The organism is Nocardiopsis coralliicola, from assembly GCF_054779695.1.
In genome coordinates, this window is record NZ_BAAGXT010000005.1 from 55144 (window position 1) to 110972 (window position 55829).

General features: G+C 73.8%; 49 protein-coding genes and 1 tRNA gene (2 of these 50 only partly in view). 32 read left to right on the plus strand and 18 right to left on the minus strand.

What is annotated here, in order from left to right; all coding sequences use genetic code 11:
- From ACYVGT_RS05870 to ACYVGT_RS05880, 3 genes are all read left to right on the plus strand, one after another.
- Positions 1–347, plus strand: partial view of a proline racemase family protein gene (locus ACYVGT_RS05870; protein WP_460855380.1) — the end only. 655 nt of this gene lie to the left of the window's left edge; only the last 347 of its 1002 coding nucleotides appear in the window; the start codon falls outside the window, past its left edge; its stop codon occupies positions 345–347.
- A 196-nt stretch (positions 348–543) separates the two neighbouring features.
- Entirely contained in the window at positions 544–2010 is a 1467-nt protein-coding gene (locus tag ACYVGT_RS05875) for an alanine/glycine:cation symporter family protein (protein ID WP_460855381.1), read from the plus strand.
- Positions 2011–2118: 108 nt separating this feature from the next.
- The gene (locus tag ACYVGT_RS05880) at positions 2119–3669 is read left to right on the plus strand and encodes an aldehyde dehydrogenase family protein (RefSeq protein WP_460855382.1); all 1551 of its coding nucleotides are present in this window, start codon (positions 2119–2121) and stop codon (positions 3667–3669) included.
- 22 nt (positions 3670–3691) lie between these two features.
- Here the strand turns inward: ACYVGT_RS05880 and ACYVGT_RS05885 are convergent, their stop codons facing one another.
- Together ACYVGT_RS05885 and ACYVGT_RS05890 are read right to left on the minus strand one after the other, a co-directional pair.
- Complete coding sequence (locus tag ACYVGT_RS05885; protein ID WP_460855383.1) at positions 3692–4189, minus strand: hypothetical protein; 498 nt, start codon at positions 4187–4189, stop codon at positions 3692–3694.
- A 242-nt stretch (positions 4190–4431) separates the two neighbouring features.
- Positions 4432–5424: an alpha/beta fold hydrolase gene (locus ACYVGT_RS05890; protein ID WP_460855384.1), complete on the minus strand. Its 993-nt coding sequence runs from the start codon at positions 5422–5424 to the stop codon at positions 4432–4434.
- A 74-nt stretch (positions 5425–5498) separates the two neighbouring features.
- On the opposite strand from ACYVGT_RS05890, the gene ACYVGT_RS05895 reads away from it, so the two are divergent.
- The gene (locus ACYVGT_RS05895) at positions 5499–6089 is read left to right on the plus strand and encodes a TetR/AcrR family transcriptional regulator (protein WP_460855385.1); all 591 of its coding nucleotides are present in this window, start codon (positions 5499–5501) and stop codon (positions 6087–6089) included.
- Between the two features lie 250 nt (positions 6090–6339).
- On the opposite strand, the gene ACYVGT_RS05900 is transcribed toward ACYVGT_RS05895, so the two are convergent.
- The 7 genes from ACYVGT_RS05900 to ACYVGT_RS05930 all read right to left on the minus strand — a co-directional run bounded on the left by ACYVGT_RS05900 (position 6340) and on the right by ACYVGT_RS05930 (position 14607).
- Positions 6340–7458: an NAD(P)H-dependent flavin oxidoreductase gene (locus ACYVGT_RS05900; RefSeq protein WP_460855386.1), complete on the minus strand. Its 1119-nt coding sequence runs from the start codon at positions 7456–7458 to the stop codon at positions 6340–6342.
- Positions 7455–8222, minus strand: coding sequence for a CoA-transferase subunit beta (locus ACYVGT_RS05905; protein WP_460855387.1), 768 nt, complete (start codon positions 8220–8222; stop codon positions 7455–7457). The genes ACYVGT_RS05900 and ACYVGT_RS05905 overlap by 4 nt, the downstream gene beginning before the upstream one ends.
- The gene (locus ACYVGT_RS05910) at positions 8219–9076 is read right to left on the minus strand and encodes a CoA transferase subunit A (RefSeq protein ID WP_460855388.1); all 858 of its coding nucleotides are present in this window, start codon (positions 9074–9076) and stop codon (positions 8219–8221) included. The genes ACYVGT_RS05905 and ACYVGT_RS05910 overlap by 4 nt, the downstream gene beginning before the upstream one ends.
- The gene (locus ACYVGT_RS05915; protein WP_460855389.1) at positions 9073–9834 is read right to left on the minus strand and encodes an enoyl-CoA hydratase family protein; all 762 of its coding nucleotides are present in this window, start codon (positions 9832–9834) and stop codon (positions 9073–9075) included. The genes ACYVGT_RS05910 and ACYVGT_RS05915 overlap by 4 nt, the downstream gene beginning before the upstream one ends.
- Before the next feature lie 2102 nt (positions 9835–11936).
- Positions 11937–13112, minus strand: a complete 1176-nt coding sequence (locus ACYVGT_RS05920) for an acetyl-CoA C-acetyltransferase (RefSeq protein WP_460855390.1) — start codon at positions 13110–13112, stop codon at positions 11937–11939.
- Positions 13113–13169: 57 nt separating this feature from the next.
- A complete protein-coding gene (locus ACYVGT_RS05925) occupies positions 13170–13787 on the minus strand; it encodes a TetR/AcrR family transcriptional regulator (protein ID WP_460855391.1) in 618 nt (205 codons plus the stop codon).
- Between the two features lie 7 nt (positions 13788–13794).
- On the minus strand, positions 13795–14607 hold the full coding sequence (locus tag ACYVGT_RS05930; RefSeq protein ID WP_460855392.1) for an SDR family oxidoreductase: 813 nt from the start codon (positions 14605–14607) through the stop codon (positions 13795–13797).
- 128 nt (positions 14608–14735) lie between these two features.
- On the opposite strand from ACYVGT_RS05930, the gene ACYVGT_RS05935 reads away from it, so the two are divergent.
- The 4 genes from ACYVGT_RS05935 to ACYVGT_RS05950 are packed head-to-tail and all read left to right on the plus strand — an operon-like array spanning position 14736 to position 18478.
- Positions 14736–15590 carry an enoyl-CoA hydratase gene (locus ACYVGT_RS05935; protein ID WP_460855393.1) on the plus strand — a complete coding sequence of 285 codons (855 nt, stop codon included), beginning with the start codon at positions 14736–14738 and terminating at the stop codon, positions 15588–15590.
- A complete protein-coding gene (locus ACYVGT_RS05940) occupies positions 15580–16722 on the plus strand; it encodes an acyl-CoA dehydrogenase family protein (RefSeq protein ID WP_460855394.1) in 1143 nt (380 codons plus the stop codon). The genes ACYVGT_RS05935 and ACYVGT_RS05940 overlap by 11 nt, the downstream gene beginning before the upstream one ends.
- A complete protein-coding gene (locus ACYVGT_RS05945) occupies positions 16719–17678 on the plus strand; it encodes an acyl-CoA dehydrogenase family protein (RefSeq protein ID WP_460855395.1) in 960 nt (319 codons plus the stop codon). The genes ACYVGT_RS05940 and ACYVGT_RS05945 overlap by 4 nt, the downstream gene beginning before the upstream one ends.
- Positions 17675–18478: an SDR family oxidoreductase gene (locus ACYVGT_RS05950; RefSeq protein WP_460855396.1), complete on the plus strand. Its 804-nt coding sequence runs from the start codon at positions 17675–17677 to the stop codon at positions 18476–18478. Before ACYVGT_RS05945 ends, ACYVGT_RS05950 begins: the two co-directional genes overlap by 4 nt.
- A gap of 711 nt (positions 18479–19189) precedes the next feature.
- Here ACYVGT_RS05950 and ACYVGT_RS05955 read toward each other — a convergent pair.
- Positions 19190–20038: a MaoC/PaaZ C-terminal domain-containing protein gene (locus ACYVGT_RS05955; RefSeq protein ID WP_460855397.1), complete on the minus strand. Its 849-nt coding sequence runs from the start codon at positions 20036–20038 to the stop codon at positions 19190–19192.
- A gap of 345 nt (positions 20039–20383) precedes the next feature.
- Here ACYVGT_RS05955 and ACYVGT_RS05960 point away from each other — a divergent pair, with 345 nt between their 5' ends.
- On the plus strand, positions 20384–21271 hold the full coding sequence (locus ACYVGT_RS05960) for an IclR family transcriptional regulator (protein ID WP_460855398.1): 888 nt from the start codon (positions 20384–20386) through the stop codon (positions 21269–21271).
- A 244-nt stretch (positions 21272–21515) separates the two neighbouring features.
- Here ACYVGT_RS05960 and ACYVGT_RS05965 read toward each other — a convergent pair whose 3' ends face one another.
- Positions 21516–22034 carry a flavin reductase family protein gene (locus ACYVGT_RS05965; protein ID WP_460855399.1) on the minus strand — a complete coding sequence of 173 codons (519 nt, stop codon included), beginning with the start codon at positions 22032–22034 and terminating at the stop codon, positions 21516–21518.
- Positions 22035–22424: 390 nt separating this feature from the next.
- Between ACYVGT_RS05965 and ACYVGT_RS05970 the strand changes: the two genes are divergently transcribed.
- From ACYVGT_RS05970 to ACYVGT_RS06035, 14 genes are all read left to right on the plus strand, one after another.
- Positions 22425–23300 carry an alpha/beta fold hydrolase gene (locus ACYVGT_RS05970; RefSeq protein ID WP_460855400.1) on the plus strand — a complete coding sequence of 292 codons (876 nt, stop codon included), beginning with the start codon at positions 22425–22427 and terminating at the stop codon, positions 23298–23300.
- Positions 23297–25015 carry an FAD-binding protein gene (locus tag ACYVGT_RS05975; RefSeq protein WP_460855401.1) on the plus strand — a complete coding sequence of 573 codons (1719 nt, stop codon included), beginning with the start codon at positions 23297–23299 and terminating at the stop codon, positions 25013–25015. The genes ACYVGT_RS05970 and ACYVGT_RS05975 overlap by 4 nt, the downstream gene beginning before the upstream one ends.
- A complete protein-coding gene (locus ACYVGT_RS05980; protein WP_460855402.1) occupies positions 25012–26112 on the plus strand; it encodes a 2Fe-2S iron-sulfur cluster-binding protein in 1101 nt (366 codons plus the stop codon). Before ACYVGT_RS05975 ends, ACYVGT_RS05980 begins: the two co-directional genes overlap by 4 nt.
- A 153-nt stretch (positions 26113–26265) precedes the next feature.
- Positions 26266–27066, plus strand: coding sequence for a 2-keto-4-pentenoate hydratase (locus ACYVGT_RS05985; protein ID WP_460855403.1), 801 nt, complete (start codon positions 26266–26268; stop codon positions 27064–27066).
- A gap of 145 nt (positions 27067–27211) precedes the next feature.
- Positions 27212–28141, plus strand: coding sequence for an acetaldehyde dehydrogenase (acetylating) (locus tag ACYVGT_RS05990; protein ID WP_460855404.1), 930 nt, complete (start codon positions 27212–27214; stop codon positions 28139–28141).
- A gap of 99 nt (positions 28142–28240) precedes the next feature.
- Complete coding sequence (dmpG, locus tag ACYVGT_RS05995) at positions 28241–29278, plus strand: 4-hydroxy-2-oxovalerate aldolase (protein ID WP_460855405.1); 1038 nt, start codon at positions 28241–28243, stop codon at positions 29276–29278.
- Positions 29279–29286: 8 nt separating this feature from the next.
- Complete coding sequence (locus ACYVGT_RS06000; RefSeq protein ID WP_460855406.1) at positions 29287–30471, plus strand: acyl-CoA dehydrogenase family protein; 1185 nt, start codon at positions 29287–29289, stop codon at positions 30469–30471.
- 81 nt (positions 30472–30552) lie between these two features.
- Positions 30553–31494, plus strand: coding sequence for a VOC family protein (locus ACYVGT_RS06005; RefSeq protein ID WP_460855407.1), 942 nt, complete (start codon positions 30553–30555; stop codon positions 31492–31494).
- The gene (locus ACYVGT_RS06010) at positions 31491–32981 is read left to right on the plus strand and encodes an FAD-dependent oxidoreductase (RefSeq protein ID WP_460855408.1); all 1491 of its coding nucleotides are present in this window, start codon (positions 31491–31493) and stop codon (positions 32979–32981) included. The genes ACYVGT_RS06005 and ACYVGT_RS06010 overlap by 4 nt, the downstream gene beginning before the upstream one ends.
- A gap of 261 nt (positions 32982–33242) precedes the next feature.
- Positions 33243–34418 (plus strand): 3-hydroxy-9,10-secoandrosta-1,3,5(10)-triene-9,17-dione monooxygenase oxygenase subunit, encoded by a 1176-nt coding sequence (gene hsaA / locus ACYVGT_RS06015; protein WP_460855409.1) that lies wholly within the window; start codon positions 33243–33245, stop codon positions 34416–34418.
- A gap of 2621 nt (positions 34419–37039) precedes the next feature.
- Positions 37040–38092, plus strand: coding sequence for a 2-keto-3-deoxygluconate permease (locus tag ACYVGT_RS06020; protein ID WP_460855410.1), 1053 nt, complete (start codon positions 37040–37042; stop codon positions 38090–38092).
- Positions 38089–39339: a four-carbon acid sugar kinase family protein gene (locus ACYVGT_RS06025; protein ID WP_460855411.1), complete on the plus strand. Its 1251-nt coding sequence runs from the start codon at positions 38089–38091 to the stop codon at positions 39337–39339. Before ACYVGT_RS06020 ends, ACYVGT_RS06025 begins: the two co-directional genes overlap by 4 nt.
- Positions 39336–40361: a 4-hydroxythreonine-4-phosphate dehydrogenase PdxA gene (gene pdxA, locus ACYVGT_RS06030; protein ID WP_460855412.1), complete on the plus strand. Its 1026-nt coding sequence runs from the start codon at positions 39336–39338 to the stop codon at positions 40359–40361. The genes ACYVGT_RS06025 and pdxA overlap by 4 nt, the downstream gene beginning before the upstream one ends.
- Before the next feature lie 410 nt (positions 40362–40771).
- Positions 40772–41692: a GntR family transcriptional regulator gene (locus ACYVGT_RS06035; RefSeq protein WP_460855413.1), complete on the plus strand. Its 921-nt coding sequence runs from the start codon at positions 40772–40774 to the stop codon at positions 41690–41692.
- Positions 41693–41946: 254 nt separating this feature from the next.
- Here the strand turns inward: ACYVGT_RS06035 and ACYVGT_RS06040 are convergent, their stop codons facing one another.
- Complete coding sequence (locus ACYVGT_RS06040; protein WP_460855414.1) at positions 41947–43419, minus strand: NAD-dependent succinate-semialdehyde dehydrogenase; 1473 nt, start codon at positions 43417–43419, stop codon at positions 41947–41949.
- Between the two features lie 333 nt (positions 43420–43752).
- Here ACYVGT_RS06040 and ACYVGT_RS06045 point away from each other — a divergent pair, with 333 nt between their 5' ends.
- From ACYVGT_RS06045 to ACYVGT_RS06055, 3 genes are all read left to right on the plus strand, one after another.
- Entirely contained in the window at positions 43753–45009 is a 1257-nt protein-coding gene (locus ACYVGT_RS06045; protein ID WP_460855415.1) for an aspartate aminotransferase family protein, read from the plus strand.
- Between the two features lie 148 nt (positions 45010–45157).
- Positions 45158–45814, plus strand: a complete 657-nt coding sequence (locus ACYVGT_RS06050; protein WP_460855416.1) for an SRPBCC domain-containing protein — start codon at positions 45158–45160, stop codon at positions 45812–45814.
- A 97-nt stretch (positions 45815–45911) separates the two neighbouring features.
- Positions 45912–45984: transfer RNA gene (locus ACYVGT_RS06055), tRNA-Arg, on the plus strand.
- 249 nt (positions 45985–46233) lie between these two features.
- Here ACYVGT_RS06055 and ACYVGT_RS06060 read toward each other — a convergent pair.
- Positions 46234–46893 (minus strand): response regulator, encoded by a 660-nt coding sequence (locus tag ACYVGT_RS06060; RefSeq protein WP_460855418.1) that lies wholly within the window; start codon positions 46891–46893, stop codon positions 46234–46236.
- Complete coding sequence (locus tag ACYVGT_RS06065) at positions 46890–48035, minus strand: sensor histidine kinase (RefSeq protein WP_460855419.1); 1146 nt, start codon at positions 48033–48035, stop codon at positions 46890–46892. Before ACYVGT_RS06065 ends, ACYVGT_RS06060 begins: the two co-directional genes overlap by 4 nt.
- A 238-nt stretch (positions 48036–48273) precedes the next feature.
- Here ACYVGT_RS06065 and ACYVGT_RS06070 point away from each other — a divergent pair, with 238 nt between their 5' ends.
- Positions 48274–49200, plus strand: coding sequence for an alpha/beta fold hydrolase (locus ACYVGT_RS06070; protein WP_460855420.1), 927 nt, complete (start codon positions 48274–48276; stop codon positions 49198–49200).
- A 94-nt stretch (positions 49201–49294) separates the two neighbouring features.
- On the opposite strand, the gene ACYVGT_RS06075 is transcribed toward ACYVGT_RS06070, so the two are convergent.
- The 3 genes from ACYVGT_RS06075 to ACYVGT_RS06085 form a co-directional block, all read right to left on the minus strand.
- On the minus strand, positions 49295–49933 hold the full coding sequence (locus ACYVGT_RS06075; protein WP_460855421.1) for an ABC transporter permease: 639 nt from the start codon (positions 49931–49933) through the stop codon (positions 49295–49297).
- A 15-nt stretch (positions 49934–49948) separates the two neighbouring features.
- A complete protein-coding gene (locus tag ACYVGT_RS06080) occupies positions 49949–50098 on the minus strand; it encodes a hypothetical protein (RefSeq protein ID WP_460855422.1) in 150 nt (49 codons plus the stop codon).
- A 179-nt stretch (positions 50099–50277) separates the two neighbouring features.
- A complete protein-coding gene (locus tag ACYVGT_RS06085) occupies positions 50278–51267 on the minus strand; it encodes an ATP-binding cassette domain-containing protein (protein ID WP_460855423.1) in 990 nt (329 codons plus the stop codon).
- 102 nt (positions 51268–51369) lie between these two features.
- On the opposite strand from ACYVGT_RS06085, the gene ACYVGT_RS06090 reads away from it, so the two are divergent.
- The 3 genes from ACYVGT_RS06090 (at position 51370) to ACYVGT_RS06100 (ending at position 53526) form a co-directional block, all read left to right on the plus strand.
- Positions 51370–51933 carry a TetR/AcrR family transcriptional regulator gene (locus ACYVGT_RS06090; RefSeq protein WP_460855424.1) on the plus strand — a complete coding sequence of 188 codons (564 nt, stop codon included), beginning with the start codon at positions 51370–51372 and terminating at the stop codon, positions 51931–51933.
- A gap of 163 nt (positions 51934–52096) precedes the next feature.
- Positions 52097–53257, plus strand: a complete 1161-nt coding sequence (locus tag ACYVGT_RS06095; RefSeq protein WP_460855425.1) for a Rieske 2Fe-2S domain-containing protein — start codon at positions 52097–52099, stop codon at positions 53255–53257.
- Complete coding sequence (locus tag ACYVGT_RS06100; RefSeq protein WP_460855426.1) at positions 53257–53526, plus strand: ferredoxin; 270 nt, start codon at positions 53257–53259, stop codon at positions 53524–53526. Before ACYVGT_RS06095 ends, ACYVGT_RS06100 begins: the two co-directional genes overlap by 1 nt.
- 94 nt (positions 53527–53620) lie before the next feature.
- Here ACYVGT_RS06100 and ACYVGT_RS06105 read toward each other — a convergent pair whose 3' ends face one another.
- Positions 53621–54217, minus strand: a complete 597-nt coding sequence (locus ACYVGT_RS06105; RefSeq protein WP_460855427.1) for a TetR family transcriptional regulator — start codon at positions 54215–54217, stop codon at positions 53621–53623.
- Between the two features lie 404 nt (positions 54218–54621).
- Between ACYVGT_RS06105 and ACYVGT_RS06110 the strand changes: the two genes are divergently transcribed.
- On the plus strand, positions 54622–55506 hold the full coding sequence (locus ACYVGT_RS06110) for an LLM class F420-dependent oxidoreductase (protein ID WP_460855428.1): 885 nt from the start codon (positions 54622–54624) through the stop codon (positions 55504–55506).
- A gap of 23 nt (positions 55507–55529) precedes the next feature.
- Positions 55530–55829 carry the 5' portion of a nuclear transport factor 2 family protein gene (locus tag ACYVGT_RS06115; RefSeq protein WP_460855429.1) on the plus strand. It continues 174 nt past the right edge of the window, so the window shows 300 of its 474 coding nt (coding positions 1–300); it begins with the start codon at positions 55530–55532; the stop codon falls past the right edge of the window.

The following is a 55829-nucleotide window of genomic DNA, read 5'->3' on the forward strand; positions in this document are numbered from 1 at the left end:
GTATCGGCGGCTGCAAACACGTGCAGTTCACTGCTCCGGGCGAGGACGGCGCCGACGCCCGCAACGCCATGGTCATCCACCCCGGCTGGTTCGACCGGTCGCCGTGCGGCACCGGCACCAGCGCCCGCATGGCGCAGCTGCACGCGCGCGGAGAGCTGCCGCTGGGCCGCGACTTCGTCAACGCCTCGCTGCTGGGCACCCGGTTCACCGGCCGGCTGGTGGAGGAGACCGAGGTCGGCGGCGTCCCCGCCGTCGTCCCGACGGTGGCCGGCCGCGCCTGGATCACCGGCATGGCCCAGTACCTCCTCGACCCCCGCGACCCCTTCCCGCGCGGCTTCACCCTGTGACGCGGCGCCGCTGACCCGTTCAGCGGCCCCGCAGCATATGCGGCACGGCCGCCGGGGCGCTCGGCGCTCCGGCGGTCCGGCCACCACCCGCCTACCCCCCCTCCCCCCGTCGCGCTGCCCCGTCGCGCCGCCAGCCCCCGCAGTGCCGCTTCCGGCACGGTCCGCGCAGCACGGAGGACCAAAGGACTGATCCGCTGTGGAAACCCTCGTCGCCATCAACGACTGGCTCTGGAACCCCCTGGTCGTCCTCGCCCTCGGGCTGGGCCTGGTCTGCACCATCCTCACCCGCGGCGTGCAGTTCCGGCTGCTGCCCGAGATGATCCGGCAGATCCGCTCCAGCCGGACCTCCTCCGGCACCGGCGAGGGCATCTCGCCGTTCCAGGCGCTGATGCTCACGCTGTCCAGCCGCGTCGGCGTCGGCAACATCGCCGGCGTCGCCACCGCGATCGCCGCCGGCGGCCCCGGCGCGCTCGTCTGGATGGCGGTGATGGCGCTGGTCGGCGCCGCACTGGCGTTCGTCGAATCGACGGTTGCGCAGATCTACAAGCAGAAGCGCGACGGCCGCCTCTGGGGCGGCATCCCCTACTACATCGAGCGCGGCCTGGGCTACAAGTGGCTCGCAGTGGTGGCCGCGCTGACCGCCCTCAGCCTGTACGCGGTGCTCGCACCCGGCGTGCAGTCCAACAACATCTCCAGCGCCATGGAGACCGGCCTCGGCATCGACCCCTGGATCGGCGGCCTCGTCATGACCGCCGTCTTCGGCTACATCGTGTTCGGCGGGCGCAAGCGCATCGTCGCCGTCGCCGACGCCCTCGTGCCGGTCATGGCGGTCGGCTACGTCCTCGCCGCCGTCGTGGTGCTCGCCTTCAACGCCGCCGCGGTCCCCGGCGCGGTCCGGCTGATCCTCGCCAGCGCTGTCGGCGCGGACGCGGTGTTCGGCGGCATCGTCGGCGCCGCCATCGCGTGGGGCGTGCGCCGCGCCATCTTCTCCAACGTCGCCGGCGTCGGCGAGGGCACCTACGGCTCGGCCGCCGCGGAGGTGTCGCACCCGGTCAAGCAGGGCCTCGTGCAGAGCTTCTCCATCTACATCGACACGCTCGTCGTGTGCATGGCGACCGGCCTGATGATCGTGGTCACCGGCAAGTACAACGTGCAGACCGACGACGGCGCGGTGCTCGCGAACAACATCCCGGGTGTGGAGGCCGGCCCGGCCTACACACAGGCCGCAGTGAGCGCAGTGTTCCCGGGCGCGGGGCCGGCGTTCATCGCGATCGCGATCCTGCTGTTCGCCTTCACCACGATCGTCGCGTTCTGCTACATCGCCGAGACCAACCTGACCTACCTGTGCAGCGAGCGGACGCTGCCCGCCGCCCGGACCGCGATGCGGATCGCGATGACGGGCGTCGTCCTGTTCGGCGCCGTGCAGTCGGCCGACCTCATCTGGGCCATCGGCGACGTCGGCTACGCGTCGCTGGCCTGGGTCAACATGCTCTGCCTGATCTTCCTGGCCAAGCCGGCCGTCCGGGCCCTGCGCGACTACGAGGCGCAGCGCCGCCGCGGCGCCGACCCGGTCTTCGACCCCGAGGCGGCCGGCATCTCCGGCGCCGACTACTGGATCCGCGGCGCAGCGGCCGCGGAGGACGGGGGAGGAGAGAAGAGATAGGAGGCGCGGAGGTCCCGTGCTCCTGGGCGCCAGGGGGTTGCGCGCGGACCGCCCGCGGGGGTTCTGTAGCGGCGGGCAGTGCCCGCACCCGTTTGGAGAGGACTGGCGATGGCGAGCGACGCCGCAATTGATCCGCGGACCGGCAGCAGGGCAGGAGAGCCCGTTCCGCACACTGAGGCCGCGGAGGTCGCCGCTGCGGCTGCGGCTGCCGCCGAAGCGTTCCCGGCGCTGGAGCGGGCGGGCCGGGCCGGCCGGGCCCGGCTGCTGCGGGCCATCGGCGACCGGCTCGACGAGCGGCGCGACGAGCTCGTCGCCACCGCCGACGCCGAGACCGGGCTCGGCGGCGTCCGGCTGCGCGGCGAGGTGGGGCGGTCCTCCGGGCAGGCCCGGTTCTTCGCCGAGGTGCTGGAGGAGGGCTCTTACCTGGAGGCGGCCATCGACACCGCGGTGCCCGCCGGCGACACGACGCCGGGGGCACCCGACCTGCGCCGCATGCTGGTGCCGCTGGGGCCCGTCGCGGTGTTCGGCGCGAGCAACTTCCCGCTGGCGTTCTCGGTGCCCGGCGGCGACACGGTGTCCGCGCTCGCCGCGGGCTGCCCGGTCGTGGTGAAGGCGCACGAATCCCACCCGGGCACCTCCCGGGCCGCGTTCGCCGCTCTGCGCGACGCCGTCGCTGACGCCGGCCTGCCCGAGGCCGCGGTCGGCATCGTGCACGGCCGCGACGCCGGCACCGCGCTGGTGGAGGACCAGCACATCACCGCGGTCGGCTTCACCGGATCCACCGCGGGCGGGCGCGCTCTGATGGAGGCCGCGGCAGCGCGGCCCACACCGATCCCCTTCTACGGCGAGCTGGCCGGCATCAACCCGGTCGTCGTCACCGCGGGTGCTGCGCGGGAGAACGCCGGCGCGATCGCCGACGGCGCGCTCGCGTCGGTGACCGGCAGCGGCGGCCAGCTCTGCACCAAGCCGGGCCTGCTCTTCGTGCCCGCGGGGGCCGAGGGCGACGCGCTCGTGGAGCGGATGAGCGCGGGCTTCGCCGGCGCGGCGCAGTGGCCGCTGCTCAACGGCGGGATCCGCGCCGCATTCGGCCGCGCAGTGGAGCGGCTCGCCGGGGAGCCGGGCGTCGCCCTGCTCGCCGAGGGAAAGCCGGACGCGAAGGCCGGTGCGGAAGGCTCCGACGGCGGGTTCTGGGCCAAACCGCGGCTGCTGTCGGTGGCCGCCGGGGACCTGTCGCCGTCGGTGGCCGAGGAGTGCTTCGGCCCGCTCACCGTCGTCGCCCGCTACCGCGACGGCGCCGAGCTTGCGGCTGCACTGGGCGCGCTTCCGCCCTCGCTGTCCACCACACTGCACGCCACCGACGCCGAAGCGGCCGCGGGGGAGCAGGCCGACGTGCTGGAGGTGCTCCGTGCGACATCGGGGCGGATCGTCTTCGGCGGCTTCCCGACGGGCGTGCGGGTGTCCTGGGCGCAGACCCACGGCGGTCCGTGGCCCTCGACCACCAACCTGCACACCTCTGTGGGCGCCACCGCCATCCGCCGCTTCCTGCGCCCGGTGACGTGGCAGAGCGCCCCCGCCGCGGTGCTCCCGGCCGAGCTCCGCGACGGCCCGGTCGACATCCCCCGCCGCGTCGACGGCCGGCTCGTGCTGCCGGGTTCCTGAGCGCTGCGCCGGCCGTCCGCCGTCAGTCCCCGGCGGGCGGCCGGTTTGCCTCGACCGCGCGGCTGCGGTGCTCCATCCGGCGGCGGCGCATGGGCACGATGAGCACCAGGACGCCGAGGTATCCGATCGTTAGTGCGATTCCGATCCCGGCTACCAGGGCCGATCCGGAGCTCAGGGTCAGGAAGGGCACGGGGGCGCACTGGGCGACCAGGAACGCGGTCCCGGCCGCCGCCCAATAGGGGTTGCCGGGCCAGTACTGCCGCTGGCGCTCGATGGCGAGGGTGAGCGCGAAGGACCGGAGTCGGGGATCGCCGGTGGGGCGCCCCTCGTGCACTGCTTGGCGGATCTCGAAGCGCTCTTGGACGCTGAGTTCCGCCGCGTCGGCGTCGCGGATCCAGGAGCGCTGCTTCGGAGGGCGGTGGTGCCGGTCCCGGGCGAGGCCGACGAGGACGAGCACTGCTGCGGCGGCGTAGCCGGAGAACTGGACCGCGTATGCGGTGGCGGGGGCCTCGCCGAACACTGGATGGCACCTCCTCCCGGCGGATCCGTCTCCGCGGTGCGCCCGCGCCGAGCCGGATTCGCGCGCGTGTGGCGTGGAACCTCCCTCGAATCTAGTCGTCCATCGGCCTCGTGGACGGGCCGACCGCGCTCCCCATGGGGTCGGCCGGGTCGGCGGGCCTGGCCGGCGCCCTTTCCGCCGCGCTCTCGCGCAGGGGAGCGGCGCAGCGCTGCTGCCGGTGCGAGTGCCGGGCCGCGAGCCGCCTACCCGTGGGCAGTGAGGAACTCAGCCAGGTCGGCGGCGATCTCGTCGGGGTGCTCGCCGTTCACCGCGTGGGAGGCACCCGGGTAGAGGCGGACCGTGCCATCGCGGAGGGTGCGCTCAGCCGTGCGGGCCGCCGCGGGGCCGTCGTGCATCACCGACTCCTCAGCGATGACCGCCAGCACCGGCATCGGCAGCCCCTCCAGGGCCGCGTCGCCCGGCCGGGCCGGCTGGGGCAGGCGCAGCGCGTAGTGCTGCATCCCGGCCTCGATCATGTGGGCCTCCGGAACGTCCTCCACCGGATGGCCGCCCGCCGTGTAGGAGTTGAAGGAGTCCCGCCACGACTTGGGCGTCCACGGCACCGCCGCCGGGATCGACCGGACCGCCGTCTCCAGCGGGATGTCGCCGAAGACCTGCGCCGGGTCGATCAGGCTCAGGGTGGCGACCCGGTCCGGCTCCCGCACCGCAAGGTTCACCGCGGTCCATCCGCCGATCGACATCCCCACCACGTGGAACGACTCCTCGTCGAGCCCGGCCAGCGCCTCGGCCAGCCAGCGGGCCTGGTCGTCGTCGTTCTCGATCGGCCGCTCCTGCACGCTCCGCCCCGGCTCGCCCAGCAGATCGACCGCGTAGACGTCGCCGAGCTCCAGCAGCGACGGCAGGTTCGACGCCCACACCGGCGTTCCGGAGGCGCGCCCCGGCAGCAGCACCAGCGGCGTTTCGCCCGCAGGGCCGGCGTCAGCGCCGGTGAACCGGTAGGCGCGCACCACCCCGTAGTCCGTGCGCACATCGCGGGTCTCGGCGGGCTCGGGCAGGGCTTCGAACGCCTTGTCATAGGCGGCCATGTAGCGATCGCGCCCTTCGGCGGAATCCCAGTGCCCCACCGGCGACGACGGGCCGGAGACCGCGGCGGCGGCAGCGGCGGCCAGCGCGCAGGCCGCGACGACCGCACTGATACGGAGCAGCCGCCGGCGGCGGTTCGGAGTGCGGTCCATGTCGGCCATCCCCTCGCGGAAATCGTGATCTAACCGATCGGTAGATATTCTGACCGTACGGTAGAATTTTTTCCATGGCAAGAAAGCGGCGAGAGAGCACCGAGCCCACCTACATCGAGCGGGCGCGCCGCGCCCAGCTGATCGGCGCGACGGTCGAACTGGTGGCGGAGCGCGGGTACGCCGGCGCTTCGCTCGCCGCGATCGCCGAACACGCCGGCATCACCAAGGCCGCGGTGCTCTACCACTTCCGCTCGAAGGACGCCCTGGTCGAGGCCGCGCAGCAGGAGGTGCTCCGGGCGCTGGTGGCCGACGTCAGCGCTGCCATCGAGGAGGCCGGCACCCGCGGCGCGCCGGCCGCCTACGTCCGGTCGATGATCGGCCACCTGCGCGAACACCCGCGGCACACCCGAATGATCGTCGAATCGCTGGTCAGTGGAAGCGGCGAGCACGCCCGGGCAGAACGCTGGGGCCCCCTCGCCGACCTGCTCGCCTCCGCCCGCGCCGCCGCCGGAGCCCCACCTCTCGCCGACGCCCGCACCCTCGCCGTCATCACCGGCGGCGCCATCGACGCCATCGTCGCCGAGCGCCTCGAAGACCCCGCCTACGACACCGCAGCCGCCGCCGACCGCCTCGCCGCCATGCTCGAATCCGCCCTGGAGGCATGACGGAGCCGCCTGGCCGGCAGCGAAGGCCGGTCGTCGTGCCGCACTGAACGAGGGGGTTTCGCTCTGCCACGACATGGGTGGCTTCGCCGGCACGCCTATGGTCTGTCCCGCCGCCAGGCCGCTTCGCCGAGGTGCGCCCCTCCTGGTGGCCGCTGCCGCCTTCCGCCTGTCCGGCGCAGTGGACGCCGGGAAGCCGGGTGCAGAGGGGCGGGAGCCTTCGACCTCTCCCGCCCTTCCCGTCACACCGGCCCTACCGGTATCCAACTCGCCGGCGGAGCCGCACCTGGGGCGGCTGGTCCTGCGCCTCGGCCGGCGCGGGCAGCCGCCCCAGGGTCTCGGCTGCCTCGACCATGATGCGGTCGATCAGTTCCGCGCAGGTGGGGAGGTCGTCGATGGCGGCCACGGATTGGCCGGCGGCGAGGACGCCCGCGGAGGTGTTGCCGTCGACCATGGCGGACTTGAGGAGCATCGGCGTATTGGCTGCCATCAGCACCTGCGACCAGGTCAGGTCCTTGCCGTGCCGCATGGCTGCGCCGTCGCGGACCATCGACGGCCACGACATGCCGGTGATGCGGCGGAAGGCGGACGCGTTGCGGACCGAACGGGCCAGGCGGGCCAGCGGGCCTGACCGCTCCAGGCGGTCAACGAGGCTGGTGCGGAGGACCCGGTGCGGCATTCCGTCGACCTGGCGGGTCACCACGGTCTCCGACGCCTCCAGGTAGCGGCGCTGGACTGCTGCCGGGACGGAGGAGTCCGCGGTCAGCAGGAACCGGGTGCCCATCGCGATGCCCGCGGCGCCGTAGGAGAGCGCCGCGACCAGGCCGCGGCCGTCGAAGAAGCCGCCCGCGGCCACCACGGGAATGTCCACCGCGTCGACGATCTGCGGGAGCAGCAGCGTGGTGGCGACGGCGCCGGTGTGCCCGCCGCCCTCGCCGCCCTGCACGAGGACCGCGTCGGCGCCCCACGCCGCCACCTTCTCGGCGTGCCGGCGCGCACCCACCGACGGGATCACCACGATCCCGGCGTCCTTCAGCCGCGCGATCAGCTCCTGCCGGGGCGCCAGCGCGAAGGACGCCACCGCCACCTGCTCGCGGATCAGCAGGTCGACGCGGTCCGCCGCGTCGCCGGCGTCGGCGCGCAGATTGACGCCGAACGGCTGGCCGGTCCGCTCGCGCACCTCGCGGATCGCGGCGGCGAGCTGGTCGAGCGTCATCGTGGCCGACGCCAGGATGCCCAGGCCGCCGGCGTTCGCGGTCGCCGACACCAGGCGCGGGCCGGCGACCCAGCCCATGCCGGTCTGCACGATGGGGTGGCGCACGCCGACGAGCCCGGTCAGCTGCGTCGCCAGCACCGGAGCGCCGCTGGTCATGACGGCACCTCGCGGTCGCGGAGCCCGCGCGGGTCGAGGACCTCGCGGATGAGGCGGAGCTCCTCGGCGGTCGGTGTGCGGGTCGCAGGCACGTCGGCATCGGTTTCGGCCGCGATGGCCAGCGGGAAGCCGGTGGCTTCGCGCACGTCGGCAACGCCGGTGCCGGGGTGGACCGACACCAGGCGGAGCGTCTGGCCGGGCCCGCCGAAATCGAAGACGCCCAGGTTGGTGACGACGCGCCGCAGTTCGTGGGCGTCTTCGGCGGCGACACCGCTCGCCATGTCGACTTCGGGCACGAACACGCGCCGGGAGTGCTTGGGGATCCAGTAGCTCGTCGTGTTGCACCGGGTGTTTCCGGGCGCGCCGCGGGCGCCCAGAAGCTGGGTCTTCGGCCGGTCCCGGTCGCCGATGGCGGAGATGTTGCTGCGGCCGGAACGGTCGAGCTGGGAGGCGCCCATCATCACGTGGCGCCGGCCGTGCAGTACCAGCCAGAGGTGGTCGCGGAACGGCAGCCAGCCTTCGGCGCCGCCGGTGCCGGGGTCGGCGGTGCGGCCGAGCGGCAGCGGCTCGCGGCTCAGCAGCGGGCCGCCGTCGGTGGTGAGCAGATCGGGCTCGAACGTGCTGCGGGCGAGGCGGGCGCCGAGGATCGACACGGTGCCCATGGCGGCGGCCAGGATCTCGCCGTCGCCGCGCCACGCATCGGCGCAGGCGGCAACGGAGACTTCGGCGCGGGTGGCGGTGGTCGCGGCGGGTGCGGCGGTCATCGGCCGGTCTCCTTCCGGGCGTCGGTACTGCCGGCGTCGGCGACGCCCTCAGCGATGTAGCGCCCGCCGAACTCCGCCCACGCCTGAGGTGAGGCGGCCGCAGCTGCGTAGGCGCGCTGGAACTCCTCGTCGCGGCCGTAGTCGGGAAGGCATTCGGTGAAGTCCGCGCCACCCGGTGCCTCGGCGACGCCGGCGACCATGGACCGGTTGATGAGCAGGCTCTGCACCGGACCGGTGAAGGAGTCGACGATGCGCTCCGCGGACAGGTAGGTGCGCTCGGCCGCCTTGGCGAACAGGTCGTCCATGAAGGGGTCGGTGCCGAGGTACTGGCCGTTGCCGCGGGCGTCGGCGCGGTTGGTGTGGAGGAAGGCCGCATCGAGGTGGAGCGGCGGCATGGCGACGAGTTCGCGGTCGGCGTCCGGGCCATCGGGGTAGGGCGAGACGACCGTCTTCAGGTGCGGGTTGGCGGCCATGATGCCGGAGCCGATACCGGCCGGCGTGGGCAGGAACGGCAGCCGGTGGGCCGCGGCGAGCAGCCCGAACAGGAACATCCCCTCGTCGTACTCGGTGAACTCGACCTCGCCGTTCTGGCGTGCGGCCCGGAAGAACGGGTCGAGGGGCAGCGAGTCGAGCGTGACGAAGGGGGCGACGACGCGGCGGACCTTCCCGGCGGCGCAGAGCAGGCCGACGTCGGGGCCGCCGTAGGAGACGACGGTCAGGTCGCGGACCGCGGTCCGGCAGAGTGCGCGGACCAGCGCCATCGGCTTGCGGCGGGATCCCCAGCCGCCGATGCCGAGGGTCATGCCGTCGCGCAGGGTGGCGGCGATGGCGTCGGCGTCCATGAGCTTGGTCATCCGGCCTCCGATCCGTTGGAGCCGGCCGCGAAGGCGGACCGGTGGGTGTCACCGGCGCCGCTGAGGCCGAGTTCGAAGGTGAACCCCTGCTCGAACCGGTAGCTGCGCTTCACGTCGACCGGGTCGATCCCGTTGAGGGATTCCTTGGCGCTGCGGATCACCTCGGGGTCCTTCGCGGCGATCTCTCCGGCCAGCTCCATCGCTGCCGCACGCAGCTGCCCGGCGGGAACGACGGCGTGGACGGAACCGTAGGAGTGGAGTTCCTCGGCGGTGGCGTTCCTGCAGGTGTAGACCATGGTCCGCAGCCGGTGCGGGGGGACGAGGCGGGCGAGGTGGGTGGCGGCGCCCAGGGCACCGCGGTCGACCTCGGGAAGCCCGAATTCGGCGCCTTCCGCGGCGACGACGGCGTCGGCATTGCCGACGAGTCCGATGCCGCCGCCGAGGCAGAAGCCCTGAACGGCGGCGACGACGGGCACGGCGCAGTCGTAGACGGCGGCGAAGGCCGCGGCGCAGCCGCGGTTGGCGCCGAGTAGCGCGCCGCTGCTGCCGGCCGCGTGGATCTCCTTGATGTCGACGCCGGCGTTGAAGCCGCGCCCTTCGGCCCGCAGGACGACGGCGTGCACTCCGGGGTCCCGGCCCGCTGCGGCGACCGCCGCGGCAAGGTCGAACCAGCCCTGCACCGTCAACGCGTTGACGGGCGGCGCGTCGACCACGATCTCGGCAACCCCGCCGGGGTGCCGCGTGGTGGTGACACTCATCCACAGGTCCTTTCCGTGTACCGTCGTACCGGTTGTTCCACCAAACACTTGTTAGAATAAGACTTTAGCAGCCCCTTCCGCAGGGAAACCAGCAGGAGCCGCACAGCAGCGGGGTATGCGCGGTGGCGGGTGGGGCGTGCGACCACACGGCAGGGGCGGCTTCGCCGATGGCAGGCTCTCCGCGCTGGCCCGTTGCTTCGGGCGGTCTTTGGGCAGAGTCTCTGCTGGGCGCGGGGGTCGTGTGGCAGGCCTACGGCATCACAGCGAGGGCGGCTTCGCCGGCAGACTTTCCGATCTGTCCATTCGCTTCGGGTCGGTGTACGACCAGAGTCACGGTTGATCGCGGGGCTCAGGCGGCTCGGGCTGAAGGCTCCCGCTCCTCGGTAGCCGGCCGGCCGGTGTTCAGTGCGTCGGACAGGCGCAAAAGCAGCACCGACGGCGGGGCTGGGCAGGGGGCTCGGGCTGGTCGGCCGGGGGCGGGCTGGCCGCGGGGTGAGGGTGGATAGCAAGACGGGAGAGGTTCCGGGCTCCCGCGCGGGGGCAGCCGGGTGGCGGGCTGGTCAGTGCGCCGGCAAGCCAAAGGCGGCACCGACGGGGAGGGCAGCCGGGCCATTGGGGCGGCGGCCGGGCGGCGGGCCGCGGGGCGGGCGTGACTCGTGTGACTGGTGTGATTAGCGGGACTGCAGGGGTTGCAGGGTCGGCGGCTGGCCGGCCGTGTAAGCGCGGGTGGTTCGCGAACCCTTGGTAACACCCCATCGCCGCCCCGACTCCTACCTTTTCGAGTGCGGATGCGCGGCAAACCCGGGAGGTGTGACCGTTCCGCGGCTCATTCACCGCGCAGTTTTTACTCTTCGTGACGACATATCGGGCCAAACCGGGCGCCAGTCACGGACGGGGCGCGGGTGTCCGGTTTGGGGGCCCACGCGCGGCAGCGCGCCGCGTTCCATTTCGCGGAGTGGCGAGATCACTCCTGCCTCAAATCGCCCAAAGCGACCAATCCGACGCTGCGACTCGCACCTTTTCGCCGACCAGGCCGCGAAAAAAGGTGGGTGCGCTGAAATCAGACACGACAACGCTGCGTGACATCGTGTTTGTGCACGTCGGAGTGGCATGAAATCGGGCTCGTAGGGAGGGAAGGCCTCTTCTGCTTGGATGGGGTTTGCAGGGGACCCCCGTTGCATTGTCCGTTTTTCTGATACTTGTCCCCACGGCCGCCCCACACCTGTTCGCCCCGCCCAGGCGATTCGCGAACCCCGGGTAACACCCCATCGGCGCCACGACTCCCGCCTTTTCGAGGGCCGATGCGCGGAAAACCCGGAAGGTGTGACCGTTCCGCGGCCCAAGCGCCGGGCCATTTTTACTCTGCGTAGCGATATAAGGGTCGAAACCGGGCGTCAGTCACCAGTGGAGCCCGAATGTCCGGTTTGGGGCCCACGCGCAAAAGCGCATCGCGTTCCTTTTGTGCGGGTGGCGAGATCACTCCTGCCTCAAATCGCCCAAAGCAGCCAATTTGCCGCCGAGACTCGCACCTTTTCGCTGATCAGGCCGCGGAAAAGGCGGGTGCGCGGGAATCGGAAACCGCGACACGGCGTGACCTCGTGTTTGTGCAGGTCAGCGTGGCGCGGAATCGGGATCTGCGTGCAGGGTCCAACGGGGGAGGGCGTCTCCTGCTAGGTCCGGATTTGCAGGGCCCCGTTGCGGCGTCCGTTTCATGGCGTTTGTCCCCCACCCCGCTCCGCGACCAGCCCGCCACCCGGCCGACCAGCCCGAGCCCCCTGCTCAGGCTCGCCGTCGCTGCCGCTTTTACGCTTGTCCGACGCACTGAGCACCGGTCGGTCGGCCGCAGAGCAGCGGGAGCCCGAGGCCCCGGCCGCCCCCGCCTCGCGACCGGCAGCCGCTCTGGTCGCACAGCGCCCTCGAAGTGGCGGGACAGAGCCGAAAGCCGCCCGCCTGCAGGGCTGCGGGAGCCTTCGGCCCCAGCCGCCCGCAGCCCTGTGAACAGCAGAAAAAGAGCGAAAAGACCGCCAGCGGAGCCGCGCTTGGTCTCGATGGTGGGAGCCGCGTTCCGCGGCTGTGCGGCATCCGGGGAGACGGCTCGCTCCTCAGAGCCGTTCGATGATGGTCACGTTGGCCTGGCCGCCGCCTTCGCACATGGTCTGCAGGCCGTAGCGGCCGCCGGTGTGTTCCAGTTCGTGGAGGAGGGAGGTCATCAGGCGGGCGCCGGTGGCGCCGAGGGGGTGGCCGAGGGCGATGGCGCCGCCGTTGGGGTTGGTGCGCGCGGGGTCGGCGCCGGTCTCCTGCAGCCAGGCGAGGACGACCGGGGCGAAGGCTTCGTTGACTTCGAACGTGTCGATGTCGCCGATGGTCATACCGGCCTTCTTCAGGGCGTGCGCGGTCGCCGGGATCGGTGCCGACAGCATCCGGATCGGGTCCTCGCCGCGGGCCGACAGGTGGTGGATGCGCGCCCGCGGCCGCAGGCCGTGCTCGGCCACTGCGCGGGGCGACGCGATGAGCAGTGCCGCTGCGGCGTCGGACACCTGCGAGGCGACCGCCGCGGTCATCCTGCCGCCCTCGACCAGCGGCTTCAGTCCCGCCATGGCCTCTGCTGACGTGTCGCGGCGCGGCCCCTCGTCCCGGGAGACGCCCGCCAGCGGTTCGATCTCGCCGTCGAACCGGCCGCTGTCGACCGCGGCGGCCGCGCGCCGGTGCGACTCCAGCGCGTAGGACTCCATGGCTGCGCGGCCGATGCCCCAGTGCTCGGCGATCATCTCGGCACCGGCGAACTGGCTCACCTCGCCGGCGCCGTAGCGCGCCACCCAGCCCTCGGAACCGGCGAACGGCCCGCGGTCGTGCCCGAACGGCTCGGCCGCCGTCATGGCTGCGCCGATCGGGATCTGCGACATCGACTGCACTCCGCCCGCCACCACGAGGTCGGCCGTTCCGGAGAGGACGGCCTGCGCGGCGAAGTGCACCGCCTGCTGCGACGAGCCGCACTGGCGGTCGACCGTCACCCCCGGGACCTCTTCGGGCAGGCCGGCCGCCAGCCACGCGGTGCGCGCGATGTCGCCGGCCTGCGGGCCGAGGGTGTCGACGCAGCCGAAGACGGTGTCGTCCACCGCCGCCGGGTCGATCCCGGAGCGGCGGACCAGCGCCGACAGCGCGTGCGCGCCCAGGTCAGCGGGGTGGACCGCGGAGAGTCCGCCGCGCTTGCGGCCGACCGGGGTGCGGACCGCTTCGACGATGTAGGCGTCACTGGTCGCGGAATATGCCTCGGGCACTGCTCCTCCTCGGGGATGGGTGGCGGGGGCGGGCTCGAAGCGGGCGCGACCGCGCCGTCACACCTTTTCGATGCCCTGCAGAATGAGCGCCAGGTACTGGTCGGCGACCTCGTCGGCGGTCAGCCGGCCGCCGGGCCGGTACCAGCTCGCGGCGAGCCAGACGGTGTCGCGGATGAAGCGGTAGACGACTGGGGCGTCCAGGTCGGGCCGGAACACGCCGCGCTCGACGCCGGCGGTGAGCAGCCCGACCCACATGTCGCGGAAGCGCTCCTGGTAGGCGTCCAGGTAGGCGAACCGCTCGCTCGCGCCGAGGTGCTTGGTCTCGTTCTGGTAGATCACCACTGCGGAACGGTGCCGGTCGAGCGCCCGGAACGACGCCGTGACCAGCGCCGCGAGGGTCTCCCGCTCGCCTTCGCCGGCCGCGGTGATCCGGTCGTAGGAGGTCCACAGCTCGGTCAGGAAGCCGGTGAGGACCTCGTCCACCATCGACTCCTTGGAGTCGAAGTGGTAGTAGAGGCTGCCGCCGAGCATCCCGGCGGCGTCGGCGATCTCGCGCACGGTGGTCGCCTTGTAGCCGCGCTCGGCGAAGACCTCCGCGGCGGTGGCGAGCAGCTCGGCGCGGCGGGCGGCCCGAGCCGCGCTCGTGCTCTCGGCGTCGCGTCGCCGTGGACTCATGTCGGTGTCACGCCCTCTGGCTGGATACGGAGACCGTCTCCCCGGTCATGTACGAGGAGTAGTCACTGGCCAGGAAGACGATAACGTTCGCGACCTCCCACGGTTCCGCGTAGCGCCCGAACGCCTCCGCCTCGGTGAGCCGGCCGAGAACCTCCTCCGAGGTCACCTTCACCAGGTGCGGGTGCATGGCCAGGCTCGGCGCGACCGCGTTGACGCGGATGCCGTCGGCCGCCGCTTCGACCGCGGCGCACCGGGTCAGCGCCATGACGCCGGCCTTCGCCGCCGCGTAGTGCGCCTGGCCCTCCTGGGCGCGCCAGCCGACCACCGACGCGTTGTTGACGACAACGCCTGGCGGACGGCCGCTCTCTCCGGGGCTGCCGTTCAGTCCGGGCATGCGGCGCAGGGCGGCCCGGGTGCAGCGCATGGTGCCGGTGAGAGTGACGTCGAGGACTCTGGCCCACTGCTCGTCGGTCATCTCGGTGAGCTTCGCGGTGCCGCCGAGGCCGGCGTTGTTCACCACCGCGTCGATCCGGCCGAACCGCTCCGCAGCCTCGTCGAAGAACGCTCCGACCTGGTCTTCGTCGGTGACGTCGCAGGCGCGGGCGGCGACCCGGTCGGCGCCGAACTCGGCGGCCAGCTCCTCGGCGGTCGCGGCGAGGCGGCGCTCGTGGCTGTCGCCGATGAGGACCCGGGCGCCCTCCTCCAGGAAGCGGCGGGCCGTCGCGCCGCCGATCCCCGCGCCCGCAGCGGCGGTGACCGCGGCGCAGCGGCCGTCCAGCAGGCCGTGGCCTGGCACGGGGGGCGGGGGCACCGCGTTCATGGTCGGACCCTTCCGTCGGGGAGTGTGGCGTACAGCATGCTACTCTACCAAACAGTTGTTAGAAACAATCGCGCTGTCCACCGACTGCCCAGACCGCGGCGGCTGCGCCGCACGGCGAGGAGGCTCGTATGGAAGAGCTCGTCCGCTACGAGAAGCGCGGGCCGGACGGGACGATCGCGGTCGTCACCATGAACCGGCCCGAGTACCGCAATGCCCAGAACTCCGCGATGACCTACGCCCTCGACGACGCCTTCTACCGCGCGGCCGAGGACGACGGGGTGGCCGCCGTGGTGCTGGCGGGGGAAGGCAGGCACTTCTCCGCCGGCCACGACATCGGCACCCCTGGCCGTGACGCCGACGACCCGTTCCCGCGCCGCGCCGGCCTGTGGTGGGACCACAGCGACAAGGCGGGCGGCGAGCGGCGCTACGCCCGCGAGGCAGAGGTCTACCTCGGCATGTGCCGCCGCTGGCGCGAGCTGCCCAAACCGACCGTGGCCATGGTCCAGGGCGCCTGCATCGCCGGCGGGCTCATGCTCGCCTGGTCCTGCGACCTCATCGTCGCCTCCGACGACGCGTTCTTCAGCGACCCCGTTCTGCGGATGGGCATCCCCGGCGTCGAGTACTTCGCGCACCCCTGGGTGATGCCGCCGCGGATCGCCAAGGAGTTCCTGTTCACCGGTGACCGGATGCCCGCCGAACGCGCCCGCGAGGTCGGCATGGTCAACCGGGTGGTGCCGCGCGCCGGCCTCGAAGAGGAGGCGCTCGGCCTCGCCGCGCAGGCGGCCGCGATGCCGCGGTTCGGCCTGGCCCTCGCCAAGCGCGCCGTCAACCAGGCCGAAGACCTGCAGGGCATGCGCGCCGGAATGGACGCCGCCTTCGGCCTCCACCACCTCGCCCACGCCCACAACGCCGAGACCGGCGGCGACCAGCTGGGCGGGATGACCGCGGCCAGCATGCGGAAGGCGGGCTCCGATGGACATTGAGTTCAGCCCCGCCGAAGCGGAGTTCCGCGCCGAGGTGCGCGCCTGGCTGGCCGAGCACGTCCCGGCCGAACCGCTGCCCTCGCTGGAGACCGAGGAGGGCTTCGCGCTGCACCGCGAATGGGAGCAGACGCTGTCCACCGCCCGCCTCTCCGCGGTGAACTGGCCGGAAGAGTACGGCGGCCGCGGCGCGAGCGCGCTGGAGTGGCTCATTCTCGAAGAGGAGTACTACGCCGCCGGCGGCCCCGGCCGCGTCAACCAGAGCGGCATCAACCTGCTCGCGCCCACTCTCTTCCAGCACGGCACCCCGGAGCAGCGCGCGCGGGTCCTGCCGGCGATGGCCTCGGGCGCCACCATCTGGGCCCAGGCGTGGTCGGAGCCCGGGGCCGGCAGCGACCTGGCCGGCATCCGCTCCACCGGAACCCGCACCGACGGCGGCTGGCTGCTGCACGGCCAGAAGATCTGGAGCTCGCGCGGGCCGTTCGCCGACCGCGCATTCGGCATCTTCCGCACGGGCGGTGAGCGCCACTCCGGCCTCACGTACCTCATGTTCCCGCTGGACGCCGAGGGCCTGACGGTCCGCCCGATCGGACGCCTCGACGGCAAGCCCGCCTTCGCCGAGCTGTTCTTCGACGGCCTCTTCGTACCCGACGCCGACGTCATCGGCGAGCCCGGCGACGGCTGGCGGGTCGCGATGAGCACCGCCGGAAGCGAGCGCGGCCTGACCCTGCGCAGCCCGGGCCGGTTCACCGCCGCAGCCGACCGCCTGGTGGAGCTGTGGCGCGAGCGCGCCGACCCGTCCGACACGGCGCTGCGCGACCGGGTCGCCGAGGCGTGGATCCGCGCCCGCGCCTACCGGATGCACGGCTACGCCACCCTCTCTGCGATGGCCGAGGCCGGCGCCGAAGCCAGCATGTACAAGGTCTTCTGGTCCGAGCTGGACGTCGCGCTCACCGAGACGGCGCTCGACCTGCTCGGCCCGGACGGAGAACTCGACGGCCCCTGGATGGAGGACTACGTCTTCGCCCTCGCCGGGCCCATCTATGCCGGAACCAACGAAATCCAGCGCAACGTCGTGGCCGAGCGCGTCCTCGGCCTGCCCAAGCAGGGCAAGGGAAGGGGTGGGCGCACATGAGGTTCCTCCTCGACGCGGAGCAGCAGCTGTTCGCCGGCACGGTGCGCGACCTGCTCGCCGACAGCAGTACCGTCGCCGCCGGCCGCGCCTGGGCCAGCGGCGACCGGACCGGCGGCCGCGCCGTCTGGCGCGGACTCGCCGACACCGGCCTGTTCGCCCTCGCGGTGCCCGAGGAGCACGGGGGCGCGGGTGTCCACCCGGTCGAGCTGGTGACCGCGCTGATCGAGATCGGCCGGTCCGCTGCCCCGGGGCCCTACGTCGAGACCATCGCCGCGGCGCAGCTGCTCGGCGATCCGACCGCGCTGGCCGGCATCGCCGACGGGTCGGTCACGGCCACCCTCGCGCTGCCGCCGGAGGTGCGCTATCTGCTCGACGCCGACGCCGCCGACCTGGCCCTCGGCGTGCACAGCGGGCGCCTGCACCGCGCCGTCCCCGGGCGGATGCGCCGGTCGTTCGACCCGGCGCGGCGGCTTTTCGAGTGGGAGCCCGCCGAGGAGGTCGCCGCCGGCAGTACGACGTTCGGCGCCGTGTCCTTCGGCTCGCTCGCCTGCGCCGCGCAGACGCTCGGCGTGGGCCGCCACCTGCTGGAGCAGACGGTCGACTACGCCAAGTCCCGCGAGCAGTTCGGCCGTCCGATCGGCGAATTCCAGGCGGTCAAGCACCGCCTGGCGGACACGCTCATCGAGCTGGAGTTCGCCCAGTCCCTGCTCTACGGGGCTGCGGTGGCGCACGGCACCGCGGAGTTCGCGCGGGACGTGTCGGCGGCGAAGTCCGCTGTCGCCGAGGCCGCCTACGGGGCGGCGCGCACCGCTCTGCAGCTGCACGGCGCGATCGGCTACACCGACGAGTTCGACCTGTCCCTGTGGATCCGCAAGGCCCGCGCCCTCCGCGCCGCCTGGGGGGCTCCGGCCGACCACCGCGCCCAGCTGATGGCCGCGCTGACGGGGGCACCATGACCGCCCCGGGCGCCGCTCCCGGAGCGGCCGGCCCCGACGGCGCGGCGCCGCGCCGGGCCGTGCTGGTGACCGGCGGGACGCGCGGGATCGGACGGGCCATCGCCGAGGCGTTCCTCGGCGACGGCGCCGACGTCGCGGTCTGCGGCCGCTCCGTGCCGGACGAGCCGGTGGCGGCGGGCGGGCGCACCGCGCTGGCCCTCACCGGGGACGTGCGCGAGCCCGAAGAGGCGGCGGCGCTGGTCGCGGCGGCCGCGGAGCGGTTCGGCCGGCTGGACGTGTGCGTCAACAACGCGGGCGGCTCGCCGGAGGCCGACGCGGCGACGGTCTCGCCGCGGTTCGTGGCCAAGATCGTCGGCCTCAACCTGCTCGCACCGTTCTACGTCGCCCAGGCGGCGAACGCGGTGATGCAGCGGCAGCACGAGGGCGGATCGGTGATCAACATCGGCAGCGTCTCCGGCCACGACCCGCAGCCGGGCACGGCCGCCTACTCGGCGGCGAAGGCCGGGCTGTGGGGGCTCACCAAGGCGCTCGCCCTGGAGTGGTCGCCGCGGGTCCGGGTCAACCACATCACGACCGGGCTGGTGCGGACGGAGGCCGCCGCGTCGGTCTACGGCGCTGACGGCGGCGCAGCGGTCGCGGGCGTGGTGCCGATGGAGCGGATGGCGCGTCCGGCCGACATCGCCGACGCCTGCCTCCTCCTCTCCTCCGCCCGCGCCGGCTACGTCACCGGTGCAGACCTGGCCGTGCACGGCGGCGGCGAGTTCCCTGCCCGCTACCTCGCCGCCCGCTCCACCCGCTGACCCGGGCGGCGGCGTGTGCATCTCCGGCGGCTCTGGAAGCAGCGGCCCGGACACCGGCAAGGAGGCAGCTCAGTGGCACCGAAGACACCCCCGGATCCCCCCGCCACCCGGATCCCGGCCGCCGCGGCCTCCACCGCGCGCGGTGCCCGCGCACGCCGGATCGGAGACAGCGCGGCCGCCGCGGGTGCGGCGCTGCCCGGTCCCGGTGGACCGGCGCCGGTCCCTCCACCCGAGCGCGGCGCGCGGTCGGCAGCAGCCGACCGGGGACGGAAGCCGGGAAGAGGAGGCGGGGAGCGCCGGAACACCCCGGTGCGGGGCCCCGCCGCTGCCGCCGGCAGCGCTGCCGGGCCGGGCGCCGGAGCGGCTGCCGGAGGCGGGCGGAGGGCCGGTGAAGGGGACCTGCAGGGCGCGGGGCGGGGACGGGGGAGCACGTCAGATCGCCCGGCCGCCGGGGACCGCCACCGGAAGTTCTCCACCCAGCACGCCCTAGACCCGCCAGCCGGCGGAGCGCGCGCGGGCGCCACCGGGGGAGGGCGGCGCGGCGGAAGCGGCCGGTGCGCGGCCGAGTGCACCGGTTCGCCCGCGCTGCCGACGAGCGGGTTCGGGGCGGCGTCCGCGCTGGCCGTCCGCGGTGCCCCCGGAGCCCGGGCGGAGTGCACCTCCGGCGCGTGTGCCGCGCAGGCAGCCGGGATGCGCGCGGCAGGCGCGGCGTCAGCCGGCGAAACGCGCGGAGGCGCGGGTGATGACCGGCGCTGCGTTCCGGGCGGCGGAGAACGACAGGGCGCTTCGGGGCCCCGAGTAGGCGAGGGAGAGGGTGTCGCCGGGGAAGACCGGGGCGGCGAAGCGGCATTCGAGCGATGCCAGGTCCGCCGGGTGGGCTCCGGTGCCGTCCGCCAAGGCGAGCGCGAGCGTACTGACCGTGCACAGGCCGTGCAGGAAGGGCCGCGGCATCCCGGCGGCGCGGGCCGCTTCGGGATCGATGTGCATGGCGTGCCGGTCGCCGAGCAAGCGGTAGAGCGCCGCCTGGTCCGGGCCGATCCGGACCTCGGCCGTGCGCGCCGGGTGCTCCCCGCCCGGAGGCGCGCCGGCGCTGCCGGACCCGCGGTCGCCGCCGAAGCCGCCGCGGCCGGGCGCGAAGAGCGTCCACACCGCTGTGGAGAACGGGCTGGACACCTCCACTTCGAAGACGGCGGCCGACCCCTTGTCCCAGACCTCGGCGACCCGCGCCGACATGGCGACCTCTCCCGAGGGCGGCAGCGGGGCGTGCACGTCCAGCCGCATCGCCCCGTGGACCGCCGTGCGCGGGTCGAACGCACCGGCCGCGCCCAGCGCATCCGGTGCCCACTGGGCCAGCGTGAGCGCGAAGCCGGGCAGGACCCGCAGGCCGTCCTCGAAGACCAGGTCCAGCCGGTCGGCGCCGGCGCCGACCGCGAGCGCGTAGAGGATCGCGTCCCGGTCGGTGTAGCGGACGGTCCGGATGCCCAGGTCGCGGCCGCGCCAGGCGCCCGCACCCCCGTCTGCCGCGCCTGCCTTTGCGGTGCCGCTGCCCGTGTGGCCCACTTCGTCCCCCCTCCTTCCGCGCCGCGCGGGTGCGCGGTGCCCGTTGTGCCGGACGGCGTACGCCGCTCTCACCGGGCGTCCGTACCGGGCACCGACGGTAGGGATGCGGCGCGCCGCACAGGGGGCTCCGTCCCACTCACCGGAGCGGGTGCCGCCTGCCCGCCCGCCGCGACCCCGGTCCACCCTGCGTCCGCGCCGGTGAGAGGCGTCCCGCTGAGCGGGAATGGGGATCGCCCGGTGATTGCCCAAGCTCCGACAGTGAGCGGGAAGAGTCCTCTTTCCTGTGACGGGGGTCACTGCTACTTTCTTAATCAGAATTCATTTCAGTTTTTGTGGGAGGGTTCCATGGCCGCTACCCCGACCGCGCTACCCGCAGCCGCCCCGCGCAGCGAACCGCCGACATCCATGGTCGAGCGGGTCACGCTCATCATGGACGCCTTCGCCGGCAGCTTCGCGCGCCTGACCCTGGAGGACGTGGCGCGCCGCACCCGGCTGCCGCGGTCCACCGCGCACCGCATCCTCGACCAGCTCGTCCGGCTGCGGTGGCTGGAGCACACGCCGCTCGGCTACGGGCTCGGCCGGCGCGCGCTCGACCTCGGCGGCCGCGACGGCAGCCATGGCGAGATCCGCGAGGCGGCCGCGCCGGTACTGCAGAAGCTGCAGATCACCACCGGCATGGTCGTCCACCTCGCCGTGCTCGACGGGGCCGAGGTCTACTACCTCGACAAGGTCGGCGGCCGGTTCGCCGCCTCCGTCCCGTCCCGGGTGGGCAGCCGGGCGCCGGCGCACTGCACGGCGCTCGGCAAGGCGATGCTGGCCCAGCTGGAGCCCGAAGACGTCGACGCCCGGGTCAGCGCGCCGGTCGCCCGACTCACCCAGCACACCATCGGCGCACTGCCGACCCTGCACCAGGAGCTGAACCGCATCCGCAGTCGCGGCCACCTCGCGTTCGAGCGCGGCGAGTGCGTCCCCGGGATCGCCTGCGTCGCGGCCGCGGTCCGCGGCTCCGACGGGCCGGTCGCCGCGATCTCCCTGGTCGGCGACGCCCGGTCGCCGCTGGAGCGGGTGGCGCCGCTGGTGGCGGACGGTGCCCGGCGGGTCTCCCGCGCGCTGTTCCCCGCGCTCGGCGCACCGCGCCGCCGCCGGGAACCGGTGGACGTGCCGGCCGAGACCTGGTCGACCGCGGCCCTGGAGCAGTTCCTCGCCGCGGGGAGCCGCGGCGACTGGAAGTGACGCGGCCGATACGCCGCACCCCTGCGTACCGGCTGCCGATCCCGCGGGCCCCGCCCGCATACCGAACCCCGCCCGCGATCCCCGCCCTGTAGTCCGCGCGCCGCCCCGTGCCCCGGGCAGCCCCCGCCCCAGGCCGCTAGAGCGACGAATCGACACGGCACGGCGCCCGCGCCCCGCACCGCCGATCACCGGCGGCGCGGGGCGCGGGCGCAGGACGGCCGGCGGACCGCGCAGCAGGCCCGGGTCAGCCCCAGAGGTCGCCGCGGGCCCACGGGTGGTCGAACGGCGGCTCCACCCACGGCGGCCGGCCGATGCCGAACGCGCCCTTGTAGAAGAGGAGCGGCGGCCGGTCCGGAGCCTCCCCGCACGGCGCCTCCAGGTGGAGTACCCGCCCGATGACCACGTCGTGGTCGCCGGAGGCGTGCACGGCGTCCACCTCGGCGTGCACCCGCAGCAGGACGTCGGGCAGCGCGGGCGTCCCCCACCGGGACCGGACCCAGTCCAGGCCCTCGTACTTGCGGCCCTTCGCCGAACCGAACCGGGCGCAGAGCTCCTGCTGGTCGGCGGCGAGCACGTTCACGCAGAACCGGCCCGCGGCTCGGATCCGCGGCCACGCCCGGCCGCGGTGGTCGGCGCAGAACAGCACCAGCGGCGGTGCCAGCGACACCGAGGCGAACGACTGGCAGGCGAACCCCGCTGGTTCCGCGCCCTCGGCGCCGGCGCACCCGGTCACGACGGTTACGCCGCTCGCGAAGGTGCCCATCGCGCGACGGAATTCCGCCGGCGCCGGCGGCTCGGGTACTCCGGGGGACGCGGTCGCTGTTGCTGCCCCGCGGTCCATGGGCTCACCTCGCTCATCGAAGTCGCGTCCACCGCATTGCGTCGCACCGCATTGCGTCCCGTTGCGTCGCGGCCGCCATTGCGTCGCGGCCCGCCCGCCGGTGCGGCTGCGGGGAGACGAATGTAGGCCGACGCCGCTCCGCCGGCGCGCCGCCGATCCCGATGAGCGGAAGCGCGCAGCGGCGCCCGGCGCCGCTCCGGCCCGCCCCCGCCGCACACCGCCGCCGTCTCGGTGACCGGGATGGATGCCGTTTCCCGCCCGGGACCGCCTTTAGGTTCCGGGCAACCGACGACGGAGGCGGATGAGGCGGAGATGGGTACCGATCAGAGCCTGAGCTACGAGTCGACGCTGCGCGAACTCGCCACCGAGGAGGGGGTGCTGCGCTACCACGAGGCCGGCGACGGCCCGCCGCTCCTCTTCCTGCACGGATCCGGCCCCGGCGTGACCGGGTGGCGCAACTTCCGGCACAACCTCGCGGCGTTCACGCCGCACTTCCGCTGCCTGGTGCTGGAGTTCCCCGGCTTCGGCGTCAGCGACCCCACCGACGGGCACCCGATGGCCGCCGCGCAGGAAGCCGCCATCCGGTTCCTCGACGGGATGGGGCTGACCAGCGTCGACGTCATCGGCAACTCGATGGGCGGCATGGTCGGCGTACAGCTCGCCATGATCCACCCGGACCGGGTGCGCCGCCTCGTCACCGTGGGCGGTGTCGGCACCAACGTCTTCTCGCCGGGCCCCGGCGAGGGCATCCGGCTGCTCATGGAGTTCACCGAGAACCCCACCCGCGAATCCCTCGTGCAGTGGCTCAACTCCATGGTCTACGACCCCGCGCTGGTCACCGAGGAGCTCATCCAGGAGCGCTGGGAGCAGGCCACCGACCCCGCGACGCTGGCCAGCGCCCGCCGCATGTACTCGCGGAAGGCGTTCGCCGAGCGGGGACGGCAGCAGCGCGAGTCCACTGCGCCGCCCTACTGGGCGATGCTGCACAAGGTGCCGGTGAAGACCCTCATCACCTGGGGCCGCGACGACCGCGTCAGCCCGCTCGACATGGCACTGGTGCCGCTGCGCACCATGCCCGACGTCGAGCTGCACGTCTTCCCCGACTGCGGGCACTGGGTCATGATCGAGCAGCAGGAGGCGTGGGAGAGCACCGTCCTCGCCTTCCTCACCCGGAAGGACGCCGCATGAGCGCCGGGCAGGCAGCCGCAGAGGCCGGCTGGGACGCGGAGTACGACTTCATCGCCGTCGGCAGCGGGGGCGGCGGCATGGCCGCGGCCCTCACCGCCGCCGAGCAGGGCGCCGACGCGCTCGTCGTGGAGAAGGAGCCGGTCTTCGGCGGCAGCACGGCGCTGTCCGGCGGCGGCATCTGGATCCCCAACAACCCGACGCTGCGCGCCAAGGGCCACAACGACAGCGCGGAGTCCATCCGCGCCTACCTCGACCTCCTCACCAAGGGCCGGGTCGCGCCCGCGCGGCTGGACGCCTACATCGAACACGGCCCCGAGGCGATGGAGCAGCTGGAGCGCAGCCCGTGGCTGCGCTTCTTCTGGGTGAAGGGCTACGCCGACTACCACCCCGAATACGAGGGCGGCCGGCCGCTCGGCCGCTCCGTCGAGGCGCTGCCGTTCGACACCCGCAAGCTCGGCGACGACGAGAAGCACCAGCACCCCAACAAGATCCGCGGCCCCATGGGCCTGTGGATCACCGCGAAGGACTACCACAAGCTGGCCATGGTCAAGCGGACCTGGCACGGCCGCGCCATGCTGCTCGTCTCCGCCTGGCGGGTCGCCAGCAACACCGTGCGCCGCCGGCACATGGCCACCGGCGGCCGGTCGCTCATCGCCCGGCTGCGGATGGCGCTGAAGGACGCCCGGGTGCCGCTCTGGCTGGAGAGCCCGGTGACCGAGCTGGTGGCCCGCGACGACGGGACCGTGGCCGGCGTCGTCGTGCAGCGCAACGGGAGCCCGGTCCGGGTCCGCGCACGGCAGGGCGTGCTGCTCGCCTCCGGCGGGTTCGAGCACGACCAGGCGCTGCGCGACCAGCACCTGCCCGGCCGCGGCCGGCCGAACTTCTCGATGGGCGCCACCGGCAACACCGGCGACGGCATCCGGCTCGGCGAAGGGCTCGGCGCCGCACTCGACTTCATGGACGACGCCTGGTGGATGCCGGCGGTCCGGCACCCCAGCGGCGCCATCATCCCGCTGGTGTCCGAACGCGCCATCCCGCGTATGGTGATCGTCGGCGCCGACGGCAAGCGGTTCACCAACGAGGCCGCCCCCTACGTCAACTTCGTCCACGACCAGCTCGACGGCGGCCACATCCCCGCCTGGTTCGTGATGGACGCGACGGCCCGCGCCCGCTACCCCTTCGCGCAGATCCTCCCGGGCGCCCCCATCCCGAAGGGCTTCTACGACAAGGGCACCGTGCACCGAGCGGACACCCTCTCCGGGCTCGCCGCATCCATCGGCGTCGACGCGGCCGGGCTGGAAGCCACCGTGGCCCAGTTCAACGCCTACGCCCGGGACGGGAGCGACCCCGACTTCGGCCGCGGCGACAGCGCCTACGACCGCTACTACGGCGACCCGACCCTGCCCAACCCCAACCTCGACCCGGTCACCACCGCGCCCTACTACGCGTTCCGCCTGGAGGCCGGCGACCTCGGCACCAAGGGCGGGCTGCTCACCGACGAGCACGCGCGGGTCCTGCGCGGCGACGGCACCCCCGTGCCCGGCCTGTACGCGACCGGCAACACCTCGGCCGCCGTGATGGGCGACGAGTACGCGGGTCCGGGCGCCACGATCGGGCCGTCCATCGTCTTCGGCCACATCGCCGCCAAGCACGCCGCGGCCGGGGCAGCGCAGGGCTCCGCCGCGCGCGGCAAGGGAGGGGGCACCGCGCGATGAGCGCCCCGCAGCCCCGCCGGGTCCGCGTGGTGGAGGTCGTCCGGGAGACCGCCGACGCCCACTCGCTCGTGCTGGAGCCGTCCGACGGCGGCGCACCGCTGGACTACCGCCCGGGCCAGTTCCTCACCGTCGGCGTCCCCTCCGACCGGCCCGGCGGCGCGGCGCGCTGCTACTCGCTGTGCAGTTCGCCGGTGCGCGGCGACAAGCCCACGATCACCGTGAAGCGCACCGCGGACGGCTACGCCTCCAACTGGATCTGCGACCACGTGGCCGAGGGCGACGAACTGCCGGTGCTGCCGCCGTCCGGCCGGTTCACCCCGGCCGGGCTCGACGCCGACCTGCTGCTGGTCGCCGGCGGGAGCGGGATCACCCCGGTGATGTCGATCCTCACCTCGGTCCTGCACGCCGGGACCGGCCGCATCCTGCTGCTCTACGCCAACCGGGACGAGCGGTCGGTGATCTTCGGCGGAGCTCTCGACGCGCTGGCCCGCGAGCACGGCGACCGGCTCACGGCGGTCCATCTGCTGGAGTCGGTGCAGGGGCGTCCGTCCCGCGCGCTGCTCGCCGAACTGGCCCGGCCGTGCGCCGGCCGGCACGCGTACGTCTGCGGTCCGGGCCCGTTCATGGAGGTGGCCACCGCGGCCCTGGCCGACGCAGGCCTGCCGCGCGGGCAGGTGCACGTCGAGCGGTTCACGTCGCTGAGCGGCAACCCGTTCGCCGATCCGGCTGCAGGCGCGGAGAACGGTCCGGACCGCGCCGAGCCGAGCGGAAGCGGACCGGCCCCGGCCGGCGGTGCTGCGGGCGCCGCCGCGGCCGATCCTCCGGCGGTGGTCGCCGTGGAACTCGACGGGGCCGCCCACACCCTGGACTGGCCGCGCGGGAAGCGCCTGCTGGACGTGCTGCTCGACGCCGGCCTGGACGCCCCCTTCTCGTGCCGGGAAGGCGCGTGCAGCGCGTGCGCCTGCATCCTCTCCGACGGCGACGTCGACCTCGAGCGCAACGAGATCCTCGACGACGCCGACCTGGCCGACGGCATCATCCTCGCCTGCCAGGCCATCCCGCTCAGCGACCGCCTCGCCGTCACCTACGACGCCTGACCCGGCGTGCCGCCGGCGCGCTTCCCACTCACCGAGAGACGCCCCGAACGGGGGACCGCCGATTGGCACGCTGGCATCCAGCCAGCAGCCCGGTCGGCCCTCCGGCCCGCGCCCCAGCCCGCAGACCAGCCCGCCCACCGCCGGAGGTGCCCGATGCTCGACCCGGACCAGCGAACGGCCGCCGCAGACCTGCTGGCCGCGGCAGAGCGCGACCGGAGCCCGATCGCGCCGCTCACCGAGCGCTTCCCCGGTATCGGCGCCGACGACGCCTACGCCGTCCAGCTGCACAACATCGGGCGCCGCACCGCAGCCGGCGAGCGCGTCATCGGGCACAAGGTCGGGCTCTCCTCGCCGGTCATGCAGCAGATGATGGGCGTCGGCGAGCCCGACTACGGGCACCTGCTCGACACCATGCGGCGGGCCGAAGGCGACCCGGTACCGGCCGGCGCCTACTGCGCGCCGCGCATCGAAGTCGAGATCGCCTACATCCTCGGCGACGGCCTGCCCGGCGAGGACTGCACCGAGGACGACGTCCGCGCCGCCACCGCGGCCATCGCCCCGGCCCTGGAACTCATCGACAGCCGGATCGCCGACTGGCGGATCGGGCTGGCCGACACGATCGCCGACAACGCCTCCTCCGCCGGCCTGGTGCTCGGCGAGAAGCGGGTCCGCCCCGGCGAGCTCGACCTGGCCGGCATCGATGCGGTCCTCTACGCCGCCGACGGCGGCGGACCGGAGGCCGAGATCGCCCGCGGCAGTACCGCGGCCGTCCTCGGCGACCCGACCACCGCCGTCGCCTGGCTCGCCCGCACCGTCGCGCAGTTCGGGGTGCGGCTGGAGGCCGGCCACATCGTCCTGCCCGGCTCGTGCACGCGGGCGGTCGACGCGGTCCCCGGCCGCGCCTTCCGCGCCGAGTTCGCCGGCCTGGGCACCGCCTCGGCGCGGTTCACGTGAGGGCGCACCGCGGGGGCGCCGGCTCTGCGCCGCGGCCCCGGCAGCCCGCGCACCGCCGAGCGCCGACTCGACCTCCACCGCCGCAACCACCGGAAACCACCGCACCGACCCCAGCACCCACTTCCAGAGCACGCAGGGAGCACACGTGACCAAGGTGCCCGCCGCCATCGTCGGGTCCGGAAACATCGGGACCGACCTCATGTACAAGCTCCTCCGGTCCGACGCGGTCGAACCCCGCTGGATGGTCGGCGTCGACCCGGAGAGCCCCGGGCTGAAACGCGCCGCGGCGGCCGGACTCACCGCCTCCGCCGACGGCGTCGACCCGCTGCTCGCCGCGGACGAGCGGCCCGCCCTCGTCTTCGAGGCGACCTCGGCCTCGGTGCACCGCGCCAACGCGCCGAAGTACGCCGAACTGGGCATCACCGCGGTCGACCTCACCCCCGCAGCGCTCGGCCCGGCCGTGGTACCGGCCGTCAACCTCGGCGCACACCTCGACGCGTCCAACGTCAGCCTGATCACCTGCGGCGGGCAGGCCACCATCCCGATGGTGCACGCCGTCTCCCGCGCCACCGAGGTGGACTACGCCGAGATCGTCGCGAGCGTCGCCTCCCCGTCGGCCGGCCCGGGGACCCGCGCCAACATCGACGAGTTCACCATCGCCACCTCCCGCGGCCTGGAGCGCATCGGCGGCGCGCGGCGCGGCAAGGCGATCATCATCCTCAACCCGGCCGAGCCGCCGATGCTGATGCAGGACACCGTCTTCTGCTCGATCCCGGCCGGCGCCGACACCGGCGCGATCGCCGAATCGGTCCGCGCCACCGCCGCCGAGGTCGCCCGCTACGTGCCCGGCTACCGGCTGCGCGCCGAGCCGCAGTTCGACGGGGCCGGCGCGGGCACCGGGCCGGACGGGGGGCGCGTCGCGATCTTCCTGGAGGTCGAGGGCGCCGGCGACTTCCTGCCGTCCTACTCCGGAAACCTCGACATCATGACCGCCGCCGCCACCCGGGTCGGCGAGGGGTTCGCGCGCCGCATCGCCGGCGGAGGCGGCGGAGGTGGCCGAGACACCGCCGGCTGACCCGGTTCCGCCCGCGCAGCCCGCAGCAGAGAGCGCCCCGCCGAGAAGGCCCGCCCCCAGCACCGCCTCCCGTTGGACGACCCCCGAGGAGCATCCGCCATGCCCGCGCGCCCCTTCAGCGCCGACCTGGATATCCGCGTCACCGACTCGTCGCTGCGCGACGGCTCCCACGCCAAGCAGCACCGCTTCACCGCCGACGACGTGCGTGCGGTCACCGGCGCCCTGGACGCTGCCGGCGTTCCCGTCATCGAAGTCACCCACGGCGACGGGCTCGGCGGCTCCTCCTTCAACTACGGCTTCAGCGCCACCCCCGAGCAGGAGCTCATCGCCGCCGCGGCGCAGACCGCGCGGCGCGCCAAGATCGCGTTCCTGATGCTGCCCGGGCTGGGCGTGCGCGACGACATCCGCGCCGCCGCCGACAACGGGGCGTCCATCTGCCGCATCGCCACGCACTGCACCGAGGCCGACATCGCCGACCAGCACTTCGGGCTCGCCCGCGAACTGGGCCTGGAGACCGTCGGCTTCCTGATGATGGCGCACAGCCGCCCGCCGGAGGCGCTGGCCGAGCAGGCCCGCATCATGGCCGACGCCGGCTGCGAATGCGTCTACATCGTCGACTCCGCCGGCGCGCTCGTGCTGGAGCAGACCTCCGACCGGGTGGCGGCGCTGGTCGCCGAGCTCGGCGAGGACGCCCAGGTCGGTTTCCACGGCCACGAGAACCTCGGGCTCGGCGTCGCCAACTCGGTGCTGGCGGTGCGCGCCGGAGCGGCGCAGATCGACGGGTCGGCCCGCCGGTTCGGCGCCGGAGCCGGCAACACCCCGGTCGAGGCCCTGGCCGCGGTCGCCGAGAAGCTCGGCATCCGCACCGGGATCGACACCGCCGCGGTGATCGACGCCGCCGAAGACGTGGTCCGCCCGGTCATGGACGGCGAGTGCCTCCTCGACCGGTCCTCGCTGACGATGGGCTACGCCGGCGTCTACTCCAGCTTCCTCAAGCACGCCGAGCGCCAGGCGCTCCGCTACGGGGTCGGCTCCGCCGACATCCTCACCGAGGCCGGGCGGCGCAACCTGGTCGGCGGCCAGGAGGACCAGCTCATCGAAATCGCCCTCGGCCTGTCCGAGCAGTCAGGGAAGTGAGGTCGGCCATGGCCCACCGCGTACTGGAATCGGTGCTGGAGCACGCGGAGGAGATCCGCGCGCTGGGACCGGTCAACGAGAAGCTCGGCCGGCTCGACGACAAGGCCGCCAAGGTGCTGCGCGACTCCGGCGTCATCCGGATGCTGCAGCCCGCGGAGTTCGGCGGCATGGAGGCGCACCCGCGCGACTTCGCCGAGACCGTCATGGGCATCGCCAAGCTGGACGGCTCCGCGGGCTGGGTCGCCGGCATCGTCGGCGTCCACCCGTGGGAGCTGGCGTTCATGGACCGGCGGATCCAGGAGGAGGTGTGGGGAGAGGACGCCGACACCTGGATGGCGTCGCCGTATGCGCCGATGGGCGTCGCCACCCCGGTGGCGGGCGGGTACCGGTTCAGCGGCCGCTGGCAGTTCTCCACCGGCACCGACCACTGCGACTGGGTCTTCCTCGGCGGAATGCTCGGCACCCCCGAGGGGAGCCCGGTCCAGCCGCCGCAGATGCTGCACCTGCTGCTGCCGCGCGGCGACTACACCATCGTCGAGGACTCCTGGGACGTCGCCGGGCTGCGCGGCACCGGCAGCAAGGACATCATCGTCGACGGCGCGTTCGTCCCGGACTACCGGGTGATCGGCTTCGAATCCATTCTCAGCGGCGCCGCCCCGAAGAGCGCCGGGCTCGGCCAGACCCTCTACAACGTGCCGTTCTCCGCGGTCTTCCCGCTGGGAATCACCTCCGCCGTGATCGGCATCGCCGAGGGCGCGCTCGCCGCGCACATCGCCTGGCAGCGCGACCGGGTGCAGATCACCGGCACCAAGATCAAAGACGACCCCTACGTCCTCACCGCGATCAGCGGCGCCGCCGCCGAGATCGAGGCGGCCCGGGAGACGCTCCTCGCGTTCGCCGACCGCACCTACGCCAAGGTCGACGCCGGCGGGGAGCCGACGTTCGCCGAGCGGGCGGCCGGCCGGCGCACCCAGGTCAGCGCCGCATGGCGGGCGGTGCGCGCCGTCGACGAGATCATCGGCCGCTCCGGTGGCAACGCCCTGCGGCTCGACAACCCGGTGCAGCGGTACTGGCGCGACGCCCACATGGGCCTCAACCACGCCATCCACGTGCCCGGATCCATCTTCCACTCCTCAGCGCTCACCGACCTCGGCGTGGATCCCCCGCCCGGCCAGCTGCGGGCCATGATCTGAGCCCGCGGGACGGACCCCGCAGAGCCGCACAGCACTCCTGCACGATCCGCTCTCCACCGCCGCGACCCGAAAGGACCCCTCATGGCGAGAACCGCTCCCTGGCCGCTCATCCGCGGCCTCGGCTACCTCAAGGTGCAGGCCCAGGACCTGCCCCGCTGGCGCGAGCTCATGGTCGACGCGCTCGGCATGGCCGAAGGCACCGGCCCCCAGGAGGGAGGCCTCTACCTGCGCATGGACGAGCGCGAAGCGCGCCTCATCGTCCTGCCCGGCGACACCGACCGGGTGCTCGCCGTCGGCTGGGAGGTGCGCGACGGCGCCGACCTGGACGAGGTCGCCCGCCGCGTCGAGGCGGCCGGCACCCCCGTCAAGGAGCTGCCCTTCACCGAGGCCGACGAGCGCCGCGTCGAGCGCGCCATCACCTTCGAGGACCCGGCCGGCACCCCCGTGGAGGTGTTCTGCGGGCCGGTGCTCGACCACGCCCCGGTGGTGACCAGCGGCGGCCAGCGCTTCGTCACCGGAGCCCAGGGCATGGGCCACGTCGTGCTGCCCACCACGCAGCCGGTGGAGACCTACGAGTTCTACGAGAAGACCCTCGGCTTCCTGCCGCGCGGCGCCTTCCGGCTCAACCCCGGCGATACCGAGAACCCGCCGATGCGGATGCGGTTCATGGGCGTCAACCAGCGCCACCACAGCCTGGCCGTCGCGCCGGCGCCGCACGGCGAGCCGCCGGGCCTGGTGCACCTGATGGTGGAGGTCGACACGCTGGACGCGGTCGGGCGCTCGCTCGACAACGTCACCAAGGCAGGCTTCTCGATCTCCTCCACGCTGGGCCGGCACACCAACGACAAGATGGTGTCGTTCTACGTGCGCGCGCCCGGCGGCTGGGACATCGAGTACGGCACCGAGGGCACCCTCGTCGACGAGACCTTCTACACCGCCGAGGAGATCACCGCCGACAGCTACTGGGGCCACGACTGGTCCGGATCGGAGCCCCTCGCCGCCTTCACCCCCCAGCAGGGATGACGGCGCGGCACTCCGCCGCCCCGGTCCGCGCAGCCGCGCTCGGCGGATACGACCGGACCTGCGACGTCCTCGTCGTCGGGTTCGGCTGCGCGGGGGCGGCCGCGGCCTACGAGGCGGCGGCCGCAGGCGCCCGCGTGCTCGTGCTCGAGCGCGCGGGCGGCCCGGGCGGGTCGTCTGCGCTGTCCGGCGGCGAGATCTATCTGGGCGGCGGTACCGCGACCCAGCGGGCGTGCGGCTTCACCGACACCCCGGACGCCATGTTCGACTTCCTCAGCGCTGCTCTGGGGCCCTACGCCGACGCGGAGAAGCTGCGGCTCTACTGCGACGGAAGCCTGGAGCACTACGACTGGCTGCGGGCGCGCGGTGTCGGCTTCGCGCCGTCGTTCTACTCCGCGCCGACGTGGATGCCGCCCACCGAGGACGGCCTGATGTGGCTCGGCGAGAACGCCTGGCCCTACAACGCCGACGGGCGGGCGGCCCCCCGCGGCCACCGGCCGCCCACTCCGCTGTACGGCGGGCACCTGCTGATGGAGAAGCTCGTCGCGGCGGCGACCGGGGCCGGCGCGGAGGTCGCGGTGGACACCCTCGCCACCAACTTGGTCGTCGGCGGCGACGGCCGGGTCTCGGGCGCCCTCGCCCGCCGCTACGGCGAGGAGACGGCGGTGCGCGCGCTGCGCGGCGTTATCCTCACCACCGGCGGGTTCGTGGACGACGAGGAGATGCTCGGCCACCACATGCCCGCCCTGGCGGGCCAGGGCAAGGTCTCCGACGGGCTCGACGACGGCTCCGGGATCAGGATGGGCGCCGCCGCGGGCGGTGCGCTGCGGATGATGCACACCGCCGAGATCGCGCTGCAGGTGCTGCCGGCGGCGATCTGCCGCGGCATGCTCGTCAACGCGCACGGGCGGCGCTTCATCAACGAGGACGTCTACCCGGGCCTGGCCAGCGCGGCCGCCTACCTCCACCAACCGGGCCCGTTCTGGGCGGTGGTGGACGAAGAGGGCTGGGAGTCCATCCCCGCGGACGAGAAATGGGGGGTGCAGCCGCGGTACGTCGCCCAGAGCGCCGAGGAGCTGGAGGCCGAGCTGGGCATCCCGGCCGGCGGGCTGGCCGAGACGGTCGCGACCTACAACCGGCACGCCGAGCGGAAGGAGGACCCGTTCTTCCACAAGGACCCGGCGTGGCTGCGGCCGCTGCGCGGACCGCTCGCCGCGCTGGACCCGCGCCGCGGGTTCGAGACCGGCGAGCGGGCCGGCGCGGGAGCGGGCACCGGCGTCGCCGGGTTCACGCTCGGCGGCCTGCACACCCGGCCGGACGGCGCCGTCCTCGACCTGGCCGGAGCCCCGGTCCCGGGCCTGTTCGCCGCGGGGCGGGCCAGCTCCGGGATCCACGGCGAGAACTATGTCAGCGGGACCTCGCTCGGCGACGGCACGTTCTTCGGCCGCCGGGCCGGAGCGGCTGCGGCGGCGCAGGAGCCGGTGGGCTGAGGCCGCCGGCCGGTATCCGCTGAGGTGCGGTGCCGCATCCGCTGAGGTGCGGTGCCGCGCGGCGCCGGCGCGGCCCGATGGCCCGTGACCTGCGCGGAGTGCGGGGAAGTGCGATCCCGGTGGCCGGGATGGAACCCGCGGATACCGGGGCGCCGGGGCAGCATCGGGGGAGCGGCGCGGCGGAACAGCTCCGCGCGGCCGCACCGGCGCAGGCACGACCAGCACAGGACACCCCGTCGGCTGAAGGGGAGAGCGGATCCGATGAGCCAGACGACCCAGAGCACCGCCGAGGCGGTGCGGGCGCTGCTGCCGGGCATCGCCGAACGCGCTGCCGCGACCGACTCCGAACGCCGCATCCCCGACACCACCATCGCCGAGCTCATCGGCGCCGGGGTCTTCCGGATGCTCCAGCCCAGCCGGTACGGCGGCCTGGAGGGCGACCCGGTCGAGTTCTTCCGGCTGGTCCGCGAGATCTCCGGCGCCTGCGGATCGACCGGCTGGGTGGCGGCGGTGCTCGGCGTCCACCCGTGGCAGCTGGCGCTCTTCCCCGAGCAGGCCCAGGAGGAGGTGTGGGGCGGCGGGCCGGACGTCCTGCTGTCCTCCTCCTATGCGCCGGTCGGGCGGCTGGTGCCGGTGGAGGGCGGCTACACGCTGTCCGGTCGGTGGAGCTTCTCCTCGGGGTGCGAGTACGCCACCTGGGCGCTGGTGGGCGGGCTCATCGTGGGGGAGCAGGGCCGCCCGGTCGACTTCGTGACGGTGCTGGTGCCGCGCTCCGACTACCGCATCGACGACGTCTGGGACGTGGTGGGGCTGCGCGGAACCGCCAGCAACGACGTCATCGCCGAGGGCGTGTTCGTCCCGGACCACCGGGTCATGCGCAACTACGAGCAGTCGCGGCTGCGCGGCCCCGGGCAGAAGGTGAACCCGGGGCCGCTCTACAAGGTCCCGTTCGCGACGGTGTTCACCTCGGCCGTCGCCGCGCCGGTGATCGGCGCGGTGGCCGGCTGCTACGCGTCCTACATCGACGTGATGCGCGACCGGGTGCGGCTCAGCTTCGGCGGCGGCCGGTTCGCCGAGGACCAGTTCGCACAGGTCGCCGTGGCGCGAGCGGCCTCCGAGGTCGACGCTGCGGTGCTGCAGGCGGACCGGAACGTCGCCGAGGCCTACGCGTGCGCGGTCGAGGGGCGGGAGATCCCGATGGAGCTGCGCCTGCGGGTCCGCCGGGACCAGGTGCGCGGCACCGAGCGGGCGCTCGAAGCGATCGACATCCTCTTCAAGACGGCCGGCGGTACGTCGCTGACCCGCGGCAACCGGATCGAGCGCGCCTGGCGCGACGCCCACGCCGGCTCGGTCCACGTCGCCAACGACGTCGAGCGCGCCCTCGCCATGTACGGCAAGGCCGAGTTCGGCCTGACCGTGGAGGACAACCTGGTCTGACCGCCGGCACCGGCCCTTCGGCACCTCGCTGCGACCGGTCCGGCGGGCTCGGGTGAGGTGCCTGGGGAAGGGGTCGCCGTGCACTGGCGCGGCCGCGAGGCGCAAGGCTTCAGGGCAAGGGCGGCGCTCTGTCCCGGCGCTTCGAGACCCGTGTGCGGCCGCCGGTGCTGCTGATCGTGGGGCGGCCCCAAGGCATGAGAGGCAAGGGCGGCTTCGCCGGCAGTCTTCTCGCTCCGTCTCGGCGCTTCGGGCGCGGTGTGTGGCCAGAGTTTCTGCTGCTCGCGGGGACAGGTCGGTTGGGACCGCAGCTCCCGCTGCTCTGCGGCCGACCGACCGGTGTTCAGTGCGTCGGACAGGCGTAAAAGCGGCAGCGACGGCGAGGCTGGGCAGGGGGCTCGGGCTGGTCGGCCGGGTGGCGGTCTGGTCGCGGAGCGGGGTGGGGGACAAATGCCATGAAACGGACGCCGCAACGGGGCCCCTGCAAATCCGGACCTAGCAGGAGACGCCCTCCCTCGTTGGGCCCTGCACGCAGAGCCCGATTCCGTGCCGCGCTGACCTGCGCAAACATGGAGTCACGCAGCGTTGCCGTGTCCGATTCCCGCGGACCCACCTTTTTCGCCTCCCGATCGGCGAAAAGGTGGCAACCGCGGCGCCGGATTGGCCGCTTCGGGCGATTTGGGACAGCAGTGATCTCGCCACTCCGCGAAATGGAACGCGATGCGCTTTTGCGCATGGGCCCCCAAACCGGACATTCGGGCCCCCCTGGTGACTGACGCCCGGTTTCGACCCTTATGTCGCTACACAGAGTGAAAATTGCCCGGTGAATGAGCCGCGGAACGGTCACACCTCCCGGGTTTTCCGCGCATCCGCCCTCGAAAAGGCGGGAGTCGTGGCGCCGATGGGGTGTTACCCGGGGTTCGCGAACCGCCTGTCCGTAACGGGCCCGCCAGTCGTCGGCTCTGCAGTCCCGCTATTCACACCAGTCACATGCGCTCCTCGCACCCCGCAGTCACCCGGAACCCGGCCGTCTTCGCGCGGAGCCCACCAACCTTTCCCATCTCTGCAGTCACACCAGCCCCGCGGCCCGCCGCCGCCCGGCTGCCGATCCGAGGGCCCGGCCCCGCTGCCGTCGCTGCTTTCCGGCGCACTGATCAGCCGCCACTCGGCTGCCCTCGCGCGGGAGCCCGCGACCGCTTCCTTCACATCACCCTCAATAATCCTTTGCCTCACCATCATGCTGGAATTCCAGATGGCCGTGAGTGGCACTTGCAACAGCACAATAAGGACGGCTTCGCCGGCAGTATTACTAGCTCTGTCCCGCCGATCTAGGGTCGGTGTGTGGTCAGAGTTTCTGCTGTTCGCGGGGCGGGGGCGGCCGGGGCCTCAGGCTCCCGCATCTCGGCGGCCGATCGACCGGTGTTTAGTGCGTCGGACAGGCGTAAAAGCGGCAGCGACGGCGGAGCTGGGAGGGGGCCTGGACTGGTCGGCCGGGTGTCAGGGGTGGTTGCGGGGCGGGAGTGGGGGACGACTGCCAGGAAAACGGACACTGCAACGGGGGTCCTGCAAACCCAGCCCAAGCAAGTGCCGCCCCCTACGGGCCCTGCCTGCAGAGCCGGTTTCACTTCACGCTGACCTGCACAAACTTGGGGTCACGCAGCGTGGCGGTGTCCGATTTCCGCGCATGCACCTTTTCCGCGCCCAGATCGGCGAAAAGGCGCGAGTCGCGGCGTCGGTTTGGACGCTTTGAGCGATTTGAGACGAGAGTGACCTCGCCACTCCACGAAAAGGAACGCGCCGCGCTCTTCCGCGTGGGCCCCCAAGTCGGACACTCGGACTCCCTCGGCGATTGGTGCCCGGTTTGACCTGATATGCCGCGACGCAGAGTGAAAATGGGCCGGTGGTTGGGCTGCGGTATCGTCACGTCGCTCGATTCCGCGCGGATTCGCCGCTGAAAAGGTGGGAGTCGTGGCGCCGATGGGGTGTTACCCGGGGTTCGCGAACCACCCAGCCGCGCCCGGCCCGCCGACCGTCGGCTCTGCAGCCCCGCTATTCACACCAGTCACACCCGCGCCTCACGCTCACCCCGCGACCACCCTGCACCCGGCTACTTGCCCGAGGGCCCGCCCACCGCTACCGTCGCTGCCGCTTTTGCGCTTGGCCGACGCAACGATCATCGGGAAGCCGGCCTCAGGGGTGCGGGAGCCTACGGTCTCGGCCGACCCGTGCGCCCCGGCCTCGCGACCAGGCCGCGCCCGGTCGCCGACCCGAGGCCCTGGCCCCCACCGTCGCCGCCGCTTGCCCGGCGCAACGGACAACCCCCACCCGGCTGTAGCTGAGCGGAAGCCTGCGGCCGAAGCCGGGCGGGAGGTCGGGGCGTTGAGGCAGTCCGGGCGATTTGGGGGATCTTGCCCAGTTCTCTTCGGCCGGCTGCGTCGCCGGGAGCCCCTGCGGCTGCGGGGGTTCCGGCGCGCGCCCGGCGCCGTCCAGGGCGGGCGGCGTGGGTGCGCGCGGGAGATTCTGTGAACGCGCGGCCCACGGGACCAGAATTGTACGTACAATCTGTACGGACAATCGCTGGATCCGAGTGCCGCGCCCCAGTGCTCGGTGTCGAGAGGAGCCCGATGCGCGACGGCGACGGGACCGTGGTCCCGCTGTACAGACTCATGAACAAGGTCCCGGGCGGGGCCATGCTGATCCCGCTCGTGCTGGGCTCGGTCATCGGCACCCTCGCCCCGGCCGCCCTGGACATCGGCAGCTTCACCACCGCGCTGTTCAAGGACAGCGCGATGCCCCTGATCGCGCTGCTGATCTTCGCCACCGGCACCCAGGTCAGCCTCCGCACCGGCGGCCCGGTACTGGCGACCACCGGTGTCGTGCTGCTGACCAAGAGCGTCATCCCCGGCCTGCTGATCATCCTGCTCGGCGCGGTCACCGGGCCCGCCGGCATCCTCGGCGTGTCGGTCCTCGCCCTGCTCGCGGCCATGACCAACGCCAACGGCGGCCTCTGGCTCGCCGTCACCGGCCAGTACGGCCGCGCCCGCGACCGCGGCGCCTACATCGCCGGCGCCATCAACGACGGGCCGTTCTTCACGCTGCTCTTCATCGGCGCTTCCGGCCTCGGCCAGATCCCGATCTGGGCGCTCGTCGCCGCCATCGTGCCCTTCGTGCTCGGTGTCATCGTCGGCAACCTGGACGCCCAGTGGCGCCGCACCCTGGAGCCGGTGCCCTCGATCGTCATCCCGTTCTTCGCTTTCTCGCTGGGCACCGGGATCGACCTCGGCGAGGTCGCCCGCGGCGGGCTCACCGGCATCCTGCTCGGAGTGGCCGTCACCCTCTTCACCGGCGGCCTGACCTACCTCGGCTTCCGCTGGCTGCTGCGCCGCGGCAAGGAGTCCGGAATCGGCTTCGCCGCCGGCACCGCCTCCGGCAACGCGGTCGCCACGCCCGCCGTGGTGGCCGCCGCCGACCCGTCGTTCGCCTCCTACGCGGGCACCGCCACCACGCAGATCGCCGCCAGCGTCCTGGTCACCGCCGTCCTCGCGCCGCTGGTCACCTCCTGGGTGCTCAAGCGGGCCGGCGCCGACCCGGCCGCGGCCGAGCGCGCCGAAGAGGAGCAGGCGGCTGTCCCGTCCGGGACGGTGGAGCAGGCCGGCGCAGGGGAGGAGCAGAAGTGACCCGGGAAGAGCAGACCCCGACCGGCGGGCCCCGCATCGCGCTCATCGCCGACGACCTCACCGGCGCCGGGGACACCGCGGTCCAGTTCCTGCGCGCCGGATGGAGCACCGAGCTCCAACTCGCCCCCGCGCCGTCCGGCGCCGGTGTCCTCGCCGTCACCACCGACGCCCGCGCGCTGCCCGGCGAGGCCGCCCGCGCCGCGACGCAGGCCGCCGCTGAGCGGCTGCGCACCGCCGGCGCCCAGCGCCTCTACGGCAAGATCGACTCCACCCTGCGCGGCCCCATCCGCGCCATGGTGGACGGACTGCTCGCCGCGGCACCCGGCGGCGCCGTCGCCGTCGTCTGCCCGGCGTTCCCCGCCAACGGCCGCACCGTCAGCGACGGCGTGCTCTACGTCGACGGCACCGAGGTCCACCGCACCGCGGTCGGTACCGACCCCGTCACTCCGGTCCGCGAAAGCCGCGTCGCCGAACTGCTCGGCGGCGCCCACGTCCGCCTTCCCGGTGCCGCCACGGGGGATGGCGCCGGGAAGGGCGGGCCGGGAACCGGTGACACCGCCGCAGCCGACGCCGAGCTGCTGCGTGCGGCCGGCCCGGTCGTCACCGTCGACGCGGAGAGCGAGGCCGACTTGGAGCGGGTCGCTGCGGCCGTGGCCCGGCTCGGCGCGCAGGGCGTCCCGGTGGGCGCCGCCGGGCTGGCTTCCGCTATGGCCGGCGCCTGGGCAGCAGAGGACGCCGACGGCCCCGCCCTGGTCATTGTCACCTCGCTGCACCAGGCCGCCCGCGCGCAGGTGGCCGCGCTGGCCGATGCCGACGCTGCGGCGGTCGAGCAGCCAACACCGGGCGACTTCGCCGACGACGAGGCCTGGCGGGCCTGGAGCGACGGCGTCCTCGCCCGCTTCGACCGCGGCCGCGCGTTCACCGCCGTCGTCGCACCGGACGACCGTGCCGGCGGCCTCGACCCCGCCGCGGTCGCCCGCCGGCTCGGCGCGCTCGCCGCGGACCTGTCCGAGCGCGGCGTCGCCGGCTACGTGGTGACCGGCGGCGACGGCGCCCGCGCGGTGGCCGACGCGCTCGGCGCGCGCGGCATCGCGCTGGCCGGCGAGGTGGCGCCCGGCGTCCCCGTCGGCACTCTGTCCGGGGGCGCCCGCCACGGCACCCCGATCGTCACCAAGGCCGGCGGCTTCGGTTCCGCCGGCGTGCTGCTGGAGGCCGCCGCGGCGGTCCGAACGAGGAGGAGCGCATGAGCCGCCCCACGCTGGCCGTCACCCTGGGAGACGTGGCGGGCATCGGCCCAGAGATCACGGCCAAAGCGCTGCTGCACCACCCGGAGGTGCGCGAGATCGCCCGCCCGGTCGTGGTCGGCGACGCCGATGCGCTGCGCGCCGCCGTCACCGCGGTGGGCGGCGACCCGGCCGCCGTCAACCCGATCGCGGCGCCGGACGACGCCGCCGACGATCCCGCCGTGATCGACATCGTGCAGGCCGGCCCGTCGCTGGCGCACGTGCCCACCGGTGAGCTCAGCGCCGACGCCGGCGACGGTGCCGCGCGGTTCGTGATGGCCGCCTGCGACCTGGCCCGGCGCGGACTGGTCGACGGGATCGTCACGCCGCCGCTGAACAAGGCCGCAATGCACTTGGGCGGCCACCCCTGGCCCGGCCACACCGAGCTGCTCGCGCACGAGTTCGGGGTGGAGAACTTCAGCCTGGTGCTGTCTGCCGGCGACCTGTCGTTCTTCCACCTCACGACGCACGTGTCGCTGACCGAGGCGATCCGCTCGGTCACCCCGGAGCGCACCGACGCGGTGCTGGACCTGATGGGCGCGTTCGCCCGCGCCCAGGGCACGCCGGACGAGCCGATCGGCGTCGCCGGGCTCAACCCGCACGCCGGCGAGAACCGGCTCTTCGGCGATGAGGACGCCGACGTGCTCGCGCCCGCAGTCGAGCGCGCCCGCGCCAAGGGCATCAACGCGCACGGACCGCTGCCGGCCGACGCACTGATCCCCGCCGCAGTGCAGGGCAAGTGGAAGCTGGTCGCGGTCTGCTACCACGACCAGGGCCACGCGCCGTTCAAGGCGGTCTACGGCGACGACGGCGTGAACATCACCGTCGGCCTGCCCGTCGTCCGCGTCTCGGTCGACCACGGCACCGCGTTCGACATCGCCGGCAAGGGCATCGCCCGCGAGGCCAGCCTCGTGCTGGCGCTGCGCCGCGCCGCCGAACTCGCCCCGGGCTGGGACCACGTCTGGCGCACCGCCAACGGCAGCTGACCCGCAGCCGGCCGCCGCCCCCGACGGCGGGCCCGCGCACCTCCGGCGCGGTGCGCGGGCCCGCTGACCAGCAGAAGGGCACTCTCGCCGGGACGGGTCCGACGGGCGCCGCGCAGAGGTGCTGCCGCGCCAGACGCAGCCCGGCGGGGTCCGTTGCGCCGCGGTCCGGCGCCGGCCCACCGGCTTCGCCCGAGCCGGGCGCCCGCGCTCGCGCCAGCGCAGCCCCTGCCCGCAGCCGGGGTGTGCTGCACCGCGGGCGCGGGGGGCCGGGCCGGTGATCCGTTCCCGCGCGGCCGGATCGGCGGGCCGCGCGGGAACTGAGCGCGGTGCTGCTGCGGGCCCGGCGCGCACGGCACCGCAGGTGTGCCGCCGCCCGACCTCTCCCCAGCTCCCGCACCTAGAATCTCCGCATGCCCGTCGACCGCACCGACCCGCAACCGCTGCACGCCCAAGTCGCCGCGGCGCTGCGCGCCGAGATCCGGGACCGCCTCATCGCCCCCGGCGACACCCTGCCCAGCGAGGCGGCGCTGCGCGAGCGGTTCGGCGTCTCCCGCAGTGTCGTCCGCCAGGCGCTGGCCACCCTGGAAGAGGACGGCACGGTCCGCCGCGAGCGGGGCCGCGCGCCGGTCGCCGCCGTGCCCACCGAGCACAGCCGGCTCGTCCAGCGGGTGACCGGGCTCTACGACCAGTTCTCCGGCAGCGGCCTCGCGCTGTCCACCCGCGTGCTGGCGCTCGAACCCGCGCGGACCGGTCCGCTGGAGGCACTGCGCCACCTCGGCACCTCGCGCACGCTGCGACTGGAGCGGCTGCGCTCGGTCGGCGGCGCGCCGCTCTCCTACGTGCGGACCTGGCTGGTCGAAGCGCGCTTCCCCGGACTGGCCGCGGACCTGCTCACCGACGCCTCACTGCACCGGCTGATGGAGGCGCGGTTCGGCGCCGTGCCCACCAACGGGCGCCGCCAGATCCGCGCCGTCCCAGCCGACCCCGCCATCGCCGAGGCGCTCGGAGTCGAGGCCGGCGCCCCGCTGCTGCTGCTCGAAGGCGGCACCTACGACCAGGACGGCACGGCGCTGGAGTGGTTCGAGAGCTGGCACCGCTCCGACCGGGTCGTGTTCGACATCGACGCGGAGCCGGGCGGCGGGCGGGTGAGCATGGCGCCGCAGCCGTCCCTGCTGCCGGCACCGGACCCGGCCGGCCCGGAAGGCCCGGCAGGCGCGGCCGGAGGCGGCGCCCCCGACACCGCCGACCCGCTGGCCCGCTCCCGTGCCCTCGCGGCCGAACTCCAGGCAGAACTCGCCCGGGTGGCGGCGCTGGGCGGACCCGGCGGCTGAGCCGCGGCTCCGCCGGACCCGCGCCAGCGGCTTCCGGCAGCACCGCCCACGGCCGGCCGCGCCACGCAGCGTCCCGGTCCGGACCGGTAGCGCCGGAACGCCGGCAGCCCGCCGAGTGCCCGGCCCGTATCCGTCTCGGCGCCCCCGGTGACCGCGGCGCAGCGCAGCCCTTTGGGTCGCACCGCGGCACAGTGGGCCCCCGGCAGCCGGGTGAGCGGCCGCCGGGGGCCCGGTCGGAGTCGGCAGGTGTCCTCCTAGTCGACGCCCCCGATGCCGATGTACTTGATCTCCAGGAACTCGTCGATGCCGACGGTGCCGCCCTCGCGGCCCAGGCCGGACTGCTTCACGCCGCCGAACGGGGCGGCCGGGTTGGACACCACACCCTGGTTGAGTCCGACCATGCCGGTCTCCAGCGCCTCGCTGACCCGGAAGGCCCGGCCGAAGTCGGTGGTGTAGACGTAGCTGACCAGTCCGTACTCGGTGTCGTTGGCCTTGGCGATGCCGTCTTCCTCGGTGCGGAACGGGATCACCGGGGCGACCGGGCCGAAGATCTCGGTGGACGACAGGTCGCTGTCCGGGTGGACATCGGCCAGCACCGTCGGCGAGTAGAAGTGGCCGCCGGTGTCCGCCTCCGCGCCGCCGGTGAGGACCCGCGCGCCGCGCTGCACCGCGTCGTCGACCAGGCGGCGCACCTTCGCCAGCGCCTTGCCGTCGATCAGCGGCCCGACCTGCACGCCGTCCTCGGTGCCGCGGCCCACGGTGAGTGCGCCCATCCGCTCGCTGAGCCGGCGGGAGAACTCCTCGGCCACGCCCTCCTGCACGTAGATCCGGTTGGCCGCGGTGCACGCCTCGCCGATGTTGCGCATCTTCGCCTGCATGGCGCCCTCGACCGCCGCGTCCAGGTCGGCGTCCTCGAAGACCAGGAACGGCGCGTTGCCGCCCAGCTCCATCGAGGTGCGCAGCACCTGCTCGGCGCTCTGCTCCAGCAGCTTCTTGCCGACCGCGGTGGAGCCGGTGAAGGACACCTTGCGGATCCGGCCGTCGCGCAGCAGCGGCTCGGTGACGCCGCCGGGGTCGGTGGTGGGGAGCACGCTGAGGACGCCGTCGGGCAGCCCCGCCTCGCGGAGCACCGCCGCGAGGGCGAGCGCGCTGAGTGGCGTCTGCTGGGCCGGCTTGAGCACCATCGTGCACCCGGCGGCGACGGCCGGGCCGATCTTGCGGGTGCCCATCGCCAGGGGGAAGTTCCACGGGGTGATCAGCATGCAGGGGCCGACCGGCTGGCGCATCACCAGGAAGCGCGCCTTGCCGTCCGGCGACGTCGAGAACCCGCCGTCGATCCGGACGGCCTCCTCGGCGAACCAGCGGAAGAACTCGGCGGCGTAGGCGACCTCGCCGCGCGCCTCCGCCAGGGGCTTGCCCATTTCGAGGGTCATCAGCAGCGCCAGCTCCTCCTGGCGCTCCATCATCAGGCCGTGGGCGCGGCGCAGGATCTCGCCCCGCTCCCGCGGTGCGGTCTTCGCCCACTCCGGCTGGACCTCCACGGCCGCCTCCAGCGCGGCGAACGCGTCCGCCTCCTGCGCGTTGGCGACCTCGCACAGCACGTTTCCGGTGGCCGGGTCCTCGACCGGGAACGTCCCTCCCGCCGCGGCGTCGCGGCGGTGCCCGCCGACGAACAGCCGCTTGTCCACCTGATCGACGACCTTTGCCTCGCCGCTCGAATCGGACATGGCTCCTCCGCTCTCGACCTGGCCGCTCCGGCCCGCGGCGGTGCCGGGGCCGTCGGCTGCTCTCCTCGGCTGCAGCGCTCAGCTGCAGCCGTTCCCACCCGGTCCCCGGCCGTAACGGCGCACCGCGGAGTGCGGGGGGACCTGCGGCGCCGTCCTGAGGGTGCTCGTGTTGGCGGAGCGCGCGGCGGGGTAGGCCCACCGCGAACACCGGCGCCGGTCTGGACACCGCTCCAGGCGGATGATTCCATAGCGCCGTCGATTGTCAACAATCCTACGGATCTCGGACCCGCGCCCCCGGCGCGGATCCGTGCCCAGAAGGAGGGGTCCACCAGCATGGCCGCCGAGCTGTCCCCGGTCCTCAAGCAGGCCACCCCGGTCGTCGCCGCGCGCGGCGAGGGCGTCCACCTCTACGACGAGGACGGCCGCCGCTACCTCGACTTCACCGCCGGAATCGGCGTCACGAGCACCGGCCACTGCCACCCGCGGGTCGTGGAGGCCGCGCAGAAGCAGGTCGGCACCCTCATCCACGGCCAGTACACGACGGTCATGCACCGGCCCCTGCTGGAGCTCACCGAGCGCCTGGGCGCCGTGCTGCCCGAAGGCCTGGACCGGCTCTTCTACGTGAACTCCGGCTCCGAGGCCGTCGAGGCGTCCCTGCGCCTGGCCCGGCAGGCCACCGGCCGGCAGAACGCGATCGTGTTCCAGGGCTCCTTCCACGGCCGGACGATGGGCGCGGCGTCGCTCACCACCTCCGGCATCAAGATCCGCGCGGGTATCGGGCCGCTCGTTCCCGGCGTCGCGGTCTCGCCGTTCCCCTACGCCTACCGGCTGGGCATGTCCGAAGAGCAGGCCGTCGAGTACGCGCTCGCCGAGCTCGACTACCTCTTCGCCACGGTCACCGCGCCGAAGGACACCGCGGCGTTCTTCATCGAGCCGGTGCTGGGCGAGGGCGGCTACGTGCCGGTGCCCGACGCGTTCCTGGCCGGGCTGCGGGAGCGCGCCGACCGGCACGGCATTCTGCTCGTCGCCGACGAGGTGCAGACCGGGTTCGGCCGCACCGGCCGGTTCTGGGGCCTGGACCACTCCGGCGTCCGCCCCGACATCGTGATCACCGCGAAGGGGCTGGCCAGCGGCTTCCCGCTGTCGGCGATCGCGGCGCCGGCCGCGATCATGGACAAGGCGTGGCCGGGCTCGCAGGGCGGCACCTACGGCGGCAACGCGGTCTCCTGCGCCGCGGCGCTGGCGACACTCGATGTCATCCAGGACGAGAACCTCGTCGACAACGCCGCCCGGATGGGGGAGCGGCTCGCCGCCGGGCTGCGCAAGGCCGCCGAGGCCCACGAGCGCGCCGCTGACGTGCGCGGCCGCGGCCTGATGCTGGCCACCGAGTTCACCGCTCCGGACGGCACGCCGGACGGCGAGACGGCGGTCCGCGCGCACAAGGCGGCGGTCGACCACGGCCTGCTGCTGCTCACCTGCGGCCCGCACAACAACGTCGTCCGGATGATCCCGCCGCTCGTCGTCGACGGCGACCAGGTCGACGCGGCCATCACGGCGTGGTCCGCCGCACTGGAGGACGCCGGAGCCTGACCGCCCGGCCGGGCGGCTTCCGGGTGCGGAGGCCGCCCGCCGGTCCGCCCCGCGGCCGCCCCCGCGAGACGTGAACCGCCGCTGAAGTGGGTACCCACGGGTGGTAACGGCTCCGGGCGCGGCCCGGTGCGGCATCGACCGGGGGGCGATGGGTGTGGTCACAGGTGCGGACGGCGAAGCGGCCGGCGACGTGGGAGCGGTGCACCGCGAGGTCTCCGCGGAGAGCACACCCCAGGGGCCGGCCCGCGCGGTCACCCTGCGCAGCACACTGGAGCCGGCGCTGGAGAAGGTGTGGGCGGCCTGCACCGAGCCCGCGCACCTGGCGGCCTGGTTCTACCCGGTCGGCGGCGACCTGCGCCCGGGCGGCGCGTTCCAGGTCGACGGCATCGCGCACGGGGAGATCCTGAGCTGCGAGCCGCCCCGGCTGCTCCGCCTGTCGTGGGTGCTCGGCGGCACGGACGGCGACCATTTCGGCGAGGTCGAACTGCGCCTCGCCGCGGCCGGCCGGGCGACGTCGCTCACACTGCACCACACCGCGGCGATCCCGGAGGAGATGTGGCTGCGCTACGGCCCGGGCGCCATGGGGGTCGGCTGGGACCTGATGCTGCACAGCCTCGCCCTGCACCTGCGCGGCGCCACCCCGGACGACCAGTCCGCCTGGGCCTCCTCCGACGGGGCCCGCTCCTTCACCGCGGCTGCCGCCCACTCCTGGGCCGCCGCCCACCGCGCCGCCGGCGCCGTCCCCGAGCAGGCCGACTACGCCGCCGAGGCCACCGCCGCCTTCTACACCACCGGCCCCACCTGACAGAGAAACCCGTTCGAACCGTCCCGGACCCCGTGGTAGAGTCATTGACGTCGCCAGGGAGAACCCCGGCGGCCACAACTCAAAACCGGCCTTACCGGCACTCGTAGCTCAATGGATAGAGCATCTGACTACGGATCAGAAGGTTGGGGGTTCGAGTCCTCCCGAGTGCGCCGCCTTGAGACAGCGACGAAACAGCCCTGAGCAGCAGAGATGCCGCCCAGGGCTGTTTTGTGTGCGCTAGGTCCGCCCTCGTCGTCGAGCGCTGCCCCCTGCGCTCTGCGGGCCGGCCGCGAGCGGGGCGGGGATGCCGGCCGTGCAGCCGGCCCCGCGGCAGGAGCTCGTCGATCGGGGCGCAGCCGTCCGGCTGGTGCGCCGGCTCGCGCTGCGGCCCGCGGCGCCGACCGCCGGCCGGCCCGCGGTCAGGACACCAAACCCTGGCGGTAGGCGTAGACGACGGCCTGGACGCGGTCGCGGAGGTCGAGTTTGGTGAGGATGCGGGAGACGAAGGTCTTGACGGTCTCCTGGCTGATGAAGAGGCGGGCGGCGATCTCACCGTTGGAGAGGCCGTTGGCGATGAGGCCGAGGACTTCGAGTTCGCGCGGGGTGAGCGGGGAGTCCGGCGGGGCGGTGCGGGTCGGGCGGATCCGGGCGGCGAACTTGCCGACGAGCTGGCGGGTGACCTCGGGGTCGAGCAGGGCTGCGCCGGTCGCCACCGTGCGGATGCCGTGCAGCAGCTGGGACGGGGGCGCGTCCTTGAGGAGGAAGCCGCTGGCGCCGGCGCGCAGCGCCTCGTAGACGTACTCGTCGAGGTTGAAGGTGGTGACCACCAGGACCTTGACGGGATGCTCCACGCCGGACCCGGCCAGCTGGTGGGTGGCCTCGATGCCGTCCAGGACGGGCATGCGCACGTCCATCACGACGACGTCGGGGTGCAGCCGCCCGGCCAGCTCGACCGCCGCCGCCCCGTCGCCGCACTCGCCGGCGACCTCCAGGTCGGGCTGGGCGTCGATGATGGTGACCAGGCCGGTGCGGATCAGCTCCTGGTCGTCGCAGACCAGGACGCGGACCGGGTCGCTCATGCGGAGCCTCCCGCCGGGATGCGCGCGGACACGGCGAAGCCGCCGTCCTCCCGCGGGCCGGCGTGGAAGTCGCCGCCCAGGACCTCGACGCGTTCGCGCAGGCCGCCGAGCCCGCGCCCGCTTCCGCCCGGGGAGGTGGAGGGCGCGCTGGACCGGTCGGTGCCGACATCCACGGTGATCTCCTTGGGCCGGTGCCGCACGCGGACCGACGTGGGGCTTCCGTGGGCGTACTTCAGCGCGTTGGTCAGGGCCTCCTGCACGACGCGGTGCGCGACCAGGTCGGCACTGCCGCGCGCGGTCGCCGGGGTGCCCTCCTCGGAGAACTCCACCGGCTGGCCGGCGCGGCGGGTCTGCTCCACCACCGCGCCCAGGTTCTCGTCGGCGGCAGGAGCGGCGTGGTCGGGGTTGAGGACGTCGAGCAGGCGGCGCAGGTCGGTGATGGCCCGGCGGCCGGTGTCGCTGACCGCAGTGAGGGTCGAGTCGAGCCGGTCGGGCGCCGCGGTCAGATAGCGGGCCGACTCGGTCTGCACGACCATCGCGGTCACGTGGTGCGTGACGACGTCGTGCAGCTCGCGGGCGATGCGGGTGCGTTCGGCGGTGCGGGTCGCCTCGGCGACCAGGCGGCGCCGCTCGGCCTCGGCGATCCGCGTCGCCCGCAGCCATGAGCCGATCCCCCAGGAGAGGGCCAGCGCCGCGTAGAAGATGACGTACTCGGCGAACGGCTCCCCGGCGTTGATCGACTCCAGCGCGAGGATGATCGCCAGGTAGACGCCCGTGCCCACCGCGATCGTGGTGGCGCGGCGCTGGTGGAGGTGGGCTCCGGCGCTCACCAGGGCGATGGGGATCGCCGTGCCGGCGAGCAGGTGGTAGCCGTTCAGCTGGTCGATGGCGAAACCGCACCCCACCACCGCCAGCGCCAGTGCGGGCCAGCGCCGCCGCCCCGCCACGGGGAGGCACTGCAGCGCGGCCGCGGCGACGCCCAGGGCGTCGAGGGGGCGGTCCGGCACCGTGCCGAACACGGTCCCGCTGTTGTGCAGTGACGGGGCGAGGGAGGCGGCCAGCAGGACGAGCGCGAGGGGGAGGTCCCGCAGGGTGACGTCGAGCCGCTGCCAGAGCTGGGGGATCCACCGGAGTCTGGTCACCGGGGAAGTGTATTGCCGGCGGCGGCGCACGACTGTCCCCCGCCGGCGGGCACTTCCGGGGCCTCGCGGCAGGGACGGCGGGGGCGGCTGTCCCCCGCGCGGGGGACAGCGAGGTGTCCACTCCGCGGTGACGACCGGGAACGGGTCGAATCCGTAGCGTTTCCGTCAGTTGCAGCGGGCCGGCCGCCCGGCTCCGGTCCCGCACCCCGACGATCCCGATCCCCTCACGGAGGCCACCATGTCCCCCACGTTCCGCGCCACCGCCCTGACCGCCCTGTTCTGCACCGTGGCCGGTGCCGCACTGACCGGGTGCGGGGTGGGCTCCGCCGTGGACGGCGCCATGGACGAGGTGGGGACCGACCTGGAGTCCGCCGCCGACGAGGTGACCAACAACGGGGAGCTGTTCACCGGCACGAAGACGCTCGACGTCGACGGCGCCTCGGTGAACCTCTCCTGCTCGGGCACCCCCGCCGATGAGCGCCCGGTCATCCTGCTCATGGCCGGCATGGGAGACGGGCTGGACACCATGGCCGACCTGCAGAAGACCCTGAGCGAGAACGACCGGGTCTGCTCCTACGACCGGCTCGGCGAGGGCGAGAGCGACAAGCCCGAGGCGCCGCAGACCGTCGCCGACGCGGGGGCGACCCTGGACGCGGTCCTCGAGGACATCTCGCCCGACGCCCCGGCCGTGCTGGCCGGCCACTCCCTCGGCGGCCTCATCGCCGGCCGGTACGCCCCCGAGCACCAGGACCGCGTGGCAGGGCTGGTCCTGCTGGACGCCACCTCCCCGACGATGCTCGACGACATCACCGGCGTGATCCCCGAGTCCGCCACCGGCGACGGCGCCGAGGTCCGCGAGCAGAACCTCGCGCTGTTCCAGGGCGAGAACCCCGAGATGATCACCATCGACAGCGACCCCGAGGTCGCCTCGGCCGGCGACATCCCGGTGGAGGTCATCCAGCACGGCGTCCAGTACCTCGGCGAGATCCCCGAGTACGGCGGCGACCTGGAGCGCGTGTGGACCGAGGGCCAGGAGCAGTGGCTGCAGCTCTCCGGCAGCAGCAACCTCAGCACCGCCGACGAGGCCGGCCACTACATCCACACCGAGCAGCCCGACATCGCCGTCCAGGCCATCCAGGACGTCACCGACCAGGCCGCTGCCTGACCCGCCCCGCCCGCGCCCGGCCCCGGCCCACCGGCCGCGGCCGGGCGCGCCGCGTGCGCCGGCGGTGCTCCGGAGCGGGAGCCGGCCGCCGCCCTCAGCGGTAGAGCCGGCGGTAGCTCCGGATCGCGAGCGGCAGGAAGACCGCGGTGAGCACTGCCGGCCACACGACGGCCAGCAGCAGCGCGTTGTCCGCCGGCCAGGACCCGCTCGACACCCCGGGGTTGCCGAAGAGCTCCCGGCAGGCCCCCACCGTTGCCGACAGGGGGTTCCATTCGGCGATGAAGCGCAGCCAGCCGGGCATCAGCTCCGGCGAGACGAAGGTGTTGGCGATCAGGGTGATGGGGAAGAGCAGCAGGGACACGGAGCCGGCTCCCTCGGGGGTGAGCTTCAGTCCCGCGCAGATCCCGATCCAGATCAGCGAGAAGCGCAGCAGGAGCAGCAGCCCCGCGGCCGCGAGCGCCGGCCCCACCCCGCCGTGGAAGCGCCACCCCACGAGCAGGGCGCACACCGCGAGGACCGTCAGGTCCAGCAGCGACGTCAGCATGTCGGCGATCACGCGCCCCATCAGGACGCCGAAGGAGGAGATCGGCATCGAACGGAAGCGGTCGGTGACGCCGCGCGCGGTGTTGGCGGCGACGACGTACACCGTGGAGACGACCCCGAACACCATCGTCTGGCCGAACATGCCGGGCAGTAGGAACTCGCGGTAGTCCCCTCCGCCGGCGACGGTCATCGCGCTGCCGAAGACCTAGCCGAAGAGGAGCACCATCACCATCGGGAAGAACAGCGAGTTGAGGATGACCACCGGGTTGCGCACCCAGTGGACCAGCTCGCGGCGCGCGACGATCCGGGAGTCCGTCAGCGCCCAGCCGATCCGCTCCAGCGGCGTGCGCGGCATCGGCAGCGGCCCGTACCCCCCGAACCCCGGTCCTCTGCCTGCGCTCGCTCCGCCGCCTGCCGCGCTCGCGGTACCGGTCTCCGCCACTGCCGCCTCCGTCCTGGTCCTGCGCCCTCCCTCCGTTCCCGCGCCGGCGGGCGTGCCCGGCTCCGCCCCGCCGCCCGGCTGGTGCGGCGCGCTCACGCGGGGCTCCCCGGATCGGCGCGGGACCGCTGGGTGAGGCTGAGGAAGACCTCGTCCAGCGTGGGGCGGCGCAGGGACAGGTCCTCGACCGCGATGCCCGCCTCGCGCAGCTCCCGCGCCGCGGTCTCCAGGGCGTACAGCGCCTCCCGGACCGGCGCGGCGATGTGCCGGGCATCGGCGTCGGACTCCGGTGCCCCTTCGGCGATGCGCGCGATGACCGCGGCGGCAGCGGCCACGTCGGCGGATTCGCGCACGACCACGTCGATCTGGTCGCCGCCGATCCGCGACTTCAGCCGGGCCGGGGTGTCGTCGGCGATGACGGCGCCGGAGTCCAGCACCGCGATCTGGTGGGCGAACCGGTCGGCTTCGTCGAGGTACTGGGTGGTCAGCAGGACGGTGGTACCGCGCGCAACCAGGTCCCGCACCGCAGCCCACACCTCGGTCCGGCTCCGCGGATCCAGGCCGGTGGTCGGCTCGTCGAGGAACAGCACGCGCGGCGCGAGCACGAAACTGGCCGCGAGGTCCAGCCGCCGGCGCATCCCCCCGGAGTAGTGCTTGACCCGCTTTCCGGCCGCGTCGGAGAGGCCGAACACCTCCAGCAGCTCGTCAGCGCGCATGCGGGCGGCGCGCCCGTCCAGCCGGTACAGCCGCGCCCACATCCGCAGGTTCTCCCGGCCGGTGAGGATCTCGTCGACCGAGGGCTGCTGGCCGACCATCCCGATCTGGTAGCGGACGCGCGCCGCCTCGCGGACGACGTCGAAGCCGGCGACGCGGACGGTGCCGGAGTCCGGCGGCATCAGCGTGCTCAGCACGCGGACCGCGGTGGTCTTGCCCGCGCCGTTCGGGCCGAGCAGGGCGCACACGCTGCCTTCCGGCACCTGAAGGTCCACCCCGTCGAGCGCTCTCGTGGCGCTGCGGCCCCCGGAGCGGCCTGTGCCGCCGAACTGTTTGACGATGTTGTCGGCTTCGATCGCGGTATGTGCCACAGCCCCGCCTCCCGATGGGATCGTCGCATCCAAAAATGAGACGCGAGAGTACCATTATGGAGTTGTCGGATCCATTGTGGGGCGCGTCGGTACGCTATGGCCATGGCTACCCGCACCATCACCCGCCGCGCGATCCTCTCCGCGGCGCCGGCCGTGCTGGCCCGCAACCCCTCGGCCACGCTGGCCGACATCGCCGATGCGGCGGGGGTGGGGCGCAGTACCCTGCACCGCTATTTCGCTGACCGCGAGGACCTGGTCACCGCAGCCGTCGAGGACTCCCTGGCCGAGGTCAACCGCTCCATCCGCGACGCCGCACTCGGTCAGGGGACCGTCCAGCAGTCCCTGCGCCGCCTGATCGCGGCGATGGTCGACGCCGCTGACCGGCTCATGTTCCTCTGGGGCGACCCCCGCGTGCTGGAAGCGTTCACCGAGCCCCAGCCCTCCGACGCCGGCACGACCGCGCTGTCGGTCGTCCAGCTGATCGAGCGCGGCCAGACCGAGGGCGTGTTCGACCCCGAGGTGAGCGTGGAGTGGATCCAGAACGTGATCTGGGCCGTGGTGCACACCGGCGTCGAGCAGGCCGCGCACGGACAGGTGCCGCGGCACGGGGTGCACGCCCTGGTGGTGCGCACCCTGGAGAACGGCCTCTTCGTGCACCCCGAGTGACCCCTGCGCGGCCGGCCCTGCGGGGCCCGGTCCGCGCCGGTACCGGGGGCGGCGCGGCCGCGCCCGGCCCGTCCGCTCAGTGGGATGTCTTCCGCTGGGGGTGCGGCGGCGGGCTTAGCTTGCGGGTCAGCGGAGAAGCCGGTGCGGAGGATGGAGGACCGTCGTGACCGCAGTAGACCCGAAGGCGCGGAACAGCACGGACGAGGAGGTGCGGGCGATCGACGCCGGTGCGGCGCCGACGCGGTTCGCGCGCGGATGGCACTGCCTCGGCCTCGCGGAGCGGTTCGCCGAGGGCGGGCCGCACTCGATCCAGGCGTTCGGCCAGAAGCTGGTGGTGTTCGCCGACAGCTCGGGCGGCATCAGCGTCCTGGACGCCTACTGCCGCCACATGGGCGGCGACCTGTCCCAGGGCACGGTCAAGGGCGACTCGGTCGCCTGCCCGTTCCACGACTGGCGGTGGGGCGGCAACGGCCGCTGCACCCGGATCCCGTACGCGCGCCGCGTCCCGCTGCGCGCCCGCACCGCCTCCTGGCCCACCCTGGTCCAGGACGGCATGCTGTTCGTCTGGAACGACCCGGAGGGCAAGCCGCCGATCCCGGAGCAGGCCATCCCGCGCATCCCGGGCGCCACCAGCGACGAGTGGACCGACTGGCTCTGGTACGAGACGCTCGTCGAGACCAATGCCCGCGAGGTCATCGACAACGTCGTCGACATGGCGCACTTCTTCTACGTGCACAAGTCGTTCCCGACCTACTTCACCAACGTCTTCGAGGGCCACGTCGCCAACCAGGTGATGAACGGCATGTCCCGCGAGGACGCACGGCCGGAGGGCTCCGGCTCCTCCGCGTCCGGGACGACGTCGGACGCCTCCTACTTCGGGCCGTCCTTCATGATCGACGACCTGACCTACCACCTTGAGCACGGCGACATGGAGAGCGTGCTCATCAACTGCCACTACCCGGTCACCGAGAACTCGTTCGTCCTGCAGTACGGGATCATCGTGAAGCGCTCGGACAACCTGCCGGGCGATGCCGCGGACCGGACCGCGCGGTCGATCGCGGAGTTCATCAAGCTCGGCTTCGAGCAGGACGTCGAGATCTGGAAGAACAAGACCCGGATCGACAACCCGCTGCTCACCGAGGAGGACGGCCCCGTCTACCAGCTGCGCCGCTGGTACGAGCAGTTCTACGTGGACGTCGCCGACGTCACGCCGGAGATGGTCGACCGGTTCGAGTTCGAGATCGACACGACGCGCCCGGTCGAGGCGTGGCGCAGGGAGGTCGAGGACAACCTCGCCGCCCGCAGGGCCGGGGCGGCGACCTGATGGCGGTCCGCGAGGACGAGCGGCTCCGCGACGGACCGATGCAGCCGGTGGACTGCGGCGCCTGCGGGGCGTCGGTGTACGCCCGCAAGGCCAGCTGGGCGCAGACGTCGGTGCAGTGGACGCAGGAGGCCGCCCGCACCTGCCGGGAGCTCCCGCCGCCCGGCGGTGCCGCGGACAGCGGCGGCCGCGCCGCGTGCGGCGCGCTGCGCTCGGCGATCCGGGAGGCAGCGGTGACCGGTGCGCTCACGGTCCAGCAGGACGCCGGCTAGGGCGCCAAGAGCGGGCTGGTGCGGGGGCGGTGCGAAGGCCGCCCCCGCAGTCGTGTGCGGCGGCTGCGCACGCCCGTGCCGGCCGCGGCCCCGGTCAGGGGCCGAGGAGCTTCCGGCAGGCGATGCGCATGTCCGCCTCGGCGTCCTGCAGCGAGGTCCGGCCGTTCAGGCTGAAGGCGAGCATGCCGTACCAGCACTGCACGAGCAGCCGGATGTCGGCGAGGACCGCGGGCGAGGGGTCGTCCTCCCCGAGGAGCCGCAGCACCACGGCGCGGAACGTCTCGTCGATCCGGTCCGCGTCGGGGACCGTGCGGATGTGCGCCGTCCCGATCGACTGCATCATCGCGCTCGCGAGCAGCGGGCGCCGGTGCATCCGGCGGCCCTCCTCGACCATCAGGCCGAACACCGCATCGACCGGATCCCGACCGGGCTCCGGGCCGGTGACCCGCGCGTCGATGTCGTCCACCAGGTCGGCCATCACCGCGACGAACAGGTGCGTCTTGGACGGGAAGTACCGGTACAGGGTCCCGATCGCGACGCCCGCCTCCTTCGCGACCTCGTGCATCTGGACGCGGTCGATCCCCACCTCGGACGCGATGTCGGCCGCGGCCTGCAGGACGCGCCGGCGCCGGGCGTACTGCCGGGGGGAACTGGGCTCCGCCGCAGGGCGCTCCTGGGCGATTCTGGGCACTGCATCCCCTTCATGACTGGGGCCACGGGATTGCCGCTGCGGCAGGCTGCGTCCAGGTCGGCGACCGGGGGCCGGGGGAGCGGCCGACCGCTGCCGGGCGGGCTGTCGCCGGTGCCCGGGACTGCCGCGGCAGCGGGCCCGCCGGAGCGGTCGCGGGTCCCTCAGCCTACCCGCGGTGCGGCGGAGCGCCGCCGTGTGCTACCGCTGAGTGGGATCGCGCGCCCGCAGGTCAGCGCGTGGACCGCGGGGGCCCTCCCGCTGCATTCCTGGTCACGGAGCCGGCGCCGCGAGCGTTCCGCCGGCCGCATCCGGGCACACCCGCACCGTGCGCCCCGCCGCCCGGCCATCCCAGCCATCGGGACGGCGGTCCGGCCGCATCCGGGGTCTCTGCCTACGGTGCCGGCATGCACTACGCCGTCATCGCGCCGGTCGGCGCGCACACCACCGCGGACCCGGCATGGATGGCCGGTTTCGCCCAGCACGCGGAGGCCTGCGGGTTCGAATCCATCGTGGCGGTCGAGCACACGGTGGTCATGAGCGGCTACGACAGCATCTACCCCTACGCGCCGTCCGGGCGGATGGAGCCGGCGGACGACTGCCCCATCCCCGACCCCGTCGACCTCCTCGCGTTCCTCGCCGCCGCCACCACCCGCATCGGGCTGGCCACCGGCGTGCTGGTGCTCCCCAACCACCACCCGGTGGTTCTCGCCAAAAGGCTGGCCACCGTCGACGCGCTGTCCGGTGGGCGGCTGCGGATCTGCGTCGGCATGGGCTGGATGAAGGAGGAGATCGAGGCGTGCGGGGCCGACTTCGCCCGCCGCGGCCGCCGCGCCGACGAGCAGATCGACGTGCTGCGCGCGCTGTGGCGCGAGAGCGGTCCCGGCGGCGCCTCGCACGACGGCGAGTTCTTCCGCTTCGACCGCGCGATGAGCTACCCGAAGCCGGTCCGCCCCGGCGGTGTTCCGCTCCATGTGGGCGGGCACAGCCTCGCTGCGGCGCGGCGGGCCGGGCGGCGCGGCGACGGGCTGCAGCCGCTCGGCGTGGGCAAGGAGGAGCTGGCCGAGCTGGTGGACGTGATGCGCGCCGAGGCGGAGCGGAGCGGCCGCGACCCCGGCGCGCTCGAACTCACCCTCGGCCACACCACCGCGCGGATCACCGCGGAGAAGGCCGGCGCACTGGCCGCCCGCGGCGCCGACCGGATCGTTCTGGCCACCTCGGACAACCCCGATCTGGCGGCGGTCCAGGACGAGCTTTCCGCGTGCGCCGACCGGCTCGGGCTGGGCCGGTGACGGCGCCCCCGGCTGCACGTCCCGTGGACGCCGCGGACGCGGCGGCGCTGGCCGCGCTCGCGGCGCGCTACGCGGCGCGGGTCGACGCGCGCGACACCGCCGGCGCCGCAGCGCTGTTCACCGCTGACGCCGATCTGGTGCTGCCCGATCCGCCGGCCGACCTCGGTCCGGTCCGCAGGGTGCGCGGCCGCGCCGCCATCGCGGCCGCGCTCGACCTGCCCGGATCGCTGCTGCTGACCTTCCACGCGCTCGCCGGCCACACTGCGGACGCGGGCCCCGGACCGGACACCGCGTCCGGCCGCACTGCGTGCGTGGCCCACCAC

Coding starts and splice junctions, on each gene's coding strand:
- ACYVGT_RS06000 (WP_460855406.1), top strand. CDS start 29,287: ATGGCCCACCGCGTACTGGAATCGGTGCTGGAGCACGCGGAGGAGATC.
- ACYVGT_RS06050 (WP_460855416.1), top strand. CDS start 45,158: ATGGGTGTGGTCACAGGTGCGGACGGCGAAGCGGCCGGCGACGTGGGA.
- ACYVGT_RS06010 (WP_460855408.1), top strand. CDS start 31,491: ATGACGGCGCGGCACTCCGCCGCCCCGGTCCGCGCAGCCGCGCTCGGC.
- ACYVGT_RS06100 (WP_460855426.1), top strand. CDS start 53,257: ATGGCGGTCCGCGAGGACGAGCGGCTCCGCGACGGACCGATGCAGCCG.
- ACYVGT_RS06005 (WP_460855407.1), top strand. CDS start 30,553: ATGGCGAGAACCGCTCCCTGGCCGCTCATCCGCGGCCTCGGCTACCTC.
- ACYVGT_RS06080 (WP_460855422.1), bottom strand. CDS start 50,098: ATGCCGCGCACGCCGCTGGAGCGGATCGGCTGGGCGCTGACGGACTCC.
- ACYVGT_RS05980 (WP_460855402.1), top strand. CDS start 25,012: ATGAGCGCCCCGCAGCCCCGCCGGGTCCGCGTGGTGGAGGTCGTCCGG.
- dmpG (WP_460855405.1), top strand. CDS start 28,241: ATGCCCGCGCGCCCCTTCAGCGCCGACCTGGATATCCGCGTCACCGAC.
- ACYVGT_RS05905 (WP_460855387.1), bottom strand. CDS start 8,222: ATGACCGCCGCACCCGCCGCGACCACCGCCACCCGCGCCGAAGTCTCC.
- ACYVGT_RS06090 (WP_460855424.1), top strand. CDS start 51,370: ATGGCTACCCGCACCATCACCCGCCGCGCGATCCTCTCCGCGGCGCCG.
- ACYVGT_RS06045 (WP_460855415.1), top strand. CDS start 43,753: ATGGCCGCCGAGCTGTCCCCGGTCCTCAAGCAGGCCACCCCGGTCGTC.
- ACYVGT_RS05915 (WP_460855389.1), bottom strand. CDS start 9,834: ATGAGTGTCACCACCACGCGGCACCCCGGCGGGGTTGCCGAGATCGTG.
- ACYVGT_RS06070 (WP_460855420.1), top strand. CDS start 48,274: ATGTCCCCCACGTTCCGCGCCACCGCCCTGACCGCCCTGTTCTGCACC.
- ACYVGT_RS05910 (WP_460855388.1), bottom strand. CDS start 9,076: ATGACCAAGCTCATGGACGCCGACGCCATCGCCGCCACCCTGCGCGAC.
- ACYVGT_RS05895 (WP_460855385.1), top strand. CDS start 5,499: ATGGCAAGAAAGCGGCGAGAGAGCACCGAGCCCACCTACATCGAGCGG.
- ACYVGT_RS05970 (WP_460855400.1), top strand. CDS start 22,425: ATGGGTACCGATCAGAGCCTGAGCTACGAGTCGACGCTGCGCGAACTC.
- ACYVGT_RS06035 (WP_460855413.1), top strand. CDS start 40,772: ATGCCCGTCGACCGCACCGACCCGCAACCGCTGCACGCCCAAGTCGCC.
- ACYVGT_RS05925 (WP_460855391.1), bottom strand. CDS start 13,787: ATGAGTCCACGGCGACGCGACGCCGAGAGCACGAGCGCGGCTCGGGCC.
- ACYVGT_RS06075 (WP_460855421.1), bottom strand. CDS start 49,933: ATGACCGTCGCCGGCGGAGGGGACTACCGCGAGTTCCTACTGCCCGGC.
- ACYVGT_RS05940 (WP_460855394.1), top strand. CDS start 15,580: ATGGACATTGAGTTCAGCCCCGCCGAAGCGGAGTTCCGCGCCGAGGTG.
- ACYVGT_RS05965 (WP_460855399.1), bottom strand. CDS start 22,034: ATGGGCACCTTCGCGAGCGGCGTAACCGTCGTGACCGGGTGCGCCGGC.
- ACYVGT_RS05945 (WP_460855395.1), top strand. CDS start 16,719: ATGAGGTTCCTCCTCGACGCGGAGCAGCAGCTGTTCGCCGGCACGGTG.
- ACYVGT_RS05930 (WP_460855392.1), bottom strand. CDS start 14,607: ATGAACGCGGTGCCCCCGCCCCCCGTGCCAGGCCACGGCCTGCTGGAC.
- ACYVGT_RS05890 (WP_460855384.1), bottom strand. CDS start 5,424: ATGGACCGCACTCCGAACCGCCGCCGGCGGCTGCTCCGTATCAGTGCG.
- ACYVGT_RS05960 (WP_460855398.1), top strand. CDS start 20,384: ATGGCCGCTACCCCGACCGCGCTACCCGCAGCCGCCCCGCGCAGCGAA.
- hsaA (WP_460855409.1), top strand. CDS start 33,243: ATGAGCCAGACGACCCAGAGCACCGCCGAGGCGGTGCGGGCGCTGCTG.
- ACYVGT_RS05900 (WP_460855386.1), bottom strand. CDS start 7,458: ATGACCAGCGGCGCTCCGGTGCTGGCGACGCAGCTGACCGGGCTCGTC.
- ACYVGT_RS05950 (WP_460855396.1), top strand. CDS start 17,675: ATGACCGCCCCGGGCGCCGCTCCCGGAGCGGCCGGCCCCGACGGCGCG.
- ACYVGT_RS05880 (WP_460855382.1), top strand. CDS start 2,119: ATGGCGAGCGACGCCGCAATTGATCCGCGGACCGGCAGCAGGGCAGGA.
- ACYVGT_RS05935 (WP_460855393.1), top strand. CDS start 14,736: ATGGAAGAGCTCGTCCGCTACGAGAAGCGCGGGCCGGACGGGACGATC.
- ACYVGT_RS06040 (WP_460855414.1), bottom strand. CDS start 43,419: ATGTCCGATTCGAGCGGCGAGGCAAAGGTCGTCGATCAGGTGGACAAG.
- ACYVGT_RS05985 (WP_460855403.1), top strand. CDS start 26,266: ATGCTCGACCCGGACCAGCGAACGGCCGCCGCAGACCTGCTGGCCGCG.
- ACYVGT_RS06110 (WP_460855428.1), top strand. CDS start 54,622: ATGCACTACGCCGTCATCGCGCCGGTCGGCGCGCACACCACCGCGGAC.
- ACYVGT_RS06020 (WP_460855410.1), top strand. CDS start 37,040: ATGCGCGACGGCGACGGGACCGTGGTCCCGCTGTACAGACTCATGAAC.
- pdxA (WP_460855412.1), top strand. CDS start 39,336: ATGAGCCGCCCCACGCTGGCCGTCACCCTGGGAGACGTGGCGGGCATC.
- ACYVGT_RS06060 (WP_460855418.1), bottom strand. CDS start 46,893: ATGAGCGACCCGGTCCGCGTCCTGGTCTGCGACGACCAGGAGCTGATC.
- ACYVGT_RS05975 (WP_460855401.1), top strand. CDS start 23,297: ATGAGCGCCGGGCAGGCAGCCGCAGAGGCCGGCTGGGACGCGGAGTAC.